This window comes from Slackia faecicanis, from assembly GCF_003725295.1.
In the GTDB taxonomy this organism is placed as follows: Bacteria; Actinomycetota; Coriobacteriia; order Coriobacteriales; family Eggerthellaceae; genus Slackia; species Slackia faecicanis.
Genome location: NZ_QICB01000001.1, coordinates 57,286 through 114,041, shown reverse-complemented (window position 1 = coordinate 114,041; position 56,756 = coordinate 57,286). Strand labels below are relative to the sequence as shown.

The 56,756-nt window shown below is 64.2% G+C and carries 53 protein-coding genes, 1 tRNA gene and 1 riboswitch (2 of these 55 only partly in view); of the genes, 2 read left to right on the top strand and 52 right to left on the bottom strand.

Features of this window, described 5'->3' with window-relative positions; genetic code table 11:
* From DMP07_RS00540 to pyrR, 30 genes are all read right to left on the bottom strand, one after another.
* Positions 1 to 1,275, bottom strand: partial view of a YifB family Mg chelatase-like AAA ATPase gene (locus tag DMP07_RS00540; protein ID WP_123197218.1) — the 5' portion only. It extends 219 nt beyond the left edge of the window; only the first 1,275 of its 1,494 coding nucleotides appear in the window; it begins with the start codon at positions 1,273 to 1,275; the stop codon falls past the left edge of the window.
* 3 nt (positions 1,276 to 1,278) lie between these two features.
* On the bottom strand, positions 1,279 to 1,800 hold the full coding sequence (locus DMP07_RS00535; protein WP_244594793.1) for a YraN family protein: 522 nt from the start codon (positions 1,798 to 1,800) through the stop codon (positions 1,279 to 1,281).
* Positions 1,801 to 1,981: 181 nt separating this feature from the next.
* Positions 1,982 to 2,761, bottom strand: coding sequence for a ribonuclease HII (locus DMP07_RS00530; RefSeq protein ID WP_123197217.1), 780 nt, complete (start codon positions 2,759 to 2,761; stop codon positions 1,982 to 1,984).
* A gap of 72 nt (positions 2,762 to 2,833) precedes the next feature.
* Entirely contained in the window at positions 2,834 to 3,175 is a 342-nt protein-coding gene (rplS, locus tag DMP07_RS00525) for a 50S ribosomal protein L19 (RefSeq protein ID WP_123197216.1), read from the bottom strand.
* A 301-nt stretch (positions 3,176 to 3,476) separates the two neighbouring features.
* Positions 3,477 to 3,968, bottom strand: coding sequence for an rRNA maturation RNase YbeY (gene ybeY / locus DMP07_RS00520; protein ID WP_123197215.1), 492 nt, complete (start codon positions 3,966 to 3,968; stop codon positions 3,477 to 3,479).
* A gap of 315 nt (positions 3,969 to 4,283) precedes the next feature.
* Positions 4,284 to 5,117, bottom strand: a complete 834-nt coding sequence (locus DMP07_RS00515; protein WP_123197214.1) for an RsmE family RNA methyltransferase — start codon at positions 5,115 to 5,117, stop codon at positions 4,284 to 4,286.
* A 61-nt stretch (positions 5,118 to 5,178) separates the two neighbouring features.
* Complete coding sequence (locus DMP07_RS00510; protein ID WP_123197213.1) at positions 5,179 to 5,574, bottom strand: diacylglycerol kinase family protein; 396 nt, start codon at positions 5,572 to 5,574, stop codon at positions 5,179 to 5,181.
* Positions 5,571 to 6,794, bottom strand: a complete 1,224-nt coding sequence (gene mtaB, locus DMP07_RS00505) for a tRNA (N(6)-L-threonylcarbamoyladenosine(37)-C(2))-methylthiotransferase MtaB (protein WP_123197212.1) — start codon at positions 6,792 to 6,794, stop codon at positions 5,571 to 5,573. The genes DMP07_RS00510 and mtaB overlap by 4 nt, the downstream gene beginning before the upstream one ends.
* A 162-nt stretch (positions 6,795 to 6,956) precedes the next feature.
* Positions 6,957 to 8,096: a molecular chaperone DnaJ gene (dnaJ, locus tag DMP07_RS00500; protein ID WP_123197211.1), complete on the bottom strand. Its 1,140-nt coding sequence runs from the start codon at positions 8,094 to 8,096 to the stop codon at positions 6,957 to 6,959.
* Positions 8,097 to 8,119: 23 nt separating this feature from the next.
* Positions 8,120 to 9,124 (bottom strand): heat-inducible transcriptional repressor HrcA, encoded by a 1,005-nt coding sequence (gene hrcA, locus DMP07_RS00495; RefSeq protein ID WP_123197210.1) that lies wholly within the window; start codon positions 9,122 to 9,124, stop codon positions 8,120 to 8,122.
* A gap of 243 nt (positions 9,125 to 9,367) precedes the next feature.
* A complete protein-coding gene (locus DMP07_RS00490) occupies positions 9,368 to 9,802 on the bottom strand; it encodes a hypothetical protein (protein ID WP_123197209.1) in 435 nt (144 codons plus the stop codon).
* A gap of 9 nt (positions 9,803 to 9,811) precedes the next feature.
* Positions 9,812 to 9,901: riboswitch (SAM riboswitch) on the bottom strand.
* A gap of 291 nt (positions 9,902 to 10,192) precedes the next feature.
* Positions 10,193 to 11,263, bottom strand: a complete 1,071-nt coding sequence (gene dusB, locus DMP07_RS00485) for a tRNA dihydrouridine synthase DusB (RefSeq protein ID WP_244594792.1) — start codon at positions 11,261 to 11,263, stop codon at positions 10,193 to 10,195.
* Positions 11,235 to 12,347: a radical SAM family heme chaperone HemW gene (gene hemW / locus DMP07_RS00480; protein WP_123197207.1), complete on the bottom strand. Its 1,113-nt coding sequence runs from the start codon at positions 12,345 to 12,347 to the stop codon at positions 11,235 to 11,237. The genes dusB and hemW overlap by 29 nt, the downstream gene beginning before the upstream one ends.
* Before the next feature lie 105 nt (positions 12,348 to 12,452).
* A complete protein-coding gene (locus tag DMP07_RS00475) occupies positions 12,453 to 13,232 on the bottom strand; it encodes a 4Fe-4S binding protein (protein ID WP_123197206.1) in 780 nt (259 codons plus the stop codon).
* Positions 13,233 to 13,348: 116 nt separating this feature from the next.
* Positions 13,349 to 15,154, bottom strand: coding sequence for a translation elongation factor 4 (lepA, locus tag DMP07_RS00470; RefSeq protein ID WP_123197205.1), 1,806 nt, complete (start codon positions 15,152 to 15,154; stop codon positions 13,349 to 13,351).
* 132 nt (positions 15,155 to 15,286) lie between these two features.
* A complete protein-coding gene (gene yihA / locus DMP07_RS00465; protein ID WP_123197204.1) occupies positions 15,287 to 15,874 on the bottom strand; it encodes a ribosome biogenesis GTP-binding protein YihA/YsxC in 588 nt (195 codons plus the stop codon).
* Between the two features lie 192 nt (positions 15,875 to 16,066).
* Entirely contained in the window at positions 16,067 to 16,564 is a 498-nt protein-coding gene (gene rpsT, locus DMP07_RS00460; RefSeq protein ID WP_123197203.1) for a 30S ribosomal protein S20, read from the bottom strand.
* Between the two features lie 264 nt (positions 16,565 to 16,828).
* On the bottom strand, positions 16,829 to 17,800 hold the full coding sequence (gene holA, locus DMP07_RS00455) for a DNA polymerase III subunit delta (RefSeq protein ID WP_123197202.1): 972 nt from the start codon (positions 17,798 to 17,800) through the stop codon (positions 16,829 to 16,831).
* 41 nt (positions 17,801 to 17,841) lie between these two features.
* On the bottom strand, positions 17,842 to 20,034 hold the full coding sequence (locus tag DMP07_RS00450; protein WP_123197201.1) for a DNA internalization-related competence protein ComEC/Rec2: 2,193 nt from the start codon (positions 20,032 to 20,034) through the stop codon (positions 17,842 to 17,844).
* Positions 20,034 to 20,759 (bottom strand): ComEA family DNA-binding protein, encoded by a 726-nt coding sequence (locus DMP07_RS00445; protein ID WP_161956986.1) that lies wholly within the window; start codon positions 20,757 to 20,759, stop codon positions 20,034 to 20,036. Before DMP07_RS00445 ends, DMP07_RS00450 begins: the two co-directional genes overlap by 1 nt.
* A 120-nt stretch (positions 20,760 to 20,879) precedes the next feature.
* Positions 20,880 to 22,142, bottom strand: coding sequence for a tRNA uracil 4-sulfurtransferase ThiI (thiI, locus tag DMP07_RS00440; RefSeq protein WP_123197199.1), 1,263 nt, complete (start codon positions 22,140 to 22,142; stop codon positions 20,880 to 20,882).
* Between the two features lie 129 nt (positions 22,143 to 22,271).
* Positions 22,272 to 22,532: a DNA-directed RNA polymerase subunit omega gene (locus DMP07_RS00435; protein WP_123197198.1), complete on the bottom strand. Its 261-nt coding sequence runs from the start codon at positions 22,530 to 22,532 to the stop codon at positions 22,272 to 22,274.
* Between the two features lie 17 nt (positions 22,533 to 22,549).
* Positions 22,550 to 23,113 (bottom strand): guanylate kinase, encoded by a 564-nt coding sequence (gene gmk, locus DMP07_RS00430; RefSeq protein ID WP_123197197.1) that lies wholly within the window; start codon positions 23,111 to 23,113, stop codon positions 22,550 to 22,552.
* Between the two features lie 30 nt (positions 23,114 to 23,143).
* A complete protein-coding gene (mihF, locus tag DMP07_RS00425) occupies positions 23,144 to 23,452 on the bottom strand; it encodes an integration host factor, actinobacterial type (RefSeq protein WP_123197196.1) in 309 nt (102 codons plus the stop codon).
* Between the two features lie 369 nt (positions 23,453 to 23,821).
* Positions 23,822 to 24,532 carry an orotidine-5'-phosphate decarboxylase gene (gene pyrF / locus DMP07_RS00420; protein ID WP_123197195.1) on the bottom strand — a complete coding sequence of 237 codons (711 nt, stop codon included), beginning with the start codon at positions 24,530 to 24,532 and terminating at the stop codon, positions 23,822 to 23,824.
* Positions 24,526 to 25,440, bottom strand: coding sequence for a dihydroorotate dehydrogenase (locus tag DMP07_RS00415; protein WP_162843066.1), 915 nt, complete (start codon positions 25,438 to 25,440; stop codon positions 24,526 to 24,528). The genes pyrF and DMP07_RS00415 overlap by 7 nt, the downstream gene beginning before the upstream one ends.
* Positions 25,440 to 26,231, bottom strand: a complete 792-nt coding sequence (locus tag DMP07_RS00410) for a dihydroorotate dehydrogenase electron transfer subunit (RefSeq protein ID WP_123197193.1) — start codon at positions 26,229 to 26,231, stop codon at positions 25,440 to 25,442. Before DMP07_RS00410 ends, DMP07_RS00415 begins: the two co-directional genes overlap by 1 nt.
* A 147-nt stretch (positions 26,232 to 26,378) precedes the next feature.
* A complete protein-coding gene (locus tag DMP07_RS00405) occupies positions 26,379 to 27,671 on the bottom strand; it encodes a dihydroorotase (protein ID WP_123197192.1) in 1,293 nt (430 codons plus the stop codon).
* A complete protein-coding gene (locus DMP07_RS00400; RefSeq protein WP_123197191.1) occupies positions 27,655 to 28,599 on the bottom strand; it encodes an aspartate carbamoyltransferase catalytic subunit in 945 nt (314 codons plus the stop codon). Before DMP07_RS00400 ends, DMP07_RS00405 begins: the two co-directional genes overlap by 17 nt.
* A 4-nt stretch (positions 28,600 to 28,603) precedes the next feature.
* On the bottom strand, positions 28,604 to 29,191 hold the full coding sequence (gene pyrR, locus DMP07_RS00395) for a bifunctional pyr operon transcriptional regulator/uracil phosphoribosyltransferase PyrR (protein WP_123197190.1): 588 nt from the start codon (positions 29,189 to 29,191) through the stop codon (positions 28,604 to 28,606).
* A gap of 412 nt (positions 29,192 to 29,603) precedes the next feature.
* Here pyrR and DMP07_RS00390 point away from each other — a divergent pair, with 412 nt between their 5' ends.
* Positions 29,604 to 30,791: a putative ABC transporter permease gene (locus tag DMP07_RS00390; protein ID WP_244594791.1), complete on the top strand. Its 1,188-nt coding sequence runs from the start codon at positions 29,604 to 29,606 to the stop codon at positions 30,789 to 30,791.
* Between the two features lie 108 nt (positions 30,792 to 30,899).
* Here the strand turns inward: DMP07_RS00390 and DMP07_RS00385 are convergent, their stop codons facing one another.
* The 19 genes from DMP07_RS00385 to obgE form a co-directional block, all read right to left on the bottom strand.
* Positions 30,900 to 31,367: a viscotoxin-A3 gene (locus DMP07_RS00385; protein ID WP_123197189.1), complete on the bottom strand. Its 468-nt coding sequence runs from the start codon at positions 31,365 to 31,367 to the stop codon at positions 30,900 to 30,902.
* A gap of 102 nt (positions 31,368 to 31,469) precedes the next feature.
* Positions 31,470 to 32,057: a hydrogenase maturation protease gene (locus tag DMP07_RS00380; protein ID WP_123197188.1), complete on the bottom strand. Its 588-nt coding sequence runs from the start codon at positions 32,055 to 32,057 to the stop codon at positions 31,470 to 31,472.
* A gap of 158 nt (positions 32,058 to 32,215) precedes the next feature.
* Positions 32,216 to 32,995: a DNA repair protein RecO gene (recO, locus tag DMP07_RS00375; RefSeq protein ID WP_123197187.1), complete on the bottom strand. Its 780-nt coding sequence runs from the start codon at positions 32,993 to 32,995 to the stop codon at positions 32,216 to 32,218.
* Between the two features lie 141 nt (positions 32,996 to 33,136).
* Entirely contained in the window at positions 33,137 to 34,897 is a 1,761-nt protein-coding gene (gene thrS, locus DMP07_RS00370) for a threonine--tRNA ligase (protein ID WP_123197186.1), read from the bottom strand.
* 165 nt (positions 34,898 to 35,062) lie between these two features.
* The gene (locus DMP07_RS00365; RefSeq protein WP_123197185.1) at positions 35,063 to 35,608 is read right to left on the bottom strand and encodes a zinc ribbon domain-containing protein; all 546 of its coding nucleotides are present in this window, start codon (positions 35,606 to 35,608) and stop codon (positions 35,063 to 35,065) included.
* 343 nt (positions 35,609 to 35,951) lie between these two features.
* Positions 35,952 to 38,624: a valine--tRNA ligase gene (locus DMP07_RS00360; protein ID WP_123197184.1), complete on the bottom strand. Its 2,673-nt coding sequence runs from the start codon at positions 38,622 to 38,624 to the stop codon at positions 35,952 to 35,954.
* Positions 38,625 to 38,629: 5 nt separating this feature from the next.
* Positions 38,630 to 40,003, bottom strand: a complete 1,374-nt coding sequence (gene clpX, locus DMP07_RS00355) for an ATP-dependent Clp protease ATP-binding subunit ClpX (protein WP_123197183.1) — start codon at positions 40,001 to 40,003, stop codon at positions 38,630 to 38,632.
* Between the two features lie 3 nt (positions 40,004 to 40,006).
* Positions 40,007 to 40,630, bottom strand: a complete 624-nt coding sequence (locus tag DMP07_RS00350; RefSeq protein WP_123197182.1) for an ATP-dependent Clp protease proteolytic subunit — start codon at positions 40,628 to 40,630, stop codon at positions 40,007 to 40,009.
* Positions 40,631 to 40,782: 152 nt separating this feature from the next.
* The gene (tig, locus tag DMP07_RS00345) at positions 40,783 to 42,201 is read right to left on the bottom strand and encodes a trigger factor (RefSeq protein ID WP_123197181.1); all 1,419 of its coding nucleotides are present in this window, start codon (positions 42,199 to 42,201) and stop codon (positions 40,783 to 40,785) included.
* An 82-nt stretch (positions 42,202 to 42,283) separates the two neighbouring features.
* Positions 42,284 to 42,369, bottom strand: a tRNA-Leu gene (locus DMP07_RS00340).
* Between the two features lie 128 nt (positions 42,370 to 42,497).
* A complete protein-coding gene (locus tag DMP07_RS00335; RefSeq protein WP_123197180.1) occupies positions 42,498 to 44,579 on the bottom strand; it encodes a cation:proton antiporter in 2,082 nt (693 codons plus the stop codon).
* Positions 44,580 to 44,582: 3 nt separating this feature from the next.
* The gene (locus DMP07_RS00330) at positions 44,583 to 45,512 is read right to left on the bottom strand and encodes a diacylglycerol/lipid kinase family protein (protein WP_123197179.1); all 930 of its coding nucleotides are present in this window, start codon (positions 45,510 to 45,512) and stop codon (positions 44,583 to 44,585) included.
* 183 nt (positions 45,513 to 45,695) lie between these two features.
* On the bottom strand, positions 45,696 to 46,388 hold the full coding sequence (gene mtnN / locus DMP07_RS00325) for a 5'-methylthioadenosine/S-adenosylhomocysteine nucleosidase (RefSeq protein WP_123197178.1): 693 nt from the start codon (positions 46,386 to 46,388) through the stop codon (positions 45,696 to 45,698).
* Between the two features lie 3 nt (positions 46,389 to 46,391).
* On the bottom strand, positions 46,392 to 46,781 hold the full coding sequence (gene rsfS, locus DMP07_RS00320; RefSeq protein ID WP_123197177.1) for a ribosome silencing factor: 390 nt from the start codon (positions 46,779 to 46,781) through the stop codon (positions 46,392 to 46,394).
* Positions 46,782 to 46,834: 53 nt separating this feature from the next.
* Positions 46,835 to 47,506: a bis(5'-nucleosyl)-tetraphosphatase (symmetrical) YqeK gene (gene yqeK / locus DMP07_RS00315; protein ID WP_123197176.1), complete on the bottom strand. Its 672-nt coding sequence runs from the start codon at positions 47,504 to 47,506 to the stop codon at positions 46,835 to 46,837.
* A gap of 92 nt (positions 47,507 to 47,598) precedes the next feature.
* Positions 47,599 to 48,291: a nicotinate-nucleotide adenylyltransferase gene (gene nadD / locus DMP07_RS00310; protein ID WP_244594790.1), complete on the bottom strand. Its 693-nt coding sequence runs from the start codon at positions 48,289 to 48,291 to the stop codon at positions 47,599 to 47,601.
* On the bottom strand, positions 48,291 to 49,577 hold the full coding sequence (locus tag DMP07_RS00305) for a glutamate-5-semialdehyde dehydrogenase (RefSeq protein ID WP_123197175.1): 1,287 nt from the start codon (positions 49,575 to 49,577) through the stop codon (positions 48,291 to 48,293). The genes nadD and DMP07_RS00305 overlap by 1 nt, the downstream gene beginning before the upstream one ends.
* Before the next feature lie 51 nt (positions 49,578 to 49,628).
* Positions 49,629 to 50,708 carry a glutamate 5-kinase gene (gene proB / locus DMP07_RS00300; RefSeq protein ID WP_123197174.1) on the bottom strand — a complete coding sequence of 360 codons (1,080 nt, stop codon included), beginning with the start codon at positions 50,706 to 50,708 and terminating at the stop codon, positions 49,629 to 49,631.
* Positions 50,708 to 52,105 (bottom strand): GTPase ObgE, encoded by a 1,398-nt coding sequence (gene obgE / locus DMP07_RS00295; protein ID WP_123197173.1) that lies wholly within the window; start codon positions 52,103 to 52,105, stop codon positions 50,708 to 50,710. Before obgE ends, proB begins: the two co-directional genes overlap by 1 nt.
* A gap of 269 nt (positions 52,106 to 52,374) precedes the next feature.
* Here obgE and DMP07_RS00290 point away from each other — a divergent pair, with 269 nt between their 5' ends.
* Entirely contained in the window at positions 52,375 to 53,817 is a 1,443-nt protein-coding gene (locus DMP07_RS00290) for a DUF2252 domain-containing protein (RefSeq protein ID WP_123197172.1), read from the top strand.
* Positions 53,818 to 53,979: 162 nt separating this feature from the next.
* On the opposite strand, the gene rpmA is transcribed toward DMP07_RS00290, so the two are convergent.
* From rpmA to polA, 3 genes are all read right to left on the bottom strand, one after another.
* Positions 53,980 to 54,237: a 50S ribosomal protein L27 gene (rpmA, locus tag DMP07_RS00285; RefSeq protein ID WP_123197171.1), complete on the bottom strand. Its 258-nt coding sequence runs from the start codon at positions 54,235 to 54,237 to the stop codon at positions 53,980 to 53,982.
* A gap of 33 nt (positions 54,238 to 54,270) precedes the next feature.
* Positions 54,271 to 54,567, bottom strand: coding sequence for a 50S ribosomal protein L21 (gene rplU / locus DMP07_RS00280; protein WP_123197170.1), 297 nt, complete (start codon positions 54,565 to 54,567; stop codon positions 54,271 to 54,273).
* Positions 54,568 to 54,850: 283 nt separating this feature from the next.
* Positions 54,851 to 56,756, bottom strand: partial view of a DNA polymerase I gene (polA, locus tag DMP07_RS00275; protein ID WP_123197169.1) — the 3' portion only. Its footprint extends 740 nt past the window's final position; 1,906 of the gene's 2,646 nt are visible here — the last part of the coding sequence; the start codon falls outside the window, past its right edge — the gene reads right to left on this strand; the stop codon is at positions 54,851 to 54,853.

The window sequence follows — 56,756 nt, the reverse complement described above, 5'->3', positions numbered from 1 at the left end:
CGCATCGCCGAGGGCGTCGCGCCGCCAGCTTGCGAACTCCCGCGCCTCGCGCACGCCCGCGCGCAACTCCTCCGAGGTCGCGCCCGTGCGATGGGCGCCCTCTATGATGGAGGCGGGGTCGCAGCGCCAAACGTCCACGTGCAGGTCGATGCGGTCGAGCAGCGGCCCGCCGACTCTGCCCTGGTATCGGGCGACCTGGAGGTCGGTGCACCGGCACGCGATGTCCGGATCGCCGTAATGGCCGCACGGGCACGGGTTGGCGGCGGCCACCAGCATGAAGCGCGACGGCAGTTCGACGCTGCCATCCGCCCTCGTCACCACCACGCGCCCTTGTTCCATAGGCTGTCGCAACGCCTGCAGCACCGCAGGAGAAAACTCCGGCAATTCATCGAGGAACAAAACGCCGTTGTGGGCGAGCGATATCTCGCCCGGGCGCACGGGAGACCCGCCGCCCACCAGGCCCGCCATGCTGGTGGAATGATGTACCTTGCGAAACGGCCGCACGCCCGAAAGAATCCCTTCGACCGATTCGCCCGCGACCGAATGCACCCGCGCCGACTCGATCCTCTCCTCTTCATCGAGCGGAGGAAGGATCGAGGGCAGCGCCGAGGCGAGCATGCTTTTGCCCGAACCCGGCGGGCCCGTCAGAAGAATGCCGTGGTCGCCCGCCGCCACGATCTGCAGCGCCCGCTTCGCGGCCTCGTGGCCGTAGATCGCGCCGAAATCGGGCGCATCGCTTCGCGCGTCCTGCGCGGGAAAACGAAGCGGCGCGAAATCGCATCGGCGCAGGTCGCCCAAGGCGCGCACGCCGCGCTGCTCGACATCGGAAAGCGGGGCGCCGTCGGCCGCGTCATACGAAACGGCGAGGCGAAGGCCCTGCTCGCGCGCGCAGCAGGCATACGAAAGCGTTCCGGGGACGGGGCGCACCTTGCCTTCGAGCGAAAGCTCGCCGACCAAGAGATATTCGCGAAGCTTCGCCGCGTCCACCTGCCCCGTGGCCGCGAGGATGGCGGCCGCTATCGGAAGGTCGAACCCCGACCCCGCCTTGCGAAGCGAGCTGGGGGCGAGGTTCACCACCACCTTGTCGGCCGGCATCGTGAACCCGCAGGCCCTGATCGCGGCGCGCACGCGCTCTTGCGACTCCCTGACCGCCGCGTCGGGCATGCCGACGATGGTCATTCCGGGAAGGCCCCTCGAGACGACCACCTCGACCTCCACCGGAACGGCGCGCACGCCGCGTATGCAGGCCGTCTTCAGCACGCATTGCAGATGCATGGCCTATCGCCCCGAAGCGAACGCATTCACGTAATGCCTGATCAAAGCGCGGCTGTTGCCGAGCACGAGAATGGATATCACGTCGAATCGCACGCGGCATTCCACACCCTCGTACTGAGACAGGAAGTAGCCTGCGATACGCTCGTATCGGGCGCGCTTCTGCGGCGTGACCGCCTCGGAGGGAAATCCCGCTTCCAGGCTCGAGCGCGTCTTCACCTCGACGAACACCATGGTGCCGTCCTCGTCTTTCGCCACGATGTCCGCCTCGCCGGCAGGACAGGTCCAATTGCGCTCGAGGATGTCGTAGCCCCTGCGCACGAGAAACGCGCAGGCGGCCTCCTCTCCCCGCACGCCCAGCTCGTGCGGGGTCAGAGACGCCGTATCGTCTTCGCGGTGGCGCTCGACCTCCTCGGTTGCGGCCTCGGCGTCGCGCGGCGGGTCCTGCGGCATCGCCGACCCTCCTGCGCCGGCCTGTCGTGCGATCCGTTCTTTCGTCGCGGCCCTGCGGTTTTCTTCTCGTTCCATGCCGCCTCCTTTCGTCAGGAAACAAGCATAGGAAACGCCCCCGGCACGGTTTTGGAAGGCATCTCGCCGCATGCCGGCGCGCACCCGGCCGCTTTCCCGCCGAAACCGGCAGACCGAAACCGCGCCCGAACGCTAAGCGGCCGGGCCGCCCGCGACAGACTCGCCGCGCAGACGGCCTGGCCTAGAAAAGCGAATCCTGCATCCATGCGCGGCAAAACGACGCGCGATGGACGGGGCTCAGCCCGAAACGCTCGATTGCGGCGATGTGCTCGGCGCTCGCATACCCTTTGTTGCTCTCGAAGCCGTACTTGGGATACGTATCCGCATAAGCGCGCATCAAGCCGTCGCGCTCGACCTTCGCAATGATCGAGGCGGCCGCGATCGAAGCGCACTTGGCGTCGCCTTTGACCACATTGACCTCGCGCGGATCCAAGCCCATCGCGTTGCCGTCGAGCAAAACGCGGTCGATGCGCACGCCCTGGGCCTCGACCGCCGCGATCGCGCGCGAAAAGGCGGTGCGCAGCGAAAGAGCCATGCCGTGCTCGTCGATGAAAGCGGGCTCGATATGCTCGATAGCCCAGGCGATCGCCCTCTCCTTCACTTCGACGGCTATCTCTTCACGCCGCTCGGGCTTAATCTGCTTGGAATCGTTCAACCCCTCGATACGCGCATCGTCGGCGAGCACGACCGCCGCGACCGTCAACGGACCGGCCACCGGGCCGCGTCCCACTTCGTCGAGGCCGACCGCCACGCCGCCCTCGGCGAGGCGCGCCTGAAACGCATACATCTCCTCGAGGCGCGCCCGCTCGGCGTCTTCGGCATCGAGCCTGCGCCGCGCGGATGCGATCGCCTGCTGCACGCCCTTGCGCTCATCTGCCTGCAGATCGCGCGCAAGGGCCTCGAACCCTTCCCTGTCGGCCTCGCGCAGGGCCGCCCTGATGTCTGCCAGCGTCTGTTTCATGCCATTCCCTTCGCCCGAATCGGTCCGGATAAAACAAAAGCCCGCCGAAGCGGGCTTTTGCAGGTAATCGACTTAGAAAGCCTTTTCCTTGATTTTCGCAGCCTTGCCGACCTTGTTGCGCAGGTAGTAGAGCTTTGCGCGACGGACGGCGCCGTGACGAACGACCTCGATCTTCTCGATCTTGGGAGAATGAACCGGGAAGGTACGCTCGACACCGACGGCGAAGCTGATCTTGCGGACCGTGAAGGTCTCGCGGCAGGAGTGGCCGTGACGACGGATGACGTCGCCCTGAAACACCTGGATACGCTCGCGGTTACCCTCTTTGATGCGGTAGTGAACCTTGACGGTGTCGCCGACGTTGAACGGAGCGACTTCCTTGATCTGCTGCTGTTCGATTGCGCGGATGATGTCCATGTTTCGTTTCCTTCTATGAGTCTTGATACGACCTGCTGCCTAAGCGCTCTTTCGGGTCCGGCGTATGCGCATCGCGCGGGCATCGCAAGCAATGCCCTGGTCGGCCGGGCCTTTGAAGACCCTGGACTGCCTGGCACCGTAAAAGAGGTCGGATGGAAACGCTGCGGTTCCGATAAGGTTCCGTTTGCTCCGACGTAACACGGCGCGCTTAAGAAGCCGACGCAGAATTATAGCACAGATACGCATGTCATTCACCGAATTCCCGGAATTCGGCGCGGACGATTCCGCCGAGGCGGCGAGCCTATCGAATGCCGGCGAGCCCGACGCCCGCGAGCATCTCGCGCTCGCGGGCTTCCATCTCTTCGGCCTCTTCATCGGAATGCACGTGATCCCAGCCGCACAGATGCAGAAGGCCGTGCACCAAAAGCACCGCGAGCTCCTGCTGCGGCGTGGTGCCGAACTGAGCGGTCTGCGCGCGGGCCACATCGGATGCGATCACGATATCGCCGAGCAGATACGGCTCGTCGTCGGGAACGCCCGCATCCTCGAACGCGTCGCCCTCGTCGAAATCGTCGTCATAGCCGTCGCACTCGAAGGAAAGCACGTCGGTCGGACGGTCGATTCCGCGGAACTCCCTGTTCAGACGATGCACTTCCTCATCGGTGGTCAGCGTGATGGACACCTCGGTGTTCTCGGGCTGGCCTTCCTGCGCCAGCACGTAACGGGCGATTCCTTCGATATCGACCCCTTCGGCGATATCCGCACCGTGTTCGATTTCGACAGCGATATTCATCGACTACCTCTTCCTTTCGCCTTCATGGCGCCCGTCAAAGAACGCCCTCAAACAACCGCGACACGGCAAACCCGAACCTTCGGACGACGCCGCCGAAACCATTGCGCCCGCCCTCAAGCGATGCTGCCCGAAGGGCAGCGAGCCCCCCCCCAGTCCCGAGCAATGCCGCCTCGTTCCGAGCGATGGCGCCCGAAGGCGCGCCGAGCCCGAAGCCTGCGCAGCGATGGCGCCCGCCAAGGTGCCGAGCCTTCCGAAAAAACGCCCCAGGGGGCGCGGGGGCGTGCCGCGCGCAGTTCCGCACGAGCCGAACGGCGCCTACTGCGCCGTTCGCGCGAGCCCAGGACTGTCCGAGCACGACATGCCCCCCCGCCCCATTCCTCCGCACTCGTACAAGACAAGCGCCGGAGCCACGACGCCCGCGGTCTCCGTACGCAGAATGGATGAACCGAGCGTCACCGGCCACGCGCGGCGGCCGGCCGCAAGCGCCTCCACCTCGGAAGCGGAAAGCCCGCCTTCGGGGCCCACGACCACCACGATGCGGGCATCGCGGACGTCGCGCACGCCGCACTCCTCGAAGGCCGATCCGAGCGCAGACGCGATAGTCGACGTGGCCGGGCATTCTTCCCAGCATACGAGCACGGCCGTCGCTTCGGCGAACAGGTCGACCGCCTGGGCGATGCTCACAGGCTCCGACACCTCGGGCACGAGCGTCCTTCCCGCCTGCATGGCCGCGGAACGGGCGATCGCCTGCCAGCGCTGCGTTTTCGCCGCAGCCTTCTTCGCATCGAGCTTCACCACGCTGCGCGAGCACGCAAGCGGAACGAAACCGCTCACGCCAACCTCGGTGGCATGGCGCACGATATCGTCCATCTTGTCGCCTTTGGCAAGGCCCTGCGCCAGCACGACGGTCGGACCGTCTTCGGAGGCGTCGAGCTTCTGGGCGATGCGCACCACGATATCGCCGTCCGTCGAAACGACCTCGCACTCGAAATAATCCTGCGCGGCGTCGACGACGCTGAGATGCTCGCCCGGCTCGAGCCTGAGCACGCGGGCATGCTTGGCGTCTTCGGGGCTCAGGCGCAAGGCGAAGCACGGTTCGGTTTCCAGTTCAAGGACCTGTCCGTCGAGAAAGAAATGATGCAAAGACATAGCTCCCCTTCCGAATGGGCCTTCGCCCGCCGCGCCTGCGACGCGCCGGTCGGCCCCGTGATCAAACAATGCCGAAAAGCTTCAATGCCGCAGGCACGTAGACGGCGAGCCCCACGACGACGCTCATACAGGCCGTGATGAGCGCGGCGCCCGCCGCGCAGTCTTTCGCGCGCTTGGCCAGCGGGTGTATTTCGGGCGAAGCCAGATCGACCACCGCCTCGATCGCGGTGTTCACCGTTTCAAGGGCGAGCTGGATGCCGACGCACATCGTCACGGCCACGAACCCCCATAACGGCACCTGCAAAAGCACGCACAGAAGCACGGCGCCCGCGCCCGCGGCGCAATCGACCTTGAAATTGCGCTCCGACGAGGCGGACCGCGTGCCCTGGGCCGCGTATCCGAACGATTTTATCAGCGCGTTCTCGCGCTTCAGGTCGGCTCCGGTCTTTTCGCTCATAGCCTGAACTCCATCAGCTCGCCCACAGGCGCGTCCTCGGCGACGCGCACTTCATGATAGCTTTCGGTGGTCGCCACGCCGTTCGTCTCCACTAACGCCAACTCGACCGTTCCCGCACGGCGCGAGCGGTCGGCCTCGCGAAGCGCCTGCGCGATCGCCTCGAGACGTTTGGCCCGATCCGCCTTCACGACTGGATCGACCTGGTCGGCACGACGGGCCGCAGGGGTGCCCTCGCGCATCGAGTAGCGGAAGATGTGCATCTTGGAGAAGCGGCAGCGCTCGGCCATGGCCGCCGTCTCCTGGAAATCCTCCTCCGTTTCGCCAGGGAATCCGACGATGACGTCGGTGGACAAAGACAGCATGGGCATGGCCTCGTAAAGCCTGTCGACGAGCTCTACGAAATACGACGCCTTGTAAGGGCGAGCCATCTCTTTGAGCACTTTGGGCGAGCCCGACTGAAGCGGCAGGTGTAGATGCCTGCAGATGCGGCCGTCCGCCTGCGCCATCAGCTCGATCAGGTCGTCGTGGACGTCGCGCGGCTCGACCGACGAGATGCGGAAGCGCACGTCGTCTTCGACGGCGTCGAGCAGCCTGCGCAAAAGGCCCGCGAGCGTCATGCCCTCGAACGAATACGAGCCCAGGTTGATGCCCGTCAGCACGATCTCGCGCACGCCCGCCTGTGCCAGGCGCACCGCCTCGGAAACGATTTCGTCGGCAGGCCTCGACCACGCGCGGCCGCGAGCCACATGCACGATGCAATACGTGCAGGCGTTGTCGCATCCGTCCTGCACCTTGATGCCCACGCGCGTGGGGAATTCGTCGCCCACGCGCAGCAAGGGCGCGGCGCCGTGGGGCTCGAACGACGAGCCTTCGGGCGCGAGCAGCCCCATCATGGAGCCCTTCGGAACCACCTGCACGCGCGGGTCCATGCCCTCGAACACCTCGGGCGATATGGCGGCGGCGCAACCGGTGACGATGACGCGCGCATGATCGTTCGCGCGCAGCGCGCCGCGCACCGCCTTACGCGTCTTTTTCTCGGCCTCGCCGGTGACGGTGCATGTGTTCACGACGATCAAATCGGCGCGGGCCGCGTCGACCGCCTCGCCTCCACGAGCGAGCAGGGCGGCGGCGAAGTCGTCGCTTTCGACGCGATTGACCTTGCAGCCCAGGTTGACCACATGAAACGTCTTGGCGCGATCGGAAGAGCTATCGGAGACCATCGGAGCCTTTCAACGGGAATACGAATGCGCATGAATATAAGCGAAAACGCCTCGGAAAAAGCCGTGCGCGGACGCAAGACGAGAAACAGCATAAAAGCCTTAGAGGGACGCGAAACGGCGGCCTTGCGGCCGCCGAGAAAACGCGAGCCCTTCAGGACCTGCTTAGTTGAACGCGTCGCGCAGCTTCTGCAGCGGGCTGCGCGCGTCGGAAACCTCTTCGCCGAACTCCTGCGCCACCTTCTCGAGCAGCTCGCGCTGCTTCTTGGTGACCTTCTTCGGAATGAGGACGTTGATATGCACGTACATATCGCCGCGCGAATCGGAGTTCAGACGCGGCATGCCCATGCCCTTCACGCGCACGATCTGCTCGTTCTGGCAGCCTTCGGGGATGCGCACCTGCACCTTCTCGTCCTCGAAGATGCCGTCGATTTCGATTTCAGCGCCCAGCGTGGCCTGGATGAAGCTCACATTGGCGCGGGCATGCAGATTGTCACCCTCGCGCTCGAAGAACTCATGCGGCTGGATGCGGCAGGTGACGATCAGATCGCCCGCCTTGGCGCCGTGCATGCCCGCTTCGCCGAAGCCGCTCACGCGCAACTGCTGGCCCTCGCGGATGCCCGCAGGCACCTCCACCGTGACGTGCTGGCGATCGGGAATGCGGCCCTGGCCCTCGCACTCCTCGCAAGGGTTCTCGATGACCTTGCCCGTGCCGCCGCAATTGCGGCAGGTGCTGGCGGTCTGCATGTCGCCGAGGAACGTATGCTGGACCGTGACCACGCGGCCTCGACCTTCGCACTCGGGGCAGTCGATTTCGTGGCCGCCCTCGCCCATGCCGCTGCCGCCGCACGCCTCGCAGGGAGCCAGGCGGTCGTAGACGATTTCCTTCTTCGCGCCCGCCGCGACTTCCTCGAGCGTCAGGCGCAGGCCGACGCCCATGTCGCGGCCTTCCTTGCGCACGTTGGCGCGGCCGCCCGCGGCGCCGCCGAAGAAGCTCGAGAACAGGTCGCCCATGCCGAAGCCGCCGCCGAACAGGTCGTCGAAATCGACGTACTGATAGCCGCCCGCTCCTCCTGCGCCGCTCGCGGCGCCCGGAATGGTGCCGAAACGGTCGTACTGGGCGCGCTTCGTGGAATCGGAAAGCACGTCGTAGGCCTCGTTGAGCTCTTTGAAGCGGTCCTCGGCATCGGGAGCCTTGTTGACGTCGGGATGGAGTTCGCGCGCCTTGCGACGGAACGCCTTCTTGATTTCGTCGTCGGTGGCGGTTTTCGATACGCCGAGAATAGCGTAGAGGTCTTTTGCCATAACGGTTGGTTACCTTCCTCGTATTACAGATCGCCCAGCGCGCTTCGCGCGGCGCGGACGGCGTTGATGACTTTCGAATAATCCATGCGCGTGGGGCCGATGACCGCGACGATTCCCGAAGAATCGGACGGGCCGTATTGCGCGGCCACCACCGATACGCCGGAAAGCTGGCTCGCGCCGTTCTCGCTGCCGATGCGCACTTCGAGCGCGTTGCCCGAATCGGCGACGTCGTCGAACAGATGCATGAGCACGGTGTCGTCTTCGAGCACCTGAAGCACGGGCAGGGCCGCCGCGGCGTTGCTGAACTCGGGCTTCTTCAGAAGAGACGAGATGCCCAGCCGGTAGGCGCGGTCCGATTCGCCCGCGTTCAAGCACTCCACCAGCTCGTCGACGACGACGCGGCCGAGGGGGCTCGCCAAGGCGTCCGAGGTGCGCTGCGCGGCCATGCCCCTGACCTCCGACATGGGCCTGCCCGAAAGAACCGCGTTCAGCGCGTTCTGGACAGACGCCAGCTCGTCGGAGGAAACCTCTTCGGCGAACTCGATGTGGCGATCAAGCACCTGTCCGTCGTCGGTGACGACCACCATGAGCGCGCGGCGCGGCGTGAACGAGACGAGCGAGACCTGCTTGACGGCCGTGCCCAGAAGCGAAGGAGCCAAAACCACGGAAAGGCAATCGGTCAGGCGCGTGAGTGCCGCAGACGTCTTCTCCATGAGGTCGTCCATCTTCGACGCCGCCTCGCGCAGCTCGTCGAAGGCGCTCCCCTGCGTTTCGTCGCCGTATTCGTCTTCGAGAAGGTCGTCGACGAACGCGCGATAGCCCGCGTCGGTGGGAATGCGGCCGGCCGACGTATGGGGAGACGTCAAATAGCCCTCGTCCTCGAGCACCGACAGCTCGTTGCGCACCGTTGCCGGAGACACGCCCAGGCGATACCGGTCGACGAGCGTACGCGAGCCGACGGGCTGGGCGTTGGCTATGTATTCCTCGATGAGCGCCTGAAGCACTCTTTGCCTGCGATCAGACAACACGAATCTCGTCCTCCTTCGCATCGCGAGGTTTGCCGTTCTTTGCATGAATTCGATACGAACGTGATTCTAGCAGCCTTGAAGCGCGAGTGCTAACACGTCGCGCAAACGTCACGAACCCGTCATTGAGAGGCCCCCTCGCGTCATCGCGCATCGAAAGCGAGACTTTCGCGCCGTGGCGCCATAACGTAACGGCATAAGAAAAGCCCTCGCCGTACATGGCGGCGAGGGCCCGAAACGCCGACGCTACGCGATCGACGCTACATCGCGGCATATGCGAAGCAGACGGTAATCATGCGCGTCGAGGGAGGCGACGGCATTGCCGTGCGCGGCCTCTACCGCATCGCGGCAGACGTCCTTGAATGCCTGCGCGCTTTCACGAAAGCATGCACGTGCGAACGCGCCGCTGCCGCTCGCCACGCAAGCACCGTCAGCATGCAGCGACCAATACTCGGGGTCGCGCTCGGTGCCGCCCTCGAACACAAGCTGAAGCACATGGCGCATTTCGGAACATGCCAGCTCCGATTCGAGCGACTCTACGCTATAGCGCATCTGATGGCCCAGATTGGCCTTGGCCAATGCAGACGCATGGCCCGTCGGCTCATCGAGCCAATGCATGGGTTCGGGGTCGAACGTGAGGTTGAGAAAATCGCATACGTGACACAAAGAGGCATTGTCCATGATGGACTCCTTTCATCGATGTCGGCAGGACCACCGTGCAAGATGCCGGTTGGTGTCGGGATCATCGAGCCAACTCTCTACCCCGACTCTGGATAAAACGGACGCAGCGAAACAGCTGCGTATCTTGCAGTTTACAAGGCGCAAGACAAGAAAATCAAGTCGTGCAAGAATTTCGCAGGAACGAGACGCATATGCCCTGCGGAACTTTTTGAACTTATGCATCGACCTGTTTTATACGTATCGATGGGTTCAAACTATTTTTGAACCCATCGATACCAATTAAAAATGCATATTCGATAAATCCAAACTGACTTTCGACCAGCGTTTCCCCTTATCCTGCGCAACGCGGCGCCGTGACGAAATTCCATAGCCCCGCAAGAAACGTCCGCGTTACACGGAAGCCTTGCCGAGATACGCCGCCTCTTCCGCTTCGATGCGCGAGCGGTCTTCGAGCAGGCCTTCCAGCACGCGGTCGAAATCGGCCAGCGTCACGCACCGGTTCAACTCGCCGCGCGCATGCGCCGCGCCGGGAATGCCGTGGAGATACCACATCACGTGCTTGCGCATGTACACGAGATTGTTTCCCATGCGCTGCGACAAGATCTCGGCATGCCGATGCGCCATGGAAACGCGCTCCTCGACCGTCGGCGAAGCGGGCTCTTCCCCGCCCTGCAAGGCGGCCTTCACGCGCGCGAAAATCCATGGGTCGCCCTGGGCGGCGCGGCCGATCATCACCGCGTCGCAGCCGGTGCGCTCAACGATCGCCACGGCATCGGCGCCGCCGCGCACATCGCCGTTTCCAATGACTGGAATAGACACGGCGCTTTTCACCCTGGCCACCGTATCCCAATCGGCCGCGCCGCTATAGAACTGGGCGGCCGTGCGGCCGTGCACCGCGACTGCGGAAGCGCCCGCATCCTCGATCATGCGCGCGAATTCGACGGCAATATCTTCGCCTTCGCGATAGCCTTTGCGAAACTTCACGGTCACGGGATGCTCGACCGCCGCGGACACCTGGCGCACGATCTCGCATGCCGTATCGGGCGTCGTCATGAGCGCGCTGCCGTCGCCCTTTTTCACGATCTTGCGCGCAGGGCATCCCATGTTGATGTCGATATAAGCGAGCGCATCGCCCATCTGCTCTTCCACCCAGGCGGCTTCGCGCGCCATGGTGGCGGGCTCGTGGCCGAACAGCTGCACGGCGACGCGCTTCTCGTTGGGAGCGCGGTCGAGCAGATGGCGCGTCTTCTCGTTGGCGAAGGAAAGCGCCTTCGACGACACCATTTCGGTATAGGTCAGATCGACCCCGCACTCTACGCACAGCTGCCTGAACGCCAAGTCGTTCACGCCCGCCATGGGTGCAAGCAGCACGGGAACATCGCGATGCGCGGGGCTTTCCGAAACGTCAGCCGACGGATACGCGGCAGCGAACTTACGGAGCCAGTTCATAGATCCTCCCATACAGCTCGTTGCCCAGAAGCCAGCCGCCGAACGTCGGCACGAAACGGCCGTCCTTGCGCTCGACCAGATTGTCGCGCACCAGCCCCCTGAACGTCTCCTGGACCGTGGGAAGCAGCAAAGCGGCCTCGCGCACCTCTTCCTCGGAAACGCCGCGGCACATGCGCATCTTCATCATGAGGTCTTCGGCGGCCATCTGACGGCGGTTCAAGTCGTCGACCACCTCGCCGTCCTGGACACGCATGCGGCGCGCGTCGTTCTGCGTCATCGTGACGGCCGACAAGCCGAGGCCGAGATACGGCACGCCCGTCCAGTAGGCTATGTTGTGCTTGCACTCGTAGCCTTCCTTGGCATAGCTCGCCACCTCATAACGATGGAAGCCTGCGGGCACCAATACATTGGGCGCCATGGACATCATGAGGGCCTCCTGCTCCTCGTCCACGTCGTCAATCTGCCCCTTGTCGACCATCTTCTGAAACGGCGTGTGCTCCTCGATGGTGAGCGGATAGACGCTGACATGCGTCACGCCCAGATCGACCGCCTTGTTCAAGCTTTCGAGGAACATCTCGGGCGTCTGGCCCGGGATGCCACACATCAAATCGACGGACACGTTCTCGAAGCGCTCCTGAGCCATGCGCACGGCCTCTTCGGCGCGCGCGCCGTCATGGACGCGGTCGAGCGTGCGAAGCAGGCCGTCGTCGAAGCTCTGCACGCCGATGGACAGGCGGTTCACGCCGAGCGCGTAGATATCGCGGATCAGTTCGGGCGTGATGCTTTCCGGATTGGCCTCCATGGAGCATTCCACGTCGGGAGTCAGATCCATCGAGACGCCCAAGGTGTACAGCAGGTTCGAAAGATGCTTCGAACCGATATAGGAAGGCGTTCCGCCGCCGAGATACACCGTCTCGATGGCCGCGAGCTCGCCCTCTTTCGCCTTGCGGCGGATATCGACGATGAGCCGCTCGATGTATTCCCCGATTTCCGGGCTGTCCCGATCGACCGCGCGCGTGGCGAAATCGCAGTACGCGCAACGATGCTTGCAGAACGGAAGATGGATATAAAGCGCTTTATAAGGGTCGTGTGGCATTGCCGTCCTCCCTCGAATGGAACCATGCGCCGAATCGCGATGCGATACGGCATGATGAAGGCCGCGAGCGCAAGGAATGACTGCGCAGGCTCGGCCGCTTCGACGTTAAAGATACATGCGCGAGCCTTGGCGCGCCTTGAATTTACGGGCGAACACGAATTTCGCGATCTTGTACTTCATTCCCTTGATGCTTCGGCCCTTCAGGCGGCACGCATGCACGCATCGCATGCACGAGATGCACCGCGACGCATCGGTCGAGGAAGGAACCTCTTCGGGAATGGCGCCGGTCGGACAGACCCGGGCGCATATGCCGCACGACGTGCAGCCTCCGATGACCTCGGGGACGAACGGCACGCCGCCGAATTCCTTATACGGCCTGTTTCCCGGCAGGTCGGGGCACACCATGGAATGCGCGTCGGCGGCGGCTGCGATCTTCTCGCGAACGCGGACGCAGAAGTCGTCGATGTCGGATGCATCCCGCTCATCGGGGCGGCCAACGGCCGTATCGACCATCAGGCTGTGATGCGCGACGAACGCGGCCGCCGCCGCGACGACGAAGCCCGCGCGCTGCGCGGCGTCGGCGAGCTCGACCAGCGTGTCGTCGATGCCGCGGTTGCCGTACGTCGCGACCAGCACGGCCAGCGCGCCGTTTCCTCGGCATGCCCCGATCTTTTCGACGGCGGGCGCGGGAACGCGGCCTCCGTACGAAGGAACCCCGATCACCGCGATATCGCCCGGTTCGAACGCGCGGTCGACCGTGGCTGCCAGCGGAGTGATGTCGAAACGCCCATCGCAACCGCCCAGCCCCTCGCACACGCGCTCGACCACGCTTTTCGTCGTGCCGGCTCCGGTGAAAAAGATCGACGCGACGCTTTTCGTCTCCATGCAAACGCCTCCAAACAACGACGGTTCCGCTTCGCGAAACCGTCGACGGGTTGTTATGTCGTTGTATGCCGCATGCCCGCGAATCGAAGGGCGGACGCGGCGAAGCCGATTCCGGCCTATTCGTCCACCTTGAGGATGGCCATGAAGGCCTCCTGGGGAACCTCGACGTTGCCGATGGCCTTCATGCGCTTCTTGCCGGCCTTCTGCTTCTCGAGCAGCTTGCGCTTACGCGAGATATCGCCGCCGTAGCACTTGGCAAGAACGTCCTTGCGCTTCGCGCGGACCGTCTGGCGCGCCAGCACGCGGCCGCCGACGGCGGCCTGGATGGGGACCTCGAACATCTGCTGCGGAATGATTTCCTTGAGCTTCTCGCACAGCACGCGGCCGCGGTCGTAGGCCTTGTCCTTGTGGACGATGAACGACAGCGCGTCGATCGGCTTGCCGGAAAGCAGGATATCGAGCTTCTGCAGGGCGCCGGGCTTATAGCCCAGGTACTCGTAATCGAGGCTCGCGTAGCCCTTCGTGCGGCTCTTGAGCTGGTCGAAGTAATCGAGGATCAGCTCGGACGAGGGAATTTCCCAGATCATCTCGACCGTGGTGGCGGACAGGTAGTTCATGGTCTTGAACGTGCCGCGGTGCGCCACCGTGAGGTCCATCACGGCGCCCACGTAATCGGGCGGAATCATGATGGTGGCCTTGAGATACGGCTCCTCGACGTGGTCGATTTCGGACGGGTCGGGCATATCCTGGGGCGAATGCAGGCTCACCATGTCTTTGTTGGTCTTGTAGACATGGTATTCCACGCTCGGGGCCGTCGCGATCAGGTCGAGGCCGAACTCGCGCTCGAGACGCTCCTTGATGACCTCCATATGCAGAAGGCCGAGGAAGCCGACGCGGAAGCCGAAGCCCAGAGCATGGCTGTTCTCGGGCTCCCAGATCAGCGCGGGGTCGTTGAGCGACAGCTTCTCGAGCGCCTCTTTGAGCGCCTCGTACTGGTCGCCGTCGATCGGGAACAGGCCTGTATACACCATGGGCTTCGCCTCGCGGTAGCCGGGCAAAGGCTCGGTGACGCCGCCGGCCTTGGCCGTGATCGTATCGCCCACGCGAACCTGGGAAACGTCTTTGAGCCCCGTGACCAGGTAGCCGACCTCGCCGACCGAAAGCTCGGGCAGGGCGATTTCGGCGGGACGGCGGGCGCCCACCTCTTCGACCTGGATTTCGGTGCCCGCGTTGACCAGGCGCACCATGTCGCCCTTCTTGATCGATCCGTCGACCACGCGCACCAACGCGACCACGCCGCGATATGCGTCGAAATACGAGTCGAAGATCAGCGCACGCAGCGGGGCGTTCGGATCGCCTTCGGGCGCGGGAATCATATGCACCACGGCCTCGAGAAGGTCGGGGATGCCCTCGCCCGTCTTGCCGCTCGCCAAAATGGCATCGTCGGCAGGAATGGCCAAGCCGTCTTCGATTTCGCCCTTGACGCGCTCGGGCTCGGCGGCGGGCAGGTCGATCTTGTTGATCAGGGGAATGATCTCGAGGTCGGCATTCATCGCCATCATGGCGTTCGCCACGGTCTGGGCCTCGACGCCCTGCGTCGCATCGACCACCAGCACGGCGCCTTCGCATGCGGCGAGGCTTCGGCTGACCTCGTAGGTGAAGTCGACGTGGCCCGGGGTGTCGATCAGGTTGAACTGATAGACCTGGCCGTCGTCGGCCGTGTAGTCGACGCGGACGGCCTGGCTTTTGATCGTGATGCCGCGCTCGCGTTCGATATCCATGCTGTCGAGCAGCTGCTCGGTCATGTCGCGCGAAGACACCGTACCCGTCAGTTCGAGAACGCGGTCGGAAAGCGTCGACTTGCCGTGGTCGATATGGGCGATGATGCTGAAGTTCCTGATAAAGCGGGGGTCGGTTGCCATGATGTCCTGTTCGTTCCTCGATACCGCGCCTGCGCGCGATGCGTTGTCGGATGCATAGCCTCGAAGGCGTTTTCGTCGCCGTGTATTGTATCGCTCGATACGCCGGGACGCGACGGTTCGGCGGCCGAAAGGCTAAGCCTGCGCCAAATAGCCCTCGATGACCTTCTTCAAATCGTCGATGCCGGTGCCGTTTTCAGACGAGCACGGCACGACTTCGACTTCGGGGCCGAAAGCGAGCTGCTTGCGCAGGGCGGAAACCTGACGAAGCATCTGGGTCTTGCTCAGCTTGTCAGCCTTGGTGAGAACCACCATGAAAGGCAGCTCGGCCTCTTTCAGAAAGTCGATCATCTGCACGTCGAGCTTCGTCGCGGGATGGCGGATGTCGATCAGCGAAACCACGAGCGTGAAGTCGCGGTCCTGCTCGAAATAGCCGTTAATCATCTCGGCCCAGCGCAGCTTCTCCGACTTCGACACCTGCGCGTAGCCGTATCCGGGCAGGTCGACGAAATGCGCGCCTTCGGCATCGAAGAAATTGATCGTGGAGGTCTTGCCGGGCTTCGACGACACCTTCGCGAGCTTCTTGCGATTGAAAAGCTTGTTGAGCAGCGAAGACTTGCCGACGTTCGAACGTCCGACGAATGCGATTTCGGGACGCGTCGACGCGGGAAGCTGGGAGGACGTTCCGTAGGCGGCAGCGAATTTGACGTTATGGTAATTCATCGTGTCTCCTATCTTGTCGGCATTATCCTAGCCGATTGCATGCGCGACGCTCGGAAAAACAGGAAAACGCGCATGGGAGGGGCGGCCCGTCATCCGCGCGGCTTCGAATCGATGCGAGCCTATATAAAAGAGAGGCTCCGACGAATCGGAGCCTCTTTCCCCTTGAATGTGCGGTGGAAACCGCGAGTTGCTTTATTCAGCGGCCTCTTCGGCGGCCTCGGCGGCAGCAGCCTCAGCCTCAGCCTTGGCCTTGGCCTCATGAGCGGCAGCCTCTGCCTTCAGGGTAGCTTCGCGACGGACGGCCTTCTCCTTGGCGGCAGCCTCGTAAGCGGCCTTCTTGGCGGCCTTCTTGGCGGCCTTCTTGCCGCCGTCCTTGGCGACGGGCATCTTCTTCTCGCGCTTGGGGGCAGCCGCGATGTCCTCGGCGGTCACCACGGTGTTGGCGAGAGCCATGACGCCGCTCTTACGGTTAGCGGCCTGGTTCTTGTGGATGACGCCCTTGGAAGCGGCCTTGTCGAGCAGACGGCAAGCCTCCTGAGCGGCGACGTAAGCCTTCACGCCGTCCTTAGCCTCGACAGCCTCGCGCACGCGGCGGACGGCGGTCTTGAGCTCGGACTTGACAGCGCGATTGCGCTGGCGGGCCTTCTCGGCGGTCAGGATACGCTTTTTCTGACTTTTGATGTTTGCCACAGTTTTTCCTCCAGTTTTCATTGGGGTGATGGAAGCGAAACGCCCTTCGAGGCCTTCGCCTTCGCGGCATCGGTGCCGCATGCTTGAGCGCAGGTACGCCCTCGCGCCGAACCACGGCGCTCGGGCGCGACGGGCATGTGGACAAGGCCCGCATCACGCAAAAGCGACATCAAATTATACGGGGAGAGAACCCGGACGTCAAGAGAAAAATGCTTTCCCTTTCATCTCATATGAAAAAGCCTCCGGGGAGCACGCGGACCGGCATCAGCGGCGAAGCGTCGCCAGCATCCATTCGAGGAAGGCGGCGTCGGGATCGGCGCCGGTCTTCATTGCCTGCTCGCAGTCGCGCGCCGAAGACAGCGCGCGCCTCAGCTCGGATGCCTTCCAACGACGCGCCCACGAACCGTGGTTTTTCACGCGCCACTCGGGAACCTTCAGATGCGCGGCGAGGGGCTTCGCCCCGCTTTCGCCGCGCGCGGCGAGCGCATGGGCGCATATCAACTCCCTGATACGCGTCGTGCACATGCCGATCAAGGCATACGAGGACGTCGATTCCATCTTCGGCAGCAAACGGACGCATGTCGCGATATCGCGCGCGGCGAACGCATCGGTGAACTCCCACGGCTTCGCCTCGGCGGTGCGGGCCACCATGGCGTCGACGTCCGCCGGCCCGAGCGGGCGGCCGTCTTCCCCGTGCGCCACGGCGAGCTTCTTCAGCTCGGCGTCGATGCGCACGGTGTTTTCGCCGACCAGATCGACCAGACGCTGCGCGGCGGCGTCGTCCATCGTGATGCCGTGCGTCACGGCCATGGCACGCACGTTGCGGGCGAGCTCGTATTTCTTGACGGGCGCGCAATCTATCACCGCGCGTGGCCCGACCGCGGCCACGGCCTTATAGAGCCTGGTGTTTTTCGCAAGCTTGCGGGCCACGAGGCACAAGACCGTAGTCGGCGAGGGCGACGCCAGATACGCCGTGACGGCGTCGGCATCGGCCTTCTTCAGCGCGTCGGCCGCCGAAACGACCACGAGCCTGACATCGCTTGCGAACGGCATAGTGTTGCATGCGGAAACGATATCGACGCCTGATGCCGTTTCTCCGTCAAACGAATCGCAGTTGAAATCGATGTCGCCGAGCTTGGCGATGCGGGCGCGCAGACGCTTCAGCACGGTTTCGCGCTTGAGTTCGTCTTCTCCGTTGATGAGGTATGCACTGAGCAGTGCGTCTTTTCCAGCCATGACTCCAAGTGTAGCGCATCGCGCCCGCGGGCGCGGCCGCGTCATCCTTTCTGTACGAATACCTCCACCTCGTCGCCCTCGAAGCGACACGTCACATCCCCCTGCTCGTCGGTTCGAAAGACGCGCATCCCCGCGCGATCGAACTCCTCGAGCGCTTCAGGCGAAGGGTGGCCATAGCGGTTGTTCGCGCCCGCGCTGATAAGCGCGACCTTCGCCTTCACCCTGTCGGCGAAGCCCTCGTCGACGCCCGCTTTGCTGCCGTGATGGCCGGCCTTCAGAATGTCGACGCGCACGATGCCCGCGCGGTCGAGCATCTCGCGTATCTGGCTCGCCTCCGCGTCGCCCGTCAGAAGGACGCTCGTCTCGGGAATCCGGTCGCCTTGCGCATCGTATTCGACGAGCAGGCAGAGGCTGTCGGCGTTGCCGCCCTCTTCCTCGAATTCGTACGGCCAGACCGCCGTGCACGAGAACCTGCCCACCTGCACCGCATCGCCCGCGCGAAGCGTCCTGACGCGGCTCGCCCCGGCCGCTTCGCGCGCCGTCTCCGACAGCTCGCCGCAATCGTCGCATCCGCACGAAAGCACGCCGTCGGCAAGAAAGACGTCGCCCGAAAGATACGGAGCGAGCGTCTCGAGGCAGCCGCAATGGTCGTCGTCGTGATGCGACACGAGCACGCCGTCCACCGACGACACCCCGTGGCGGGCCAGGGCGGATAAAAGCATCTGCTCCCTATTTCCCGTGTCGACCAGCAGCGATGCGCCGCCGCTGCGTACGAGAACCGCATCGCCCTGCCCCACGTCGAGCATGACCACCTCGTCTTGCGCGGCGAAGGGGGCGAAGGCGAACCATGCGAGCGCGAGCGCTGCCGCCGCGCAGGCAAGCCCTCGTATCGTTCGCGTGCTCGGAGCCGGCCACCAGGCCCAAAGGGCCGCGACGACGCACGCCGCGAGAGCCCCCGCCGACACGATGTCGCCCGTCGCGGGAAGCGACGAGTACGGAAGGCCGGCCGAAAACGCCGCCGCGGCGCACAGCGCCTCGGCCGGAAAAGCGAGCGCTCCAAGAACCGCCTGCTGCGCCCACGGCGCCGCCGCGCACACGGGAAGCGCCGCCATGCCCCCTACGAGCAACAGGGAGAACACGGGCGCCGCCGCCAGATTCGCGAGCGGGGCGATCAGCGCGATGCGCGAGAACACGGCCACCGTGGCGGGCGCGATCGGAAGGCTCGCGGCCGCCGTCAGGGCGAACGCCTCGCAGACGGACGCGCATCGGCCCGCGCACGCGCGGTCGAGCCACGACGCGAACAAGGGCGTGAACACGATCACGCCGAACGTCGAAGCGGCCGAAAGGAAGAACGAAAGCGACAGCGCGTTGTGCGGATTCAACCCTATAAGCACGCATACGCACGCCGACAGAGCCGCAAGCGCCGACGAGCGCCGACGGGCCCAAAACGACGAAACCACGATGCACGACATGGCCGCCGCCCTGATGACGGGCGCCGACAGCCCCGTGAACACGGCATAGGCGCCGTAGAAAAGGCACATCAACACCGTGGCGAGACGCTTGGGCACGCCGAAGCGCTTCATGGCCCCGCCCGCAAGCGCCGCGACCACCGCCAGATGCGATCCCGACACCGCGACCATATGGGCGAGGCCGACCGCCTTCATGTCGTCATACATGCCGTCGCGGTCCAAATCGACCCGGTCGCCCGTCACGAGCGCCCGCACGAGCGCCGCGCCGCGAGAATCCATGCCGTCGAAAAGCCCCGACGCCCACCGGCGCAGTTCGACGAGGGGGCCGAGCATGCCGCACGGCGCCGCGACTATGTCGCCCACGACGTGCGCGTCGGCCACGAGTCCCTGCTGGGCGAAACGCATCGCGTTCGCCTCGTAAAACGCGTCGAAAGTCGCATACGCTTCGAAACGCTCGCGCGCCATGAAGCGCTTCTCCCCGCGGTACAAAAGCCTGACGTCGAAGCGCTCGCCGTCGCGCATCGCACGGGCGGGCACGCTGTAGCCGAACTCCCCCTCTCGGGCGTCTTCGACCAGCTCGAAGGTCCACACGCCCGGCGCGAGCGCTTCGGGAAGCGGACGCTCGGGATCGTAAGACGCGAAAAACAGCGCCGCCGCCGCGGCCCATACCGCAAGGGCGCAGAAGAACGCGAGAGGCGCAGACGGACGGACGGGAACAGCGCCTGCGTCGCGGCGTTCGAGCGCGCCTTCGTCGAGCATCCTCATCACACGCAGATGCTTTCTCTCAGCTTGGCGAACTTCTTCTCGCCTATGCCGCTGACGCGCATGATGTCTTCGACCGAGGCGAAAGGCCCGTTCGCCTCGCGTTCGTCGACGATGGCCTGGGCGGTGGCGGGCCCGATTCCCGCAAGCGCATCGAGCTCGCCCACGTCGGCGGTATTGATGTTGACGAGCGAAGGCGATGCGGGCGCCGCCCCCTCGACCGCCGCGGCGATCACCCCTTGCCCCGATTCGACCTGGTCTTTCGTCGGAACGGACACCTGCTCGCCATCGGCAAGCCTACGCGCCAGGTTGATTGCATCGGCCGCGGCGTCGTCGCGCAGGCCGCCTGCGGCATCCACCGCATCGCATACGCGCGAACCGTCCGCGAGCTCGTATACGCCGGGAGCGACGACTGCGCCCGACACATATACGGCGACAGATGCGATATCGGACTCCGCATCGGATGCTTCGGACGAAGCATCCTGCCGCCCTTCGCCTCCCGCGGAAGCATCGGCGGGATCGTCCTGCGCATTCGAAGCCCCTCCTTCGGCGGGCTCGTCCACGCCCGTGACGACCAGCGCGGGCTGCGAAGAACACGTCGAAAGCCCGACGGCCGCGCCGCCGAGGGCCACGATCAAAAGAACGGCCGCGCCCGCCAAAGCCGCCGCACGCGTCTTGGCGGGCGCGTCGGAAAACGGGCGTTGCGGCATCCGTTCGGGAAAAGACATGGGCGGCCTCCTTGTTCGGGAATACCGCGATGATGCCGGACGGACCCGGCACCGATTCATCGGCCCTCCGCAACGAACCCGGCCGCATCCGTGCCTCGTTCCAACCGGCAGCTGAAAACCCTAGGAGAGCGACGAGAGCTCGCCTACCTGGGCCGCGGAAGGCGCGACCTGGGCAGGCTTGGCGCTTTTATACGACGACGGGCAACGGTACTCGTGCAGTTCCAGACGGTCCATGATTTCGTCGACCCATTCCTTCCACGGAAGGTTTTCCTCCGCGGCCTCCACGTCGGCGATCTTCGCGTGCGTTTCCGGGCTGCGAGGCATGAACAGCGTGCAGCAGTCGGGCGCCTGGACGCTCGAGATCTCGAACGTTCCCAGCTTCTGGGCGTCAGCGATGATCTCGAGCTTGTCGCTGCCGATCAGCGGACGGAAAATCTGCATATCGACCGCCGCGTTGGTGGCGGCGAGGTTGTCGAGGGTCTGCGAAGCGACCTGGCCGAGGCTCTCGCCCGTCACGAGCGCCTTCGCACCTTCCTTGCGTGCGATGCGCTCGGCGATGCGCATCATGAGCCTGCGATAGATGATGATGCGCAGCGCAGGCGGCACCATGCCGGCGATATCGCGCTGATAGTCGCCGAAAGGCACCACGTACACGCGCGCGATGCCGCCGAAACGTTCGAGCACGTGCGCGATGTCGTCGACCAGGTATTCCGACGTGGAGGCCGTCTGCGGGCGACCCGAGAAATGCACGCCGATGCAGGTGGCGCCGCGGCGCGCCATGCGCCACATGGCAACAGGCGAATCGATGCCGGAAGAAAGCAGGCACACCACCTTGCCGGCGGTTCCCACGGGAAGGCCGCCGACGCCGGGAATGCTCTGGGCATAGATGTAGGCATGGCCCTGCACCACTTCGACGTGCACTTCGACGTCGGGGTGCTTCATACGCACCGGCTTATCAGGATGGCGTTCGCACAGATACGCGCCGACGAGCTGGTTCATCTCCATGGAATCGACCGGGAAGTCGGTGTGGCTGCGGCGCGCGACCACCTTCCACGTAGAGAACGCGCCCGCTTCGCGCAGGGCTTTGTCCGCGGCGGCGTACATGGTATCGAGGTCGCGCTCGCAAACGAAGCCGCACGACACGCGCGCGACGCCCGGCACCCTGGCGAGCAGGTCGGCCGTCTCGGACACGGCGTCGGTATCGGCGTCGGGCAGATACATCACGAGCACGCGGCCCGAAATGCGCGTGACCTTTTCTACGGGCGCGTCTTCGAGCAGCGTGCGGATGTTGTACATCAGGCGCTTCTCGAACGCAGCGCGATTGTGGCCCTTCAGGCCGAGCTCGTGGTAGTGCACGAGGCTGATGCGTTGAAACTGAGGCATGGTCATCCTTCTTTTCGCGGCGTCGCGGGCGCGACGCGGTCCAAAACGGCGGAAACGGCGGCGAAGCCTTCCGCCATAAGATGAAAAAGGCCCGATGAACGGGCCTGTAGCAGATAGCTGGAACGCGGCTTAATGCTGCGAAATATCGATGGTCTCGGGGTCGTAAGAAACCTCGCCGCGGGCGATTTCGGCGAAAGCCATGGAAAGCGGCTTCTTGTTGTTCGCCTTGGCGATTTCGACGGCGCTCGAAAGCTGGATGGCGCGATCGCGCTGACCGCGCATCATGTCGTTGATATCATGCGCGCGCTTGGAAGCAAGAGAGCACAGCAGGAATCGGTCGTTGTCGGTGGCGTCCAGCAAGACGTCGATCTTGGGGTCGATGATGCTCATAAATCTACGTTCCTCGTCTATATAGTAGCCTGGCGTTCGATGTAGGACACCACTTCATCGGTGCAGACATCGATATCGTCGTTCACGAATTGTATATCATACTCCATTTTGCGCGAAAGCTCCAGTTCGGCGTTGCGCATGCGCAGCACGACACTGTCTTCGTCTTCGGTGCCGCGACCTCGCAGCCTTCGTTCGAGTTCGTCGAGCGAAGGAGGCTCGATGAATACGAGATGCGCGTCGGGGTTCTTTTCCTTGATCTGGAAACCGCCCTGCACGTCTATTTCGAGAATAACCTGGTCGCCGACGGCCATGTGGGATTCGACCAGAGCGCGCGGCGTGCCGTATTTATGGTCGTGGACCTGGGCCCACTCGAGCAAACCGCCCTCTTCGACCATACGGTCGAATTCGGCATCGTCCACGAACAGATAATGCACGCCGTCCACTTCGCCTTCGCGCGGCGCGCGCGTCGTGGCGGAAATGGAAACCCACGCGCCGGGAACCCGCTCGAGAAGACGAGATACGAGCGTACCCTTGCCGGCGCCCGAAGGGCCGGATATGACGAAAAGGTTCCCTTTGCGCATGAATCCCCCTTTGTTTGAAAGAAACCCGTTTTAGCGGAGACGCTCGAGCAGAGCGGCCTCCTGGCGCTCGCCGAGGCCCTTGAGGCGGCGGCTTTCGGCGATCTTCAGCTCGCCCATGATCTTCTCGGCCTTGGCCTTACCGTAGCCGGGAAGGGTTTCGATCAGGGTGGAGACCTTCATACGGCCGACGATGGGATCGTCTTTCATTCCGAGGACGTCTTCCAGGGAAAGCTTGCCGGATTTAAGATCGTCGCGAACCTGGGCGCGCTTGATGCGAGCAGCCTTGGCCTTCTCGAGTGCGGCCTGGCGCTCTTCGGCGCTCAATTGGGGAATTGCCATTCTGTACTCCTTCGCATCTGCATGGTCTTGATTGCAGCGATACGGGATAATACCACATGAAACGGCGTTTTCAAGAACTCTTGCCCGTATTCTCTAAGTTGCCGCATTATCGTCGGGATTACCCGTTTTTGCCGCTCTGACCTGTGTATTTTCAATGACGCGCAGCGCGCGTCGGAACCGTTCGAGGGCCTGTGCGCACGCCGTTGCAAGGCATGTTCGCACATGCGCCTCGAAGCCCCGAAAAACGGGCCGCGGGGCGTAAAAAACCTCCCGTCCCTGCGTCGGAACGGGAGGCTCGATATCGCTCGACGCCTGAGGCGGCCGCATCGCGGGCGCAAGGCCGCGCATATGCGGTGCGCGGCAAGGCGGTTAAAGCTCGGCCGCGATGGCGTCGAATGCGGCGGCGGGATCTTCGGCCTGCGTGATGGGACGGCCCACCACGATATGGGAAGCGCCCGCATCGAATGCCTGGCGCGGAGTGGCCACGCGGCTCTGGTCGCCCAGGGCGGCGCCGACCGGACGCACGCCGGGCGTGACGATCAAGGCGTCGGGGCCCAGAAGCTCGCGCAGCATGGAAGCCTCCTGGGGAGACGCCACGACGCCCGAAAGGCCCGCATCCTGAGCGCAGGTCGCAAGGGTCTTCACCTGCTCGGTCATCGAGCGGCTCACGCCGGTCTGCGCGAGCGTTTCGTCGTCCATGCTGGTAAGGACCGTGATAGCCAGCGTGTCGGCATCGCAGCCGGCCTCGTCGACGGCGGACTGGGCCGCCTGCATCATGGGCACGCCGCCCACAGCATGCATCGTGATCATGTCGGCGCCCGCCTCGACGGCAGACGCGGCCGCGCCGCTGACCTGGTGCGGAATGTCATGGAACTTCAGATCCAGGAATACCTTGAAGCCGAGCAGCTTGAAGATCTCGACGATCGAGGGGCCCTCGGCATAATAGAGCGTCATGCCCACCTTGAGCCACTTCGCCTTGCCCTGCAGGCGCTGGGCGAGGTCGAGCGCGGTCTGGCGGTCGCAGTCGAGCGCCACGATGACGCGGTCTGCGCGCGGAATGCTTTCATACGCTGCTAGCATTGCAGCCCTCCGATCAGTTCGTTGACGTCTTCGACGCCCTGGCGTTCGCAATATTCGATGATGCCGTCGAGCACGTCGTTTTCGGCATGCGGATTGGTGAAATTCGCCGTTCCCACCGCGACGGCCGTGGCGCCTGCGAGCATGAATTCGACGGCGTCTTCGCCGGTCATGATGCCGCCCATGCCCAGGATGGGCACGTCGACGGCCTGGTAGCACTGCCACACCATGCGCAAGGCGACGGGCTTGACCGCGGGGCCGGACAGGCCGCCCACCACGCGCGCGAGCTTGGGACGGCGGCTGTTCGCGTCGATCGCCATGCCGAGCAGCGTGTTGATCAGCGAAATGGCGTCGGCGCCCGCGGCCTCGGCGGCGCGCGCGATCTCGGCGATGTCGGTGACGTTGGGCGAAAGCTTCACGATCATCGGGCGCTTCGCCACTTCGCGGCACGCGCTCACGACGGCCGTGACGCTGGGCACGTGGGTGCCGAAGGTGAGGCCGCCCGCGTCGACATTGGGGCAGCTGATGTTGATCTCGTACGCGTCGGCGGTGCCGTCTTCCTCGAGAGCCTCGATCACCTGCACGTATTCTTCGAGGCTATGGCCCGAAACGTTGACGATCGCGGGAACGCCCTGGCTTTTGATCCACGGAAGGTCGACCTCGCACAGATGCGCGACGCCGGGATTCTGCAGACCGATCGAATTGAGCATGCCGCTCGGCGTTTCGGCGATGCGGGGGGAATCGTTGCCCTCCCAGCCATGCAGCGAGACGCCCTTGGTAGTGACCGCGCCCATGCGGGACACGTCGACGAAATCGGCGTATTCGCGGCCGGCGGCGAACGTGCCGGAAGCGTCGGTCACGGGGTTGGGCATGATAAGGCCGCCCAGATTCACCTGAAGATTCAAAGCCATTACCACACCACGTCCTTCGCATCGAAAACGGGGCCGTCGACGCAAGAACGCTTCTTGCCCGCAGAGGTCTCGACCACGCAAGACAGGCAGGCGCCCACGCCGCATGCCATGCGCTTTTCCATAGAAACGAAGCAGTCGACGCCGGCTTCGTCGGCAAGCGCCGCGACGGCGCGCATCAGCGGCTCGGGGCCGCAGCAGTACACGGTGGCGTACTCGCCCGTCGCGAGCTGCTCGCGCACGGGCTCGGTGCAAAAGCCCGCATGTCCCACGCTGCCGTCGTCGGTCGCAAGCACGGGGTCGCGGCCCAGAAGGGCGGCGTAATCGGCGCGGGTCACGAGCATCGATTCGGTCTGCGCGCCCAGCACGACCTCGAACGGACGGCCTTCGGCCGCCAGCTTCTCGGCGAAAAGGAACAGCGGAGCCGCGCCGACGCCGCCGCCGACGATGAGGGACTTGCCCTCGCGCTCCTGCCAGCCGTGGCCCATGGCGCCGATCAGGGCGCATTCGACGCCCGGCTCGTAGGAGGTCATGAACGAGGTGCCCTCGCCCACCACCTGATAGATGATTTCGATGAAACCGGCCTCGCGGTCCGCGCGGTAGACCGAGAACGGGCGGCGGAGGATGTGGGCCTCCATGCCCGTCAGCTGCATATGCACGAACTGACCCGGCTCGATGGCCTGGGCCATCTTCGGAGCCGCCAGGGTAATCTTGTACAAGCGAGGGCCCATCTGCTCGTTCGCGAGCACGCGCGCCTTTTCGTCGAAATGCTTCGACGCGAAGCGATCACACATAAAGAACCTGCCTATCCGAAATAAAAGACCATGCCGGTCCTATCGCCGGCATGCCATGCGAGTATAACGCAAGAAGCGGCCCGCCTCGGCTTGAAGCCGTGCGGGCCGCCCGACAGCACATCTGCTGCAAAAACGTCCGATTCGACGCTACTCGACGATTTCGCCGTTCTCCAGCGTTGCGACGCCGCCCACGAACACGTCGGTCGCACGGCCGACGAGCTTGGCGCCGATGAAGCCGGAATTCTTGGACTTCGAGACGAACTCCGCCTCGTCGACGACCCACTCGGCATCCGGGTCGAACACCGTGATGTCGGCGACGCTGCCCTCGGCGATCTTCACGGGCTCCAGGCCGAGAATCTCGCGCGGCGCGACGGCCATCAGCTCGACCATCTGAGAGTAGTCGATCTGGCCCGTCTTGACCAGGTGCGTGTTGATCAGCGCGAAGCTGGTCTCGAGACCAGTCATGCCGAAGGGCGCGTACTCGAACTCATGCGCCTTCTCCCATGCGGCATGCGGAGCATGGTCGGTCACGACGGCATCGATGGAGCCGTCCTTGACGCCCTCGATCAGAGCCTCGCAGTCGGCCTTAGTGCGCAGCGGCGGGTTGACCTTGAGAGAGGTGTTGTACGTGGAGTCGATGTCGTCCTCGGAGAGGAACAGGTGATGCGGGGTGACTTCGCAGGTCACCGCGAGGCCCTTGTCCTTCGCGGCGCGCACCATGTCCAGGCCCGCGGCCGTGGAGATGTGCTGGATGTGAACGGCGCAGCCCGTCAGCTCGGAGAGCATGATGTCACGCGCGATCTGCAGCTCCTCGCCCTGGGCAGGCCAGCCGAGAAGGCCGAGACGCGTGGAGACGACGCCCTCGTTCACCTGGCCGGCGCCGACCAGGCCCTCGTCCTGGCAGTGGCTCATGAAGACGCGGCCGAACATCTTGCCGTAGTCCATGGCGCGGCGCATCATGCCGGCGTCCTGGATGCCGCGGCCGTCGTCGGTGAAGGCGACGGCGCCCTGGGCCACCATGTCGCCCATCTCGGAGATGATCTCGCCCTTGAGACCCTTGCTCATGGCGCCGGCGGGATACACGCGGCACTTGCCCACCTGGGCGGCGCGGGCGACGATGTAGCCCACCACGACGCCGTTGTCGGTCACGGGGTCGGTGTTGGGCATGCAGCACACGCCGGTGAAGCCGCCCTTGGCAGCGGAGCGGGTGCCGCTCGCGATGTCTTCTTTATGCTCGAAGCCGGGCTCGCGCAGGTGGACGTGCATGTCCACCAGGCCGGGAACCAGGTACTTGCCGGACAGGTCGCGGACCTCGGCGCCTTCGACCTCGATGCCCTCGGCGACGCGCGCGATCTTGCCGTCTTCGATCAGGACGTCCATGACGCCGTCGAGCTCGACGGACGGATCGACGACGTGCGCGTTTTTAAGAATCAAGGCCATTGTCGGCACCTCCCAAAAGCAGATACATTGCAGCCATACGCACGCAGATGCCGGCGTAGACCTGTTCAAGGATGACCGAACGCTCGGGATGGTCGGCCATGTAGCTGTCGAATTCCACGCCGCGGTTGATCGGGCCGGGATGGCAGATGATCGTATCGGGCTTCATGAGCTTCTCGCGCTTCTGCGTGAGACCGAACAGGTTGTGGTATTCGCGCAGGCTCGGGAACGGCGCGCCTTCGAGGCGCTCGCGCTGGATGCGCAGCATGTAGACCACGTCGAGCTCGGGCAGAACGTCGTCCAGATCGGCGCTCACATGGTCGGCGCCCAGGACGTCGGGGCGCGCAGGCATCAGCGTACCGGGGCCGATCAGCGTGACCTCGGCGCCCATGATCTTGAGCGCGGGAACGAGCGAGCCGCACACGCGGGAGTGGCCGATGTCGCCGACGATGCCCACCTTGAGGCCGTCGAAGGACTGCTTGTGCTGCCAGATCGTATACAGGTCGAGCAGGGCCTGGGTGGGATGCTGGTGCTTGCCGTCGCCCGCGTCAATGACGCAAGCGGGGGTGTGCTGGGAGATGATATGGGGAGCGCCCGCGTGCTTGTCGCGCACGACCACCATGTCGATCTTATAGGAATTGAGCGTGGCCACCGTGTCGATGAGGCTTTCGCCCTTCACCGTGGCCGTCGAAGAGCCGCCGAAGTTCAGGCTGTCGGCGGAAAGGCGCTTCTCGGCCAGCTCGAACGAGCTGCGCGTACGCGTGGAAGGCTCGTTGAACATGTTGACGATCGTCTTGCCCTTCAGCGTGGGAACCTTTTTGATCGTACGCTGATTGACCTCGGAAAACGCCTTGGCGGTTTCCAGGATGGTCATGATGTCGGAGTCGGAATACTCCGTAATGTCGATAAGATGCTTATGATTGAAGGCCATCGCCTTATTCACCTCCAAGGGGAGCGGAGCCGGCGCGTTCGCCCGGCTTCATCTCGAGAATCTCCACTGCCGAAACGCCGTCGACCTCTTCGAGGAACAGGCGCACGTTCTCATCGTGGGAAGACGGGACGTTCTTGCCCACGAAATCGGCGCGGATCGGAAGCTCGCGATGGCCGCGGTCGACCAGGACCGCCAGCTGGATCACGCTCGGACGGCCGAGGTCCATGACCGCGTCGAGCGCGGCGCGGATGGTGCGGCCGGTGTAGAGAACGTCGTCCACGAGCACGATGTCTTTGCCGTCGATGTCGAACGGGATGTGCGTGGCGTGGATTTCAGGGGCGAAGTTGGTCAGGAAGTCGTCGCGATAGAAGCTGATGTCGAGGCTTCCGAGCGGCACCTTCGTGCCCTCGATCTGCTCGATCTTCTCGGCGAGACGCTTAGCGAGCAGGTCGCCTCGCGTGACGATGCCCACGAGCGCGATGTTTTCGGCTCCGTGGTTGGCTTCCAGGATCTGGTGGGCGATGCGCGTAAGCGAACGCTCGATTTCCGCGTCATCCATGACGACGGATTTCACCTGGTAGGTGTCTTTCATACACACTCTCCTTTCACGTTGTGCGAGTGCGTACAGACTGACCTTGGACCGCCTTCCGCGTCCGGACATAAAAAATGCCTCGGCCGGGAGGGCGAAGGCTTCGTGGGTGCCATATGTAAGCGCTTGTTCTGGCACCTGGCGCGCGGCCTTGCCGGTCTCTCTGTACCGTCTTAAAGGACTTGTCCAGTATAGCGCGAATGCGAGCATATGTAACCCCCTTTTCTCATGAAGATGCACGTTCGTGCATAAAAAGATTCCGTTCATCCATTTCGTGCCGTTTGTTCCCCATTTCCTCCGATCCGTCACCGAAGCGTCATTTCTTTCGCGCCGCCGACGAACTACACTCGAATCGACGCGCCCACGACAGGCGAAAGCGCGCGCCCGCAATGCCGACCCCGACCGAAGGAGCACCGTGACCGATACCGCTTTGCAAGACCAATCGCTCGCCCAGCCGTCGAAGAAGAAGCTTCCGCTTCCCCTGAAGGTCTTCGGCATCGTTCTCATCGTCATCGGCGCGCTGTCGCTGCCCGCCATTTTCGGCGCGGCCTTCAGCATGTCGGAAGGATTCGAGAAGTCGCTCGCCGAATACGGCACCACGACGCTCGTCATCTTCGGCGTGCAGATCGCCCTGCTCGTGGCCACGGGCGCCCTCTATATCGCTTTGGGCATCTACCTGCTGCGCAGCAACCGCCGCCATGCGCGAACCGCGCTGGAAACCCTGATTGTGCTCGACATCGCCCAGCTGCTCTGCGAGATGATGGTGTTCGGCATCGAGCTGGGAAGCATCGTCTCCGCTCTCGTGCGCCTCGTGGTGGCCGTCGCGTTGATGGTCTACATCGACCCGTCCCTTTCCGAAGAGCGCGAGCTGCGCCGCAAGCTGCGCGACCTCGAGCTGCGCGAACGAGCCGAAGACGGAACGCTCGGACGCGACGAGAGCGGCAAGGGCTTCATCCGCCTCGACTTCTTCAACCTTTTCTGGATCTTCATGGTGTGCTGCGTGCTCGGCCTGCTGATCGAAACCGTCTATCACTTCGTGATGTTCGGCGGCTACCAGGACCGCGCAGGCGTCCTCTACGGCCCCTTCTCCCCCATCTACGGATTCGGCGCGGTGCTCATGACCATCGCCCTCAACCGTTTCCACGACAAGCCGCTGCCCCTGATCTTTCTGGTCAGCGCCGTGATCGGCGGCGCGTTCGAATATCTGACCAGCTGGTTCATGCAGTTCGCATTCGGCATCGTGGCCTGGGACTACACGGGCTCGTTCATGTCCATCGACGGCCGCACCAACTTCGTGTTCATGTGCATGTGGGGCGCGCTCGGCTGCGTCTGGATTAAGCTCTTGCTGCCCCACCTGCTGAAGTTCGTCAACATCATCCCGTGGAACTGGCGCTACGCCGTCACCTCGATCTGCGCGGCGCTCATGATCGTCAACGGCGCGCTCACGCTGTTCGCGCTCGACTCGTGGTACCAGCGCGAAGCGGGACAGGAGCCGCATAACGCCATCGAGCAGTTCTGCGCGCGGCACTATGACGACGAATTCATGAAGGAACGCTTCCAGACCATGTCGATCGACCCCGACAACGCCACCCGCGCCCGCTAGCGTCGGACGCGCGAAGGCCCCGTTTCCGAACGGTTTTCCGCTCGGAAACGGGGCCTTCTTTCGTATCGGGGCCATACGGCGCCGCGCCGGGCTCGCATGCGCGTTTCGCTAGACGAACACGCCCGCGAGGCGCGGATTGAGAAACACGTTGTAATACGTGGCCGCGCCGATCATGACCAGGCCCACCAGCACGGAAACCGCCGCCCAGACGCGCTGGCGCTTGAGGTAGGTTTCCTTGGAAACCCCCATGGAAAGCGCGCGCATCAGCGCGTATTTCTGCGTCGCGTTGGCGAACGCGAACGTCACCGCCGTCAGCGCGACCAGCACGATCGCGCCGAGCACCACAGCGAGCGGCGTGCGGTCGGCAAACGCGTTCACGAAGCACGTATCGGCCACGAGCCACAAGGGATAGAACACGATCGCCACCCACAGCCCGTACGCAGGCCCCCAGACCGGAGGCAGGAACAACGCGCCGATGTTCAGGCGCGGCACGCCTTCCATGAGCTCGCGCTCCATGCGCTCCCGTTCTTCTTCGGCGCGAACGGCCGCCTCTTTCTTCGCTTGCTTCTTGCTCATCGGCGTAATCCCATCGGTCGAAAAAGTCCCGTACGCCGCATCCTGCGGAAAACGGGGCGTGAAAACCATCGAATGCGCGGCGCTCGCGCGCAGTACGTGCGCCTAGTTCGCACGCACAGAGAAGTCGACTTCGTCGGCGAGGCCCTGCGCGCACGGAGCGCCCGCGAGCTCGGCCTGCTGCGTCGGAGGAACGAACGGCGTGCCGTCGGCGTAGGAGAAACGCACGTCGCGGCGCACCAGCTCGGCCAGCACGGAATCGACCGCGAGCGGCAACGCGTCGTAGAGGTCGGGCGTCAGCCCTTCGGCGATCGTGGCGGGCGTCATATTCTCGACCTGGATGCCGAAACAGATGCCGCGGGCCTCATAGCCCAGAAGCGACGCCGCATTCAGAAGGTCGATGACGCGCAGGTCGTGCAACGATTGCATGACAGGGTGGCCCGCGATGTCTTCGGGCGCGAATCGAAACACCGTGCCGGGCTTCTCACCCGTGCCGTCGACCGCATCGACCACGATCAGGAAATCGTGGTCGCGCACGACGGGCAGAAGGTCCATCGTCATGCACCCGGCGTCGAAGATCGACACGTGCTCGGGAAACGAATATTTTTCGGTGAGTTCGTCGAAAACCGCGGGGCCGATTCCGTCATCGAGCATGAGACGGTTTCCGACGCAGATGATAGCTATTTTTTCCATGCCCCCATCCTAGCGTCAACCGCAGGCGGCGCATGAAGCGATCGGACCGTTGGCATGAAAAACGCAGAGCAGCGTGCGACCTGCGCTTCGAAACGGCGGGCGGGCCGGCACCGAAGGGCGGCGGGCGGGCCGCGCATGCCGGACAGCGCGGCCGTATATCAGAAAACGCCTGAAACGAACAGGAACTCGAGCGACTTGATCCTCGATCCGAGGTGCTCGCGCGCCCATGACTGGCATACATGCAGCACCTCGAAGGAAACCCGCACAGGCGGAGCCTGGCGGGCGACGGCATCGAACGTCGACATGAGCAGAAAATCGGCCCACGAAAGCACCTCTGCGGGAACGCGCACGGCGTCGGAGAACAGAAGGCATGAATCGCAGACCGCTCCTCCTTCCGCCACCGAGAATCTGACGCCGACGCGGCTTTCGGTCACAGCGTCGAACGCGAGCAGCGCGCCGCAGACGACGCAGCGACGCAGGCTGGGACGAAAGCCCGCGAACGAGAACGCCTTGAGCATATAGGCCGCGCACACCGCCGCCGCCCCCTGCGCATCGGCTCGCTCGGCATGGGAAAACGCCGACGACGAAAGCGCGAACAACTTTGGCGACTCCAGGCCCGGCTGGCACAGACGCGCAGCGAGGTCGGCCATAGGCGCAGCCGCGGCGGCGTGCTCCATATCGGCGGTCAGCCCCCGATGGGCGTCGACGAGACGCGCTTCTTTAACGATGTCGAGATTCTTGCCGCTCGCCATGAGCAAGTCGACCTCGCAGAAGATTTCAAGCCTCGAAGAGAACGGCGACGAAGGCTTGCGCGCGCCCTTCGCGACGGCGCGCACCTGTCTGCCGTCTTCGGCAAGCAGCGTCACGATGAGGTCGGACTCCGCAAGCTTGGTCTTGCGCAAGACCAGAGCGCGCAAAGCGTACGTCGCGCCTGCCACGCCGCACCTCCTTTCGCACATCGAGGCGCATATGCCTCGGCGGACAAAGCCCGCAGGGACGAAGCCCTGACAAGCCGAAAGCGGCGAAGCCCCTCCGGCTTCGCCGCTTTCCGTATTGATTCCGATAAAACGCGGCCGCGCTTATGCGCGGGTGCGGATCTCTTCGGTGATTTCGGCGATGAACTCGTCGACCGACTTCTGCACCGTTTCGTTGGAACGGTCGCGCACGGAGATGTTGCCCTCTTCGGCCTCTTTCTCTCCGAGAATGAGCATATACGGCACGCGGTCGATGCTGCGCGCCTCGCGGATCTTGTAGCCGATCTTCTCGTCGCGATCGTCCACCACGACGCGCACGCCCGCAGCCTCGAGCTTGTCGGCCACGGTGTGGGCATAGGCGCGGCTCTTCTCAGACACCGGCAGGACCTTCACCTGCATGGGAGCGAGCCACGTGGGGAACTTGCCCGCGAAGTGCTCGATCAGAATGCCGATGAAGCGCTCGATGGAGCCGAAGCACACGCGATGCAGCATGATCGGGCGCTTCTTCTCGCCGTCAGCGTCGGTGTATTCGAGGTCGAAGTTCAGCGGCATCTGGAAGTCGAGCTGAACCGTGCCGCACTGCCACGTACGGCCCAGGGAGTCGTCCAGATGGAAGTCGATCTTGGGGCCGTAGAAGGCGCCGTCGCCTTCGTTGACCACGTAATCCATGCCGAGCTGGTCGAGGGCGGTCTTCAGGCCGCTTTCGGCGGCGGCCCAATCCTCGTCGGAGCCCATGGAGTCCTCGGGGCGCGTGGAGAGCTCGACATGGTAGGTGAAGCCGAACTTGTCGTAGACGGACGTGATCAGGTTGGCCACGCCGACGATTTCCTCGGTCAGCTGGTCGGGGCGCACGAACAGGTGCGCGTCGTCCTGGTTGAAGCAGCGCACGCGGAACAGACCGTGCAGGGCGCCCTTGAGCTCGTGGCGATGGACCAGGCCGATTTCGCCGGCGCGAATGGGAAGCTCACGGTAGCTATGCGGCTTGGAGGCGTAGACCAGCACGCCGCCAGGGCAGTTCATCGGCTTGATGCAGTACTCTTCCTCGTCGATCGTGGTGGAGTACATGTTGTCCTTGTAGTGGTCCCAGTGGCCGGAGGTCTCCCAGAGCTGGCGATTCATGATCTGCGGCGTGGAGATCTCCACGTAGCCTGCGGCATGGTGGATCTCGCGCCAGTAGTCGAGCAGGGTGTTCTTGAGAATCATGCCGTTAGGCAAGAAGAACGGGAAGCCCGGAGCCTCGTCGCGCATCATGAACAGGTCCATTTCACGGCCGATCTTGCGGTGGTCGCGCTTTTTGGCCTCTTCGATCATCGTGAGATGGGCGTCGAGCTCTTCTTTGGTGGCGAAAGCGGTGCCGTTGATGCGCGTGAGCATCTTGTTGCTGGAGTCGGCTTTCCAATAGGCGCCGGAAACGCCCGTGAGCTTGAACGCCTTGAGGGCCTTGGTGTAGGTGAGATGCGGGCCGACGCACATGTCGATGTAGTCGCCCTGCTGATAGAAGGTGATGCGGGCGTCTTCGGGCAGGTCGCCGATATGCTCGACCTTGTACTTCTCGCCGCGCTCTTCCATCAGCGCGATGGCCTCTTCGCGGGGAAGCTCGAAGGCGTTGAACTTGAGGTTCTCTTTGACGATCTTTTTCATCTCGGCCTCGATGGCGGGAAGGTCGTCTTCGGACAGCCTCTTGTCGCCCAGATCGACGTCGTAGTAGAAGCCGTTATCGGTCGCGGGGCCGTACGCGAAGTCGGCCTCTGGATAGAGGCGTTTGATGGCCTGCGCCATGATATGCGCGGCGGAATGACGGATGACGTGGGTGGATTCCTCGGGCGAAATCTCGGCCACGGAGCCGTCGTTATACAGGGCCTTCATAGGAATGTCTCCTCTCGAACGATGCGAGTACGCATGGTGAAACGAATCGGTGCCGGCGCTCGGACGGATGCCGGCGGATGCGCCCTGGCGCCGCTTTCGCGGCGATGCGGACGCCGACAAGAAAAGCCGCCTCGAACGAGACGGCTTTCGAAGCTCGAACCGAAGCTATCGCTCCTGGCGAGGACGCGCTGCGCCCTGCTGGCCCTGACCGGCCGGATTCGCCTGATGTGCCGCCTGCTGTCGCGAGGCGCCGGTAGTTCGCGCGCTGCGACGCGCGGCGACGCCGGGAAGCGGCGTGGCGCAATACGGGCAGATGGTCCACGACGGATCGAGGGCATGGCCGCACTTGGCGCACTGGTTCTTCAGGCGCTGATGGCACTGCGGGCACAGCACGTAATCGGCCTCCACGGGATAACCGCAGTTGCCGCATTCGCCGTAATGCATCAGCTGACGCTGCTTCAGGGCGATTTCGAGTTCCTGCTCGTCGCGATCGATCTGCAGCAGCGGCGGACGAAGCAGGCAATAGGCGATGACGCCGAGCACGGGGATAAGGGCGACGAGAGCCCAGGCATACCACAACGTGCCGCGCTGATAAGCGTCGCGCACCACCCAGACGACGGAAAGGACGTAGAGAGCCACCAGCAAGACGATGATGGCGGTCACCGCCATCTGAAGTTCGGGGGTCCACAGCTGAGAGAGAATCTCGCTCATGTTCGCTTCCTTTTCAGGCCGCGCGGCCATTCACCCCGCGGATCGATTTCTACGCAATAAACGCAAAGCATTGTACCGGATTCTCGGCGCGGCCATCCGAAACGCACGAGGAACGCGCGCTTCACACATCCGCGTCGAAAAAGGCGCCTGCCAGGAACGTGTTTTCGAAAGCGCCGCGCCGGTTTCGAAGCGCATGCGGCGAACGCGAGCTGCGCCCGAATCGAAAAGACCGGCCCCGAAACGATATCCGGGGCCGGTCTTCGGCACGAGCCGCGCAGGCCGGAACAGACCGCAGGAACGGCTCGAAGCGCGCCGCACGTCGACGCCGCGCTTCGAGGGCCCGTTAGCCGAGCTCGGCGATCTGAGCGACCACCAGGTCGATCTTCGCGACGAGTTCGGCGTGCTTGGCCTTGTCCTTCTCCACGATTTCAGGCTTCGCCTTGGCGAGATAGCCGGGGTTGGAGAGCTTCTTCTCGACCTTGACGCTTTCCTTCTGGAGCTTCTCGTGCTCCTTGACCAGACGATCGCGCTCGGCGGCGAAATCGACCAGGCCGGAAAGGACGCAGTACACCTCGCAGCCGGACACGAGCGTCGCGGCGCTTTCGGCGGGCTTGTCGAGGTCGGCGGCGACGGACAGAGACGCCGTGCGAGCCAGGCCCTCGATCAAGGCGCGCTGCTCGTCGACCAGGACGGCGTCCTGCTCGCTGGCGGCCTTCACGGCCACGTCGAGCGCCTGCTTCGGCGAGATGCCGTAGCGTGCGCGGACCGAACGGACGGCGGACACGATGCCGCAGACCAGGTCGATCGAACGCTCGGCCTCTTCGTTCTTCCAGCATGCGAGCGTCTCGGGCTCGGGCCAGGCGGCCATCATGAGCGCGGGGGCCTCGTCGCCGTGCGGCAGCTTCTCCCAGATGGCCTCGGTCACGAAGGGCATCGCGGGATGCAGCAAGCGCAGGGCGTTGTCGAGCACGTAGACCAGGTTGCGCTGGGTCTGCAGACGGGCCTCGCCCTCCTGCTGCAGCGCGGACTTGGTGAACTCGATGTACCAGTCGCAGAACTCGTTCCAGAAGAAGCCGTGCAGCTCGCGCGCGACTTCGCCGAACTGGTACGCCTCGATGCCTGCGGTGACGCGCTCGGAAAGCTGCGCGAGGCGCGAGAAGATCCACGCATCGGCGGGGCCGGTCACGCGGGGCTCGCCCGGCATGAAGCCCTCCAGGTTGGAAAGCACGAATCGGCTCGCGTTCCAGACCTTGTTCACGAACGAACGGGCGGCTTCGGTGCGCGGCGAATCGATGAGCTCTTTGGTCTCCTTATCCAGGTTGGCGTCGAAACGCACGTCCTGGTTATTGGTGACCAGCGTGAGCAGGTTGAAGCGCATCGCATCGGCGCCGTACTTCTCGATCAGGTCCATCGGGTTGACGCCGTTGCCCTTCGACTTGGACATGCGCGTGCCGTCCTTAGCCAGAATGGTGGCGTAGATGACCACATCGTGGAACGGGATCTCGTCGAGGAAGTACGTAGACGCCATGATCATGCGGGCCACCCACAGCGCGATGATGTCGCGCGCCGTGACGAGCGCCGCGGTGGGATGATGGCCTTCCATGAGCTCGGGCTTATCGGGCCAGCCCTGCGTGGCGAACGTCCACAGCTGGCTCGAGAACCACGTGTCCAAAACGTCTTCGTCCTGGCGCGTGGCGGCGCCGCAGTGCGGGCAGGCATGCACGTCTTCCATGGACGCATCCATCCAGCCGCATTCGTCGCAGTAGAACACGGGGATGCGATGGCCCCACCACAGCTGGCGGGAGATGCACCAGTCTTTAAGGTTTTCCATCCACGTCAGGTAGCTCTGCGTCCAACGCTCGGGGTGGAACTTCACCTTTCCGCTGGTCACAGCCTCGGTCGCGGGGCCTTTGAGCCTATCGACCGCGACGAACCACTGCTCCGACAGCCACGGCTCGAGAGCGGACGGGCAGCGGTAGCAGTGCATCACGGAGTGATGGTGGTCTTCGACATGGTCGAGCAGGCCGTGCTCCTCGAACCAGGCCACCACGGCCTCGCGGCACTCCTCGCGGCTCATGCCGGAGAATTCGCCGTAGCCTTCCACCACGTGCGCGGTCTCGTCGAAGATGTTGATCTTCTCGAGGCCGTTGCGCTCGCCCATCGCGAAGTCGTTGGGGTCGTGCGCAGGCGTGACCTTCACGAAGCCGGAACCGAAGTCGGCGTCGACGTAGAAGTCGCTGAAGATCGGGATTTCCCTGTCGACGATCGGCAGCTTGACGGTCTTGCCGACGAACTTGTCTTTGTCATGGTCTTTCGGGGAAACCGCGACGCCGGTGTCGCCGAGCATGGTCTCGGGACGCGTGGTGGCCACCACGATGTACTCCTGTCCGTCGACAGGCTCGGTCAGCGGGTAGCGGAGGTGCCACAGATGGCCGTCCTCCTCCTTGTACTCCGCCTCGTCGTCGGAGATGGCGGTACGGCAGTGCGGGCACCAGTTGACGATGCGCTTGCCGCGATAAATCAGATCGTCGTGATACCAGTCCACGAAGGTCTTGCGCACGGCCTTGGCGTAATCGTCGTCCATGGTGAAATGCGGGTCGGAGAAATCGACCGAGCAGCCCATGCGCTTGACCTGCTCGACGATATGGCCGCCGTACTCGTGCGTCCAATCCCAGCAGGCGTCGATGAACTTCTCGCGGCCGATTTCACGGCGTGAGATACCCTCGGCGGCGAGTTTCTTGTCGACCTTCGTCTGCGTGGCGATGCCGGCGTGGTCGGTGCCCAAGATCCAGCGGGTCGAACGGCCGCGCATGCGCATGAAGCGCACGAAGGTGTCCTGGATGGTGTCGTCCATCGCGTGGCCCATATGCAGCTTGCCCGTGACGTTGGGCGGCGGGATGGTGACCGTGCAGTCGCCCACGCCCTTCGAGCGCTTGTAATAATCGCCCGCAAGCCACTTGTCGAGCATCGCCTGCTCGATGGATGCGGGGTCGTAGTTCTTGGAAAGCTCTTCCATTGCCTCTACTCCTGGGTCTCGTCGGCCGTTTCGGCCTGATCGGAAGCGTCTTCGAGCTCCTCGGCGGTCTCGATCCGCGGTTTCGTCGAACCCTCGATATCGCTCGCGCGCACGACGACGCGCGTGCCGGGCTCGTGCTCAGGCAGATCGAACATGACGTCTTGCAAGACGCGCTCGCAGATCGAACGCAATCCGCGGGCGCCCGTGCCGTGCTCGACCGCCTCGTGGGCGATCGCGCGCAGCGCGTCATCGGCGAACACGAGTTGCGAATCTTCAAACTCGAACATGCGCGTGTACTGCTTGACCAGCGCATTCTTGGGGTCGGTCAGAATATGGACCAGGTCGTCTTCGGTCAGCTCGTCGAGAGAGCAGATCACGGGAATGCGGCCCACGAACTCGGGGATCATGCCGAACTTGTTCAGGTCTTCGGGCAGCACCTTGGAAAGCAGCTCCGCCTCGGCGTGCTTTTTACTCTCGGGCATGTCGTTGGTGAAGCCGATGCCGGTCTTGCCGACGCGCGAGCCGATGATATCGGCCAGGCCCACGAAGGCTCCGCCCAGAATGAACAGGATGTTCTTCGTGTCGATGTGGATGAGCTCCTGCTGGGGATGCTTGCGGCCTCCCTGCGGAGGAACGGCGGCCTCGGTGCCCTCGACGATTTTGAGCAGCGCCTGCTGCACGCCCTCGCCCGACACGTCGCGCGTGATGGAAAGGTTTTCGGCCTTGCGGGCGATCTTGTCGATCTCGTCGATGTAGATGATGCCGATCTGCGCGCGCTCGATGTCGAAATCGGCGGCCGTGATCAGCTTCAGCAGGATGTTCTCGACGTCTTCGCCCACGTAGCCCGCCTCGGTCAGCGTGGTGGCGTCGGCGATGGCGAACGGAACCTGGAGCGTGCGCGCCAAAGTCTGCGCGAGCAGCGTCTTGCCGGAACCGGTCGGTCCGAGCAGCATGATGTTGCTCTTCGCGAGCTCGATGTCGCCCTCGCCCGCCTCCTGGCCGAGGCTGATGCGCTTGTAGTGGTTGTAGACGGCCACGGAAAGAGCGCGCTTCGCCGCGTCCTGACCGACGACATGCTGGCTCAGACGGTCGTAGAGCTCATGCGGGGTGGGCAGCGAAGCAAGCACCTGCTCGGCGCTCGGAACGGCCTGCTGGTCCTCGGCCGGCTCGACGGCCTGCTCGTCGGAACGGGCATCGCCCTCGCGCATATAGCCGCCCTGCGAAAGCACGTCGGAGCACACCGAGATGCATTCGTCGCAGATGCACACGCCGTCGGGGCTTTGGATCATGCCCCCCACCTGGTCGGCGGACTTGCCGCAGAAGATGCAGCGGGCGTCTTTGGGGTCGACGCTTTGCGGGTCGTTGTCATTGATTCGCATCGGTTAGGCTTCCTTCTTCGCAACGGCGCGCGAGGTGATGATTTCGTCGACCAGGCCGTATGCCTTGGCCTCTTCGGCGGTCAGCCAATGGTCGCGCTCGGAGTCGGCGTGGATCGTTTCGATGGACTGGCCCGTATGCTTCGCCAGAATGCCCTCGAGACGCTCGCGGCACTTGCGCATCTCGGCGGCCGCGATCTCGAAATCGGTCTGCTGGGTGCGCGATTCCGCGCCGCCCATGGGCTGGTGGATCATGATCTGGGAATTCGGCGTGATGAAACGCTTGCCGGGAGCGCCTGCGGTGGTCAGGACCGAACCCATGGAGGCGGCCATGCCCATGCACACGGTAGAGACGTCGCAGCGGATGAACTGCATGGCGTCATAGATCGCGAGGCCCGCGGAAACGCTGCCTCCCGGAGAGTTGATGTAAAGGGAGATGTCCTTTTCGGGATCGGCGCTTTCGAGGTGCAGAAGCTGCGCGACGACGATGTTCGCCACGTCGTCGTCGATGGCGCTGCCCAAAAAGACGATACGGTCGTTAAGCAGGCGCGAATAGATGTCGTAGGAGCGCTCGCCGCGGGGCGACTGCTCGATGACGTAAGGGATGGTGTAGCCGTTACGTATATCCATAATATTCCCTTTCCGGTAATACAACCTTGGCTCGCCTCCTTCGGAAAGGTGACGAGCCAAGGTCAATGTAGCACGATATAACGAACGCGACCTTCGAAGGCGCTGCAGGCTTACCGTACATCCATAGAAGCAAGGGGCCGTGGCCCTATGCGTTATTCGGCAGCGGGAGCCTCTTCGTCGGAAGCGGCGGCCTTCTTGGAGGTCTTCTTAGCGGAAGTCTTCTTCGCAGGCTTCTCCTCGTTCTCCTCGGCAGCAGGAGTCTCGACCTCTTCGACGTCGGCCTCGGCAAGCAGGGCCTCGAGAGCCTTGCCGCGCATGATGCCCTCGCGCACGATGTGCAGACGACCCTGGGCCTTCCACTCGGCGTAAAGGGCGTCGGGATCCTGAGCGCCGCTGTTCTTGAACTCCTCGACGATCTCCTCGTCGGAAACCTCGATGCCGGCATGGCGGGCCCATGCGTCGAGAGCAAGGTTCTGCTTGACGGTGTCGACGGCCTGGAGCTTGACGTCTTCCTTGAACTTATCGGCCGTGATGTCCTGGGCCTTCAGGTAGGCGTCGAGCGTGGCGCCCTGGTTCTGCAGCTGGGTGAAGAAGTTCTGCAGCAGGTCGCGCTCGGCCTCTTCGGCCATGACCGCGGGAACCTCGCCGATCAGGCGCTCCTGCAGAGCGAACAGGGCGTTGTTCTCCATGATGCGGGGAATGATGTCGCCCTTCTGCTGCTCGATGGACTCGCCCATGCGGACGCGCAGCTCGGCGACGTCGGCGAAGCCCAGGGTTTCTTTGACCCACTCGTCGGTGACCTCGGGAGCGACCTTCTTCTTGACGGCCTTGACCTCGATCTCGAAGGTGACTTCCTCGGTCTTGTCCTTGAGGATGGACGTCATCATGCAGGGGTTCTCGGCCACGTTGAGGGTGATGCTCTTGGTCTCGCCCTTCTTCATGCCCAGCAGAGCCTCGTCGAAGGCCGCGGGGAACAGGCCCTGGCCCATCTCGTAGAGACGGTCCTCGGCGCCCAGGGACTCCATGACCTCGCCCTTGTCGTCCTTGACGACCAGAGTGATCTCGACGCTGTTCTCCTGCTTGACCTTGGTGTTGGCAGGGGCGTTCTTGTAATCGTAGTAGTAGTTGCCCAGAGCCTCGATCTGCTCGTCGATTTCAGCCTCGGAGGCCGTCTTGAACGGGACCTCGATGTGCACGGGGGAATAATCGGAGAGCTCGAGAGCCGGCTTGACCTCGAACTCTGCGGAGAACGTGAAGTCCTTGCCCTCTTCGACCAGGCCCTCGACGTCGCCGAACTTCGGCTGGGAGATCATGTTCAGGTCGTTCTCGTCGACGGCGAGGGGGAAGCTCTCATTGAGCAGCTCGTCGGTGACGGTGGAGCGGACGGCGTCCTTGCCCAGGTTGCTGTCGATGACAGGGCGCGGCACATGGCCGGGACGGAATCCGGGGAAACGGTACTTAGCGCCGAAATCCTTGTAAGTCTTCTTGATGCGAGCGTCGATCTCGGCAGCCTCGATGGTCACCGTGAGCTTGGTGGCACCGGACTCGAGAACCTCTACCTTCGTTTTCAACTCTATCCTCCATCTGAGTCTTGCTCAGTCCGTCCGAAGACGAACAGGTTACCTATGGCGAACGCCGCCGCGTAAACGCGGATGGTGCGGGCGAAAGGACTTGAACCTTCACGGGGGTCGCCCACCAGAACCTAAATCTGGCGCGTCTGCCAATTCCGCCACGCCCGCACGCTTTGCGCCCCCTTTCGGGACACGCAACAGTACATGATAGCAAAAACAGCCGCTTTAGTGGAGAAGCCTCCCCGATTCCACAGCAAGCATGGCCGATCCCCGACCGCCGCCCGCGCCGAAACGGCCTAGACCTTGTCTTCCAGGTCGAGCTGCATGAGATGCACGTTCTCGCGCATCATCTTGGCGGTGGCGCGGTTGATGCGGCCCGCCTCGTACATGTCCTGGATATGGTCGAGCTCGAGGGTGCATGCGATACGGCGCATCTCGGTGGCCTTGTCTTCGGCGCGCGCCGCAGCGGCCACTCCGCGTCCGGCCCTTCTCACGCGACGCAGGTCGCGCTGCACTTCCACCATGAGCGCGCTGACGTGCTCGGTTCTGTATGCCGGGTCGTCCAGGCGCACGCGCAGCCTGGAAAGCACGTATTCGAAGGCCTTCGCCTGGAATTCGCGCGTTTCGGCCTCTTCCTGAGACGACGTCTTCAGCAGGTTCTTGTCGTGCAGGGCGCGCTTGATCGAGCGGGCCACCAGGTCGAGCCTGCTGCGGGCGATGCCGATCAGCCACCACACGTTGCGCTCGTGGCACACGAGGTCCATCTCGCGGCGCACGCGGCGCAGAAGGCGGTACCCCACCACCGGCGACACCGTGTCTTCGTCCAAGGCCTCGAGAATGAAGTCCTGTTCCCATTCGAGCGCCTGCAGGCGCAGGCACGAATCGTCGTCTTCGTAGCCCGTTCCCTGCTTGATGCGGTCGATGCGGTCGTTGTACTGCTTCATGACCACCTGCGTGGCGCGGCGGTTCTCCCTGGTCTGGCGGGCGGCAAGATCCTCGATGACCAGACGCAGCACCTCGATCGAAGCCTGGATGTCGGTTTCATAGGCCCGAGCCTCGTCTTTGTCGGGAAGAAGGAGCGGAAGCACGAAATTCGCCAGCAGCAGCGTGACCAAGATCACGCCGCTCGCGAGAAAAATCAAGAAGTCGCGCTGCGAGAACGCCCCTCCCGCCGCGTCGATGGAATACGGCAGCGTGAACATGATCGACAGCGTCACGGCGCCCTTCGGGCCGGCGAGCGCCAAGGCGCACGACTCGGCCAGCGAATCCTTCGTCATGAGCTTGACCGAGCGCATGACGCTTTTCACCTGCTCGGGCGTGCCGCCGCTATTGCGCTGCTCGCTGCGCGCGGTCTGTTTGCGACCGATGTAGCTGAGGGCGAGAAACCACGCTACGCGCACGCCGATCACCACGGCCGCAAGCAGCAAGACGAGCGCGATCAGCTCGGGATTGCTCACCGAACGGTCTTCCCAGGTGTCCGACATGGCATGCGGAAGCTGCACGCCCAAAAGCACGAACACGATGCCGTTGAGCACGAAGCCGAGCACCTTCCATACGCTCGCGGAGACGATCTTCATGCGGGCGATGTTGGGGCCGATGCTGCGATTTCTGAACAGCGACCCCGAAAGGCCCGCCGCGACGACGGCGAGGATGCCCGAAACGTGAAGCTCCTCGGCCACGAGAAAGACCAGGAAAGGCGTGAGCACTTCGAACATGACGTGAAACGTCGTGTCCTCCAGGCCGAAATCGCGCACGCGCGACGCGATGAACGCCAGCACGGCCGCGCACACCAAGCCGATGGCGATACCGCCGAAAAAGCTCACGAAAAACGTCGTCGTGGCGTCGAGGAGCGAGAAGGTCCCCGTGGTGAGCGCAGCAACCGCGAACTGGAACGACACGACGCCCGAGGCGTCGTTGATCAGCGATTCTCCCGAAAGCAGGACCTCCTGGCGCTTGTTCAGCGACGCGCGCTGGGACAGCGACGCCACCGCGACCGCATCGGTCGGGCCGAGGGCGGCGCCCAAGGCGAAGGCCGCCGCAAGAGGGATGCTCGGCTGCACGAAATTGAGCACGAAGCCCACCACGAGCATCGCGACCACCACCAGGCCCACGGCAAGCGAAACGATCACCGTCCGGTTCGACCACAGCGACACCTTGTCGACCTGACGCGCCTCGTCATAGAGCAGCGGGGCGATGAACAGCACCAAGAACAGCTCGGGATCGATGGTGAAGTTCGACGTGGTGAAGCCCCAAAGGGCTATGACCGCGCCCAGGGCGATCTGGATAAGAGGCGTCGAAACCCCTCGCACGAGCTGATTGATGACCGCGGAGATGACCACGGCCACGGCAAGGATGAGAATGAAGCTGAACGTCGTCATGCATCAGGCCCTTCGGTCGAAGAAAAGAACGTCGATTTCGCGCGGCAGGATCGAGATGTCGAAGCGGTCCGCGACGATGCGCTCGCCGTCGACCTGCGCGGGCGGAGCCGCCGAGAACGAGACCGACAGCCGCTTCGCCCGATAAAACGACAGCACGTCGGCGTTGCCCGTGTGCTTTCCGTCTTTCGCGCTGAGGAACAGCTTCGCCGCGCGTGCGAACCCGATCGGCGGGTGCGCGATGCAGCAGTCGAAGACGCCGTCGCAAGGGTCGGCATCGGGGCATATCTTGAAGCCGCCGCCGTAGGTGGGCCCCACCTGCACCGCGAAGAGGAACATCGAACGGCGCTGAGGCTCTCCCCCGTCGATCGACAGCTCGTAGGCGTATTCGTCGCGGTGGAACATGAGCTGCTCGATGCCCTCTTCGAGAAACAGACGCGTGCCCGTGCGGCCGGTCTTGACCCTGCGCTCGTGCGTGCCGAGCGCGATGGCCGCGTCCAGGCCGAACGAGAGCGTCTGCATGAAAGGCGTGCCGTTCACGATCCCCACGTCGGCCGCGCGCCGCGTCGCATGCGAGAGCGCCGAGAAGGCGTCGTCGAAGGCGAGCGGCATTCCGAGCGTGCGGGCGTAATCGTTGCCGTTTCCGCAGGGAAGAAGCCCCAGGACGGGCCTGTGCTCGCACGCGATCTCGAGAAGGCCCGCCGCCGCTTCGTGCACCACGCCGTCGCCTCCCACGACGACGACCGTGTCGTAAGCGCCGGCCGCGGCCGCGAGCGCGCGGGCATGGCCCGGCTCACGCGTGGTCTCGATGGAAAGCGACTGGAAAGGAGAGGCGTCGGATGCGCCCGCATACCTGAGAAAAGCCGCCCCTCGGGCGCCGTTGCCGTTTTGCGCGGCAGGATTCACGATGGCCAAAGCGTTTCCGAGACGACGCACGAAACGACCCCTTCCCTTCTTCCTTCTTCACTCCAGCAGCGTATCCGTTGCATTATACGGCGAGCCCGCGCGATTCCCTCCGCGCAAAGCCGACGCTTTTTCCATCCCTCGCCCGAAACGACGAAGGCGCGGCATGAGGCCGCGCCTTCGCATGATTCGCCGATTCCCCGGCGGGCAGAGCCGCTAGCTCCTGATTGCGAGCGCCTTCAGAAGCGATGCGGTGAAATCGCAGGCGATCGCCGAGGCCTTCGTACTGTTGATTTCGTAGTTGCCGAAGCCGTCGTGCTCGGCCGTGTCGGTGATACCGCGCACGGACACGAATGCGACGCCGTTCGCGAAACACGTCTGCGCCATGGCGGCGCTTTCCATGTCAACGGCAAGAGGGTCGTGGCGCGCGATCACGTCGCCGCGGCACTCGTCGTCGATGAACTGCTCGCCCGACACCATGGCGCCGAAGCGCACGGGGGCCGCGAAGCCCTCGGAGGCGGCGCGGGCCGCGTCGATCAGCGCGGGATCGGCGTCGAACACGCCGCCCGGATAGTACGGATACGAATCGACGAGCACCATCTGGGCATCGACGTCGTGATGGCAGAACGTCGATCCGACGACGATATCGAACAAATCGAGAGAGGGGTCCATGCCGCCCGCCGTGCCGGAATTCACCAAGACGTCCACGCCGTAGCGGTCGATCAGCATCTGGGAAACCATGGCCGCGTTGGTCTTGCCCACGCCGCAGCATGCCAGCACGACGTGCACGCCGGCGAATTCGCCCTCATGCACGTCGATCAAGGCCGCATGCTCAGTCGTGCCGCCGACGAGCTTCTCGATGAAAGGAGTCGCCTCGGTCTTGGTGGCGCAGATGATTCCGAGAGCCATCGCCTACGCCTCCTGGGCGGCGTCGCCCTCGGGCTGGAAGTCGACGAGCGGGGCGTCGTTCCAGACCTCCTCGAGGCGATAGTAGTCGCGGCCTTCGGGCTGGAACACGTGGACCACGAAATCGCCGTAGTCCTGCAGGGCCCAAAAGCCCTCCTGAGCGCCTTCGACGCTATAGGGCTTCACGCCCGCTTCCTTGACCTCGGCCTCCTCGATGGCGTCGAGCACGGCGTCGATCTGGCGGTTGTTCTGGGCGGTCACGATGACGAAGAAATCGGTGACGCTGGACAGGCCGCGCACGTCTTGGATCATGATGTCGGTCGCCTTCTTGGAATCGGCCGCGCGGGCCGCGATCAGAGCCTTCTCGATCGAGGGGAATCCTTTGTCCTGTGCCATGTAGCTTATGGTCCTTTCGTTGTTCCGACGCGGGCCTGGCGCCCGCGAGTTTTCTACTCTATGACGATGACGCGCGGGCCGCGAGGGCGCAGCGCGTCGGGCGAAGCGGGCGAATCGCAGCGGCCGGCTTCTTCCTCGAGACGCTCGGCGCGCTCGGCGACCAAGACGTTCCATACATCGAGGGAATCGGGATGCACGGGCAAGCCCGCCTCGATGAGATAGACCAGCGTCGAGCCGTACGTCATGAAGAACAGCTCGTCGAGCGACACCGCGCCCACCGCTTCGCGCAAAGGAGCGACGTCGCCGAAAGTGCGTCCCGGCTCGATGATGTCGGCGATGAAGACGATCTTGTCGAGATCGGTCATGTCGGTCGCGCCGCACGTATGGCGCCCGACCGCTTGCAGGACCTCGGGCGAAAGCTCCGGGAATTCCTCATGCAGCGAATACGGGGCGGTCAGGGAGTGCAGCACGCCCGGCATCTGCTTGCGCACGGCCTTCGGCGCGAGCTTGTGCTTTTTCGCCAGGCGCTTGAGCTCCTTGTACGAAAGAGCCTTGTCCCAATCGTGCAGAAGGCCCGCCACCGCGGCGTCGTTTTCGTTCGCGCCGTAGATGCGGGCGAGCTGCTCGGCCGTCTGCGAAACGCCCATGGAATGCAGGTAGCGCGAGGGTTTCACGCGCGTTTCGAGAAGCCTGCGCATCTCTTCGAATCTATCGGGATCGATCATCGACCGCTTCCTTCCTTGCGATGCATGCCGGACCGGCGCGCCGAACGCGGGGCCTGTCGCCCGCGCGAACGCATGGCCGGCATGGCGGACGGCTACGCGCCGCCGCGATATAAACCGTGGTTTTCGACGTAGTCTGACACAACCCGGGGCACGAGATAGCGTATCGAGCGCCCCGAGCGCACTTTCTCCCTCAAATCAGTGGAAGAGACGGCAAGCGCCGTGGCCTCGATGACCGACACGTGGCGGATGGCCGCGTGCGTGAGCATATAGCGTCGGCGGGCGTCGTCGATTTCATAGCCGGGCCGAGAAACCGCGACCAAACGGGCCAGGCGGGCCAGCTCCGTCGCGTCGCGCCACTCGAGGATGCGATGCATGGCATCGGCCCCCGAAATGAAATACAGCTCGACGTTGTCAGGATAATGCGCGCGCAGAGCTCGCAACGTGTCCACGGTGTACGTTTCGCCTGCGCGGTCGATTTCAAGACGGCTTGCGTCGAAAAACGGGTTGTCCTGCACGGCGGCCTTCACCATGGCGAAGCGGTCTTCGGCGGCGGTGATGCTGCGCCCGCGCTTCATCCACGGATCGCCCGCGGGCATGAACACCACCGCATCGAGCTCGAACAGGTCACGCACCTGTTCGGCACAGGCAAGATGCCCTATATGGATCGGATCGAACGTGCCGCCCATGATGCCGAGGCGCGCGTGACGCCCGTCCGAGCCGAGCGCGTCGAAACGCTCGCACACGACGGGCGACGCGGCCTGCGTGGGCGCGACGGACACCCCCACTAGCCGCGCACCTGCCCCGCTCCGCGCACCACGTATTTGTACGACGTGAGCGCCTCGAGGGCGAACGGCCCGCGCACGTGCAGCTTCTGCGTGGAGATTCCTATCTCGGCGCCCAGGCCGAAGCATCCGCCGTCGGTGAAGCGCGTCGAAGCGTTGGCGTACACCGCCGCGGCGTCGACTCCCGCCAAAAAATCGTCGATGGCGCGAGCGCCTGCCGGCGAGGCCTCGTCGGCCACGATGCACTCGGAATGGCCCGTGCCGTAACGGTTGACGTGATCGACCGCCTCGGAAGCGCCTTCGACCGTCTTCACGCTGATTTCGAGCGCGAGATACTCGCGGCCCCAATCCTCCTCGGTCGCATCGACGAAGCGAAGCGACGCGGGAGCGCAAGCGCGCACGCACTCGTCACCATGGACCACGACGCCCGCGTCGGCCAGCTCGGCCAGCATAGCGGGAAGGAAGTCCGCTGCCGCCGCGCGGTCGACCAGAAGGCTTTCGCACGCATTGCACACGCCCGTGCGCTGCGTCTTCGCATTCATCACGATGGCGCGCGCCATGGAGAAATCGGCCGTCTCGTGCACGTACACGTGGCAGTTGCCCGTGCCGGTCTCGATCACGGGCACCTTGGAATGCTCGACGCAATGGCGGATAAGGCCCGCTCCGCCGCGCGGGATGAGCACGTCGACGATGCCGTGCAGGCCCATCAGCGCATCGGTGGCCGTGCGCTCGACCGTTTCGATCGAACAGATGCAGTCGGCCGGAAGCCCGACGCTTTCCACGGCCTCGCGCAAAACGCGCGTGAGCGCGATATTGGAATGAAACGCCTGGGAGCCGCCGCGCAGGACGCAAGCGTTGCCCGATTTCAGGCAGATGCCTGCCGCGTCGGCCGTCACGTTCGGACGGGCCTCGTACACCATGGCGACCACGCCGAGAGGCGTGGTAACGCGGCGCAGGTCCATGCCGCCTTCGATCGTACGCTGCTCGACCGTGCGATTCAGCGGATCGGGAAGCCCCGCCAGCGCCTCGAGCGCCGACGCCATGCCCTCGATGCGCGCTTCGTCGAGCATAAGGCGGTCGAGCAGGCCTTCGCTCATGCCCGCGGCCGCGCCCTGCTCCATATCGCGGGCGTTGGCCTCGATCACGACGGGCGCCTGAAGGCGCAGCGCGCTCGCCATCGCGGCGAGAGCCTCGTTTCTCCGGCTCTCGGACGCGCGCGCCAGCACGCGCGACGCATCGCGGGCGGCAAGAGCCGTCTCGCGCACGTAAGTCTCCAATTCGCGCTCCATGGCGCCTCCTCCCGAACAAGCGAGCGCGCAAAGCGCGCTCGTAGGAACTTGCTATTCGAACACGACCATCTCGTCGCGATGGATCACCGTTCCGGCCTCCTCGCGGGCCGCATGGGCGTCGCAGCGGGCAAGGCCGCGGGCGATCACGTAGCCCGACTCGTCGAGAACGTCCACCACGTCTCCCGCCTCGAACGGCTCTTCGACGCGCCTGATGCCCACCGAAAGAAGCGACGATCCGTGTTCGACCAGGGCGCATGCGGCGCCGGCATCCACCACGAGGCGGCCTTTGACGGAATCGCCCAACGCGATCCAGAGCTTGCGCGGCGTGATTTCGTGCCTGCGCTCGCGCGCCGTGAACAAGGTGCCGATCGGATCGTCGGCAAGCGAGCGCACCACGGCGTCTTCGGCGCGGCCGTGGCAGATCACCAGCGGGATGCCTGCGGCGCCCAGCACGCGCGCCGAGGTGAGCTTGGTGATCATGCCGCCGCTTCCCACCGCGCTGCCCGCTCCGGTGGCGCCCGCCATGATCTCGGGCGTCAGACGGTCGACGCGACGTATGAGAGCGGCCTTGGGGTCGATTTGCGGATTCGCCGTGTACAAGCCGTCGATGTCGCTCAGAATGACCACGCGGTCGGCATCGGCAAGGCATGCGACCAATGCCGCGAGCGTGTCATTGTCGCCGAATTTGATCTGCTCGACCGAAACCGTGTCGTTCTCGTTGACGATCGGCACGGCGCCGAGCTCCAGCAGGCGCGCGAACGTGTCGCGGGCATGCAGGTAGGCGTTGCGGTCGGCCGTGTCGCGGCGCGTGAGCAGCACGAGCGACGTCAGCATGCCGTACGGCGAGAACACCTGGTCGTATGCCGCGATGAGGGCGCGCTGGCCCACGCTCGACGCCGCCTGGACCGTCGGCATGTCCTTCGGACGCTTCAGCGGAAGCCCGAGCGACTCCAGGCCGCACGGGATGGAGCCGGAGCTGACAATGATCACGTTCCAGCCCGCCTTGCGGACGCGGTTTATCTGATGGGCCAGGTCGGCCAGGTAAGCGCGGTCGACCTTGCCTTCGGCGTCGGTCAGCGTCGACGACCCGATTTTGATGACCGCCGTACGCGGCCTTGCAGCATGCGTCATTAGAAATCAAGCTCCCTGTAAATGTCCACGCGGTCGTCGGCGCTCTCGAATTCGAACGCGCGGCCGACGATGCGGATCTCGTCGCCGTTCACCGCGCCCGCGTTGATGAGCTCCTTCTCGAGGCCCATGCGGTCGAAGCGGTGCTGCAGGAAGGCGAGCGCCTCCTCGTTCTCCCAGTCGGTCTGGACGACCATGCGCTCGATCTGAGGGCCTTCGACGCGGAAGACGCCGTCGGAGAGCTTGCGCACCGTGAAGCGGCGGTCGCGCTGCATGCGCTTGTGCTCCCAGACCTGGTCGTACTGGACCCCGGCGCCCTGCTCTTCGCGCGCGGCCTCGCGCAGCTCGTGGACCTTGGCGGCCGTGGCGTGGATCAAGGCGTCGACGCCTTTGCCCGTCAAGGCGCTGATCTCGAACACGCGCGACGCCTCGTCGATGCCGTCGGCGAACTCGTTGCCGTCGGCCGCGGCGATGGCGTCTTTGCGCACTTCCTCCTTCAGGCGGCGGATATTGTCTTCCACGCCCGGCACGTCGCATTTGTTCGCCACCACGATGCGGGGGCGGTTCGCCAGCTCGTCGGCGTAGAGCGCCAGCTCGCGGTTGATGATGCGATAATCCTCGACCGGGTCGCGGCCCTCGTAGCCGCCCGTCATGTCGACGACATGCACGATGAGCGCCGTGCGCTCGATATGGCGCAGGAACTCATGGCCCAGGCCGCGGCCCTCGTGCGCGCCCTCGATCAGGCCCGGGATGTCGGCGACGACGAAGTTGTACTCGTCGCCCTTGACCACGCCGAGATTGGGAACGAGCGTGGTGAAGGGGTAATCGGCGATCTTGGGGCGGGCGGCGCTCATGCGGGCGATCAGCGAGCTTTTGCCCGCGGACGGAACGCCGACGAGCGCGGCGTCGGCCATAAGCTTCATCTCGAGCTCGACCCAGCATTCCTGGGCGGGCTCGCCCAGCTCGGCGAACGCCGGGGCGCGCCTGGTGGACGTGACGAAGTGGATATTGCCGCGGCCTCCCATGCCGCCGCATGCCACGACCACGCGCTCGCCGTCATGCGTCAGGTCGGCGATCAGCTCGCCCGTTTCCTTGCTTTCCTCGAAGTACTCGCGCACCACGGTGCCCACGGGCACTTTCAGCACGAGGTCTTCGCCCGTCGCGCCGTGCATGCGGCTTCCCTTGCCGTGCGTGCCGCGCGGCGCCTTGAAGTGATGCTTGTATCGATAGTCGATCAGCGACGAGACCGACGCGTCGGCCTCGAGCACCACGTTGCCGCCATGGCCGCCGTCGCCCCCGTCGGGACCGCCTTTGGGCACGTGGGCCTCGCGGCGAAAGCTCATGCAGCCTGCGCCGCCGTCGCCGCCTTTGACATAAATATGCACTTTATCAGTAAACATGACCGTCCATTTCTATTCGATGGTTGCGCCTGATTATACGAGATACCGGTCGATGCGCGAGGGTGTTTCGCCGGCGAGCGCACGATTGGCGCATCCTGCGTCGAAAAACCCACAGCCGCTGCAAATCGAGCCGCCGAAGGCCTTCGGGCGGCGCCGTGATCGACGGCATGGAAACCGCCTGGCGCAAGGCGGCCCTCGAACGCGAAAGCTGTGCCATACTGGCCCGGCACGCATGCAAACCGCGGCCATAGGCCGCCGAAGGAGGAACCATGCCCATCGATGACACCCAGCGCGTTCGCAAGGACATCCGAAAGGCGCTTTCGTATAAGGCCCAGGTATCGGCCAAAAGCAGCAAAGAGCACGGCAAGGGGCTTCGCGCGACGGCGCCGCGCGAATGCCATGGCGCCTGGCAGGTCGAAGCAGACCGCGAAAGCGCCGTTGCGATCTTGCGCGAGCAGGACGAGACCCGCGTCCAGGAGCTCGTCCCCATTCGAAGGCAGCGCATGGCCGCGTCGCCTTTCGCGTTTTTCAGGGGATCGGCGGCCATCATGGCGGCCGACCTGGCCCGCACCCCGTCGACCGGCATCAGGGTCCAGGCCTGCGGCGACGCCCACGTGGCGAACTTCGGGCTGTACCACTCCCCCGAACGCCGCCTCGTCTTCGACATCAACGACTTCGACGAAACCGCGCAGGCGCCGTGGGAATGGGACGTGAAACGCCTGGCCGCCAGCATCGAGATCTGCGGACGAGAGCGCGGCTTCTCCGACAAGGAGCGCAAGGCGGCGACCCTCGAATCCGTGAAATGCTACCGCCAGGCGATGCGCGATTTCGCGCGCATGGGTTCGATGGACGTGTGGTACGCCCATATGGACGCCGAAGAGCTCTACGAGCATATGGCGCAGGCCGCCAGCAAACGCGAGCGCCGCGAGACGAAGGAGCTCTTCGACAAGGCGCGTTCGAAAAACAGCGCCCGCGCCGTATCGAAGCTGACCGAGGTGGTGGACGGCGAGCTGCGCATCGTAAACGACCCGCCGCTCATCGTTCCTTTGCGCGAGCTGGTCAGGCAGCGCACCGGGCTCGATATTCCCGACCCCGACATGCGCGAACGCGAGCGCATCATCGCGATGCTGTTCTCCCGCTATCGCAAGAACCTGCCCGATGACAGGCGCCTTCTGGTCGAGCAGTATCGCGGCGTCGACATCGCGCGCAAGGTGGTCGGCGTGGGAAGCGTGGGGCTGCAGGCCTGGATCGTGGTCATGGAAGGGGCGACGCCCGACGACCACCTGGTGCTCCAGATCAAAGAGGCGCGCGAATCGGTGCTCGAACGATATGCCGGCAAAGACGCCAGCGAAAGCTCGGGGCTTCGCATCGTCCGAGGCCAGAAGGCCATGCAGACGGCCAGCGACGTCTTGCTCGGATGGAGCGACATGCGCTCCGACAAGGCGGAGCGCAGCTTCTACGTGCGCCAGCTTTGGGACGGCAAAGCATCCGTCGACCTTGAAGAGATCGACGCCGATTCGCTGCAGGCGCTTGCGGGCGCGTGCGGATGGACCCTCGCGCATGCCCATGCGCGCACGGGCAACCGATTCGCCATTGCGGGATATCTCGGCAAAAGCGATGTCTTCGACCGCGCGGTCGTCGAGTTCGCACGCGCCTACGCCGACCAAAACGACGCCGATTACCGCATGTTCCTGAAAGCGTTCGCCCTTTAGCCATACGCGAGATGTCTGCCCCGGACGAAGGCCTTTGTCCGGGGCAGGTCGCCCGGCGCAGACGTTCCTCGAACGGCGCCGTGTGCGAGATGACACGCCCCGATCGGCCCGAAGACGAAAAAAGACCCGCCGAAGCGGGTCTTTGCGCAATCGAATGCGTTGTTATTCGGCCTCGAGGGGACGAACATGAACCATACGACGAGCACCCTTGGTGAACTCGACGGTGCCTTCGCACAAAGCGAACAGCGTGTCGTCCTTGCCGCGACCGACGTTCTGGCCGGGATGGAAGTGGGTGCCACGCTGGCGAACGATGATGTTGCCGGTGATGACATGCTCGCCGCCATAGCGCTTCACGCCGAGGCGCTGCGCGCGGGAGTCACGACCATTACGGGTAGAACCAAGACCTTTTTTATGTGCCATTTTCTATACCTGCCTTCTGTTCTCTTCGGCCCGTTATTCGCCGATGCTCTCAATCTGGATGCGAGTGAGGTTCTGACGATGACCGCGAAGCTTCTTGTAGTTCTTGCGCTTCTTGAACTTGAAGACGAGCTTCTTCTTGTCCTTGTACTGGTCAAGAACGGTAGCGACGGCCTTGGCCTTGGTGTCGAGGTCGACCTTGCTGCCGTCGACAACGCAGATGACCTCGAGCTCGACCTTCTCGCCGACCTCGGCGTCGAGCTTCTCGACGGAGAGGTATTCGCCCGGAGTGACCTTATACTGCTTACCACCGGTTTTCACGATTGCGTACATGTAATTCTCCTTGAATGTGTTAAAACGCAGGGCGATATTGTACATCGCGCCATGCACACTCGTCAATACATTTGGGGGGCTAAGTCCCAATATTTAGAGGAAAACACGCCATCAGAGGCAAGCGAAGACTTTACCATACCGAGGCCTGTTCGCCTAGCCGTGATTTTGCCATTTTCACAATGGTTTCGCTTAGTGGCCTTTGAGGCCCACCTGCCTCTATTCGCCGCGAGGCACGCGGGGCTTCGCGCGAAAGCCCCGTCGAACGCGCATGCGGGCCGCCCCTTTAATGCGCCTGCGCCCAATTCGCGCCGCTTTGCACGTCCACCAGCAGCGGCACCTTCAATTCGACGACGCCGCTCATCACCTCTTCCACCATGGCGGAAAGCGTCTCGAGCTCTTCGCGCGGCACGCTGAAATCCAGCTCGTCGTGGACCTGCAGCATGAGCTTGCTCTCGAAGCCTTCGGCGGCCAGGCGGCGGGCCACCTCGTTCATGGCAAGCTTGATGATGTCGGCCGCGCTTCCCTGCATGGGATGGTTCATGGCCGTGCGTTCGCCGAATCCGCGCTGGACCGCATTGCCCGCGCGCAGCTCGGGGATATGGCGCTTTCGGCCGAACATCGTGACGGCGTAGCCGGTCTCTTTCGCCTCGGCCACCGTTTCGTCGAGATACGCGCGCACGCGCGGGTGCACCTCGAAGTAGCGGTCGATCATCTCCTGGGCCTCTTTGAACCCGATGCCCAGCGAACTCGCCAGACCGAACGCCTGCTGGCCGTACACGATGCCGAAGTTGACGGCTTTCGCGCGGCTGCGAAGCTCGGGCGTCACCTCGTCGACGGAAATGCCGAACACGCGCGCCGCCGTAGCCGCATGGAAGTCGGCACCGCCGCAGAACGAATCAATCAGGCTCTCGTCGCCCGACAGATGCGCGAGCAGACGAAGCTCGATCTGCGAATAGTCGGCGGACACGAAGACGTCGCCCTCACGCAGCGGCACGAAGCATTCGCGGATGCGGCGGCCGAACTCGGTGCGCACGGGAATGTTCTGCAGATTCGGCTCGCTCGAAGAAAGGCGGCCCGTGGTGGTGACCGTCTGGTTGAAGCTCGTGTGCACGCGGCCGTCGCCCGCGCGCATGCGCGGCAACGCATCTATATAGGTAGAACGCATCTTCGCAAGCTCGCGGTAGCGCAGCACCTTGCTCGCAATCGGATGCTTGCCCTCGAGGCCTTTGAGGGTCTTGGCATCGGTCGAAAACCCGCGCTGCGTCTTCTTGCCCGCGGGAAGGCCCAATACCTCGAACAGGATATGGCCGAGCTGTTTGGGCGAATCCACGTTGAATTCCTCGCCCGCCAGCTCGATAATCTCTTGCTTGAGGGCCTCGATCTCGCCTTGCGTCTCGACTCCCATCGCGGCCAGCGACACGCTGTCCAGCGCGGCGCCCACGCGTTCCATGCCCGCAAGCGTGGACACGAGCGGAGCGTCGATATCGGCATAGCACGCCAGGCTTCCGTCTTCGTCCAACGCTTCGCGCAAAGCCTCGCTCAGCGGACGCGCGACCCACGCATGGGCCGCGGCGCGCGCGTCTTCCGCATCGAATTCAGGCAACGCGGCCCCGAGATAGGCGTCGCACAGGGCCTCGTACTCGTAGCGGCTTGTATTGGAATCGAGCAGATACGCCGCAAGCCCGATGTCGAAATAGCGGGCGTCCGCCACCGCGGAAAGCTCGACCGCCGCAGGCTGCGCGCCGTCGGCCGGATAAACCTCCTGCAAGGCGTGCTTCGCATCGAGCGCGCAAAACGCGCCGTCGCGCACGATGCGCGCGAATGCACGGACCGCCGCATCGCCTTCGAACGCCATGACGCGCTCGTCCGACGCCGCATACAGCACGGAAGCCGGTTCGAAAAGGCTCTCCTGCGCGGGCCTGTAGAACTCGACGCCTACCATGACGCCGCCTTCGATCGCCGCATCGAGCGCCGCCTCGGCTTCATCGCCCGTCAAAACGGGCGCATCGGGCAGCTCGAGCCTCGTCGGCGCCGCAAGCGATGCGTCGGCGCCCGCCAGCGCGAGCACCTTGGAAAGATGCGCGTTGAAGCGCAGCGCGTTGAACGCCTCGACGACCGCCTCCTCGTCGAAAGCGGGAAACGCCGCCGCCTCGAGGTCGATGTCGATGGCGAGGTCGCGCGCGATCGTG

What these genes read in the sequence shown, in the direction of transcription:
- DMP07_RS00535 (WP_244594793.1), bottom strand. Translation starts at nt 1,800, where the DNA reads ATGGAACGAGAAGAAAACCGCAGGGCCGCGACGAAAGAACGGATCGCA.
- DMP07_RS00530 (WP_123197217.1), bottom strand. Translation starts at nt 2,761, where the DNA reads ATGAAACAGACGCTGGCAGACATCAGGGCGGCCCTGCGCGAGGCCGAC.
- rplS (WP_123197216.1), bottom strand. Translation starts at nt 3,175, where the DNA reads ATGGACATCATCCGCGCAATCGAACAGCAGCAGATCAAGGAAGTCGCT.
- ybeY (WP_123197215.1), bottom strand. Translation starts at nt 3,968, where the DNA reads ATGAATATCGCTGTCGAAATCGAACACGGTGCGGATATCGCCGAAGGG.
- DMP07_RS00515 (WP_123197214.1), bottom strand. Translation starts at nt 5,117, where the DNA reads ATGTCTTTGCATCATTTCTTTCTCGACGGACAGGTCCTTGAACTGGAA.
- DMP07_RS00510 (WP_123197213.1), bottom strand. Translation starts at nt 5,574, where the DNA reads ATGAGCGAAAAGACCGGAGCCGACCTGAAGCGCGAGAACGCGCTGATA.
- mtaB (WP_123197212.1), bottom strand. Translation starts at nt 6,794, where the DNA reads ATGGTCTCCGATAGCTCTTCCGATCGCGCCAAGACGTTTCATGTGGTC.
- dnaJ (WP_123197211.1), bottom strand. Translation starts at nt 8,096, where the DNA reads ATGGCAAAAGACCTCTACGCTATTCTCGGCGTATCGAAAACCGCCACC.
- DMP07_RS00490 (WP_123197209.1), bottom strand. Translation starts at nt 9,802, where the DNA reads ATGGACAATGCCTCTTTGTGTCACGTATGCGATTTTCTCAACCTCACG.
- dusB (WP_244594792.1), bottom strand. Translation starts at nt 11,263, where the DNA reads ATGGGAGGATCTATGAACTGGCTCCGTAAGTTCGCTGCCGCGTATCCG.
- hemW (WP_123197207.1), bottom strand. Translation starts at nt 12,347, where the DNA reads ATGCCACACGACCCTTATAAAGCGCTTTATATCCATCTTCCGTTCTGC.
- DMP07_RS00475 (WP_123197206.1), bottom strand. Translation starts at nt 13,232, where the DNA reads ATGGAGACGAAAAGCGTCGCGTCGATCTTTTTCACCGGAGCCGGCACG.
- lepA (WP_123197205.1), bottom strand. Translation starts at nt 15,154, where the DNA reads ATGGCAACCGACCCCCGCTTTATCAGGAACTTCAGCATCATCGCCCAT.
- yihA (WP_123197204.1), bottom strand. Translation starts at nt 15,874, where the DNA reads ATGAATTACCATAACGTCAAATTCGCTGCCGCCTACGGAACGTCCTCC.
- holA (WP_123197202.1), bottom strand. Translation starts at nt 17,800, where the DNA reads ATGGCTGGAAAAGACGCACTGCTCAGTGCATACCTCATCAACGGAGAA.
- DMP07_RS00450 (WP_123197201.1), bottom strand. Translation starts at nt 20,034, where the DNA reads ATGAGGATGCTCGACGAAGGCGCGCTCGAACGCCGCGACGCAGGCGCT.
- DMP07_RS00445 (WP_161956986.1), bottom strand. Translation starts at nt 20,759, where the DNA reads ATGTCTTTTCCCGAACGGATGCCGCAACGCCCGTTTTCCGACGCGCCC.
- thiI (WP_123197199.1), bottom strand. Translation starts at nt 22,142, where the DNA reads ATGCCTCAGTTTCAACGCATCAGCCTCGTGCACTACCACGAGCTCGGC.
- DMP07_RS00435 (WP_123197198.1), bottom strand. Translation starts at nt 22,532, where the DNA reads ATGAGCATCATCGACCCCAAGATCGACGTCTTGCTGGACGCCACCGAC.
- gmk (WP_123197197.1), bottom strand. Translation starts at nt 23,113, where the DNA reads ATGCGCAAAGGGAACCTTTTCGTCATATCCGGCCCTTCGGGCGCCGGC.
- mihF (WP_123197196.1), bottom strand. Translation starts at nt 23,452, where the DNA reads ATGGCAATTCCCCAATTGAGCGCCGAAGAGCGCCAGGCCGCACTCGAG.
- pyrF (WP_123197195.1), bottom strand. Translation starts at nt 24,532, where the DNA reads ATGCTAGCAGCGTATGAAAGCATTCCGCGCGCAGACCGCGTCATCGTG.
- DMP07_RS00415 (WP_162843066.1), bottom strand. Translation starts at nt 25,440, where the DNA reads ATGGCTTTGAATCTTCAGGTGAATCTGGGCGGCCTTATCATGCCCAAC.
- DMP07_RS00410 (WP_123197193.1), bottom strand. Translation starts at nt 26,231, where the DNA reads ATGTGTGATCGCTTCGCGTCGAAGCATTTCGACGAAAAGGCGCGCGTG.
- DMP07_RS00405 (WP_123197192.1), bottom strand. Translation starts at nt 27,671, where the DNA reads ATGGCCTTGATTCTTAAAAACGCGCACGTCGTCGATCCGTCCGTCGAG.
- DMP07_RS00400 (WP_123197191.1), bottom strand. Translation starts at nt 28,599, where the DNA reads ATGGCCTTCAATCATAAGCATCTTATCGACATTACGGAGTATTCCGAC.
- pyrR (WP_123197190.1), bottom strand. Translation starts at nt 29,191, where the DNA reads ATGAAAGACACCTACCAGGTGAAATCCGTCGTCATGGATGACGCGGAA.
- DMP07_RS00385 (WP_123197189.1), bottom strand. Translation starts at nt 31,367, where the DNA reads ATGAGCAAGAAGCAAGCGAAGAAAGAGGCGGCCGTTCGCGCCGAAGAA.
- DMP07_RS00380 (WP_123197188.1), bottom strand. Translation starts at nt 32,057, where the DNA reads ATGGAAAAAATAGCTATCATCTGCGTCGGAAACCGTCTCATGCTCGAT.
- thrS (WP_123197186.1), bottom strand. Translation starts at nt 34,897, where the DNA reads ATGAAGGCCCTGTATAACGACGGCTCCGTGGCCGAGATTTCGCCCGAG.
- DMP07_RS00365 (WP_123197185.1), bottom strand. Translation starts at nt 35,608, where the DNA reads ATGAGCGAGATTCTCTCTCAGCTGTGGACCCCCGAACTTCAGATGGCG.
- DMP07_RS00360 (WP_123197184.1), bottom strand. Translation starts at nt 38,624, where the DNA reads ATGGAAGAGCTTTCCAAGAACTACGACCCCGCATCCATCGAGCAGGCG.
- clpX (WP_123197183.1), bottom strand. Translation starts at nt 40,003, where the DNA reads ATGCGAATCAATGACAACGACCCGCAAAGCGTCGACCCCAAAGACGCC.
- DMP07_RS00350 (WP_123197182.1), bottom strand. Translation starts at nt 40,630, where the DNA reads ATGGATATACGTAACGGCTACACCATCCCTTACGTCATCGAGCAGTCG.
- DMP07_RS00335 (WP_123197180.1), bottom strand. Translation starts at nt 44,579, where the DNA reads ATGACGACGTTCAGCTTCATTCTCATCCTTGCCGTGGCCGTGGTCATC.
- mtnN (WP_123197178.1), bottom strand. Translation starts at nt 46,388, where the DNA reads ATGGCTCTCGGAATCATCTGCGCCACCAAGACCGAGGCGACTCCTTTC.
- rsfS (WP_123197177.1), bottom strand. Translation starts at nt 46,781, where the DNA reads ATGGCACAGGACAAAGGATTCCCCTCGATCGAGAAGGCTCTGATCGCG.
- yqeK (WP_123197176.1), bottom strand. Translation starts at nt 47,506, where the DNA reads ATGATCGATCCCGATAGATTCGAAGAGATGCGCAGGCTTCTCGAAACG.
- DMP07_RS00305 (WP_123197175.1), bottom strand. Translation starts at nt 49,577, where the DNA reads ATGGAGCGCGAATTGGAGACTTACGTGCGCGAGACGGCTCTTGCCGCC.
- proB (WP_123197174.1), bottom strand. Translation starts at nt 50,708, where the DNA reads ATGACGCATGCTGCAAGGCCGCGTACGGCGGTCATCAAAATCGGGTCG.
- obgE (WP_123197173.1), bottom strand. Translation starts at nt 52,105, where the DNA reads ATGTTTACTGATAAAGTGCATATTTATGTCAAAGGCGGCGACGGCGGC.
- DMP07_RS00290 (WP_123197172.1), top strand. Translation starts at nt 52,375, where the DNA reads ATGCCCATCGATGACACCCAGCGCGTTCGCAAGGACATCCGAAAGGCG.
- rpmA (WP_123197171.1), bottom strand. Translation starts at nt 54,237, where the DNA reads ATGGCACATAAAAAAGGTCTTGGTTCTACCCGTAATGGTCGTGACTCC.
- rplU (WP_123197170.1), bottom strand. Translation starts at nt 54,567, where the DNA reads ATGTACGCAATCGTGAAAACCGGTGGTAAGCAGTATAAGGTCACTCCG.